Here is a 54,611-nt window from a genome sequence, read left to right as displayed (position 1 = left end):
GCGAGCGCACCAAGGTCTTCCGCGTCACGACCGTGGACGGCGAGGTCGTGAAGAAGAAGAAGCTCTCCGACAAGGTGACCACCAAGCCGCTGGCCGAGATCCTGGTCGAGGGCACCAAGGAGCGCCCGGAGCCCGAGCCGGAGCCCGCCACGTCGAGCTCGTCGTCGTCCTCCGGCTCGTCGTCGTCCTCGACGACCTACTCCGGCTCGACCCGCGACATCGGCCGGCAGATGGCCGCCGCGCGTGGCTGGACCGGCTCCGAGTGGACGTGCCTCGAGGCGCTGTGGACCAAGGAGTCGGGCTGGAGCACCACCGCCCAGAACCCGTCGTCGGGGGCCTACGGCATCCCGCAGGCCCTGCCCGGCTCGAAGATGGGCACCGCCGGCTCTGACTGGCAGAGCAACCCGGCCACGCAGATCGAGTGGGGCCTGGACTACATCGCCGGCCGCTACGGGTCGCCGTGCGGGGCGTGGGGCCACTCGCAGTCGGTGGGCTGGTACTGACCGGACACCGGAGTGCCGGGGGGCCCGACCGGCCCTGCGGATAAACTCTGCGCATGACGAACACCCCTGGCGCCCTGCTCGGCCCTGCGGAGATCCGCGAGCTGGCAGGGCGCCTGGGCGTCCGGCCCACGAAGACGCTCGGGCAGAACTTCGTGCACGACGGCGGCACGGTCCGCAAGATCGTGCGCGCGGCGCGGCTCCGCCCGGGCGAACGCGTGGTGGAGATCGGCCCCGGGCTGGGGTCCCTGACGCTCGGCCTGCTCGAGGCGGGCTGCTCCGTCGTCGCCGTCGAGATCGACCCGGTGCTCGCCGGGCAGATTGCCGACACGGTGCGGGCGCACGCGCCCGAGGCCGACTTCGAGGTGGTCACGGCCGACGCGCTCGAGGTCCGCGAGCTGCCGGGCGAGGCCCCGACCGCGCTCGTGGCCAACCTGCCGTACAACGTCGCCGTCCCCGTGCTGCTGACGTTCCTCGAGCGCTTCGACTCCCTGGAGCGGGTCCTGGTGATGGTGCAGGCCGAGGTTGCCGACCGGCTGGCCGCGCCGCCCGGCTCGCGCACGTACGGGGTGCCGTCGGCCAAGGCCGCCTGGTACGCGGCGGCGCACCGGTCGTTCGACGTGAGCCGGCACGTCTTCTGGCCGGTGCCGAACGTGGACTCCGCCCTGGTGGCGCTGGAGCGCCGGGACCCGCCGTCGACGACGGCGACCCGCGAGGAGGTCTTCGCCGTCGTGGACGCCGCGTTCGCCCAGCGCCGCAAGACGCTGCGTGCCGCGCTCTCCGGCCTGTGCGGCTCCGGCCCCGCCGCCGAGGAGGCCCTGCGTGCCGCCGGCGTGGACCCCGGGCTGCGGGGCGAGCGCCTCGGGATCGCGGACTTCGCGCGGATCGCCGAGCACGTCCCCCTCCGCGCTGGCACGGTGGACACGTGACGCAGCTCGCCGCCGCCCCCACCCCGTCCGTGCGCGTGCGCGCCCCCGGCAAGGTGAACCTCTCCCTGCGGGTCGGCGCGCCCCAGGACGACGGGTACCACCCCCTCGTGACCATCTTCCAGGCGGTCGCGCTCGTGGAGGAGGTCACGGCCCGGCAGGTACCCGAGGGCGCCGGGGTGCAGCTCACCGTGGAGGGCCCGCAGTCCGAGCGTGTGCCGCTGGACGAGACGAACCTCGCGCACCGGGCCGCCGTCCTGCTCGCCGAGCGGGTCGGGGTCGCCGCCGACGTCGCGCTGCACCTCGCCAAGGGCGTGCCGGTCGCGGGCGGGATGGCCGGCGGCTCGGCGGACGCCGCCGCGACGCTGGTGGCGTGCGACGCCCTGTGGGCCACGGGCCTGAGCCGTGACGACCTGCTCGGCCTCGCCGCCGAGCTCGGCTCCGACGTGCCCTTCGCGCTGCTGGGGCACACCGCCGTCGGCACCGGCCGCGGGCACCTGCTCACCCCCGCCATGACGCGCGGAGAGTTCCACTGGGTCTTCGCCACCCGCGACGACGGGCTCTCCACGCCCGAGGTCTACGGCCGGTTCGACGAGCAGGCGGACGGCGCCCACGACCCGGAGCTCTCCGAGGACACCGCCCTCATGCAGGCGCTGCGGGCTGGTGACCCGCACGCGCTCGGCGCCGCCCTGCACAACGACCTGCAGGACGCGGCGCTGTCCCTGCGCCCCGACCTCGAGCGGACGCTGGACGTCGCCCGCGAGGCGGGGGCGCTCGGCGTGCTGGTCTCCGGCTCCGGGCCGTCGGTCGCCGCGCTCGCCCGCTCCCGGCAGCACGCCCTGGCGATCGCCGCGACGTGGACCGCCGAGGGTGCCGCCGACGCGGTCTGGTGCACGAGCGGTCCGGCGCCCGGGGCCCGCCTCCTCGCCTGACGCCATCCCCAAGGTGTTGTGGGCGCGAGTTTGGCGCTATCGACCCCGCCGATAGCGCCAAACTCACGCCCACAACGCCTTACCGGTTCCCCTCCCCGGCGGGCAGCGGCGGATCACACGTGCTTGCCGAACCAGGCCAGGGTCGGGGCGAAGCGGTACTCCTGGCCGCCCTCGTGCCCGTTGTACGGGTAGACGTCGATCTCCCGGGCGGCGGTGTCGCCGGTGTCCGCGCCCCACGCGTTGAAGGCGGCGTAGACGGTCGACGGCGGGCAGACGGCGTCCATCAGCGCCACCGAGAACAGGCCCGCGGCCCGCGCGCGGCGGGCGAAGGACGCCCCGTCCAGGTACGACAGGGTGCGCCACACGGCGTCGGCGTGCTCGCGGTGCACCGACAGGTACGTCGTGATCTCGCCGTAGGGCTTGGCGTCGGTGATCGCGACGGCCCGGCGGTAGTGGCACAGGAACGGCACGTTCGGCGCCGCCGCGGCGACGTCGGGCACGAGCCCCGCGACCGCGATCGCGATGCCGCCGCCCTGGCTGCCGCCCGTCACGGCCACCCGCGCCGGGTCGACGCCGTCGACCTGCCGCACGGCGTCCACCGCGCGCACGCCGTCGGTGAAGACGCGGCGGTAGTAGTGCTCCGCCGGGTCGAGGATGCCGCGGGTCAGGAAGCCGGGCGAGGCGGGCCCGCTGCCCACGGGGTCCGGGGTGTCGCCGCCCGAGCCCCAGCCCGAGCCCTGCCCGCGCGTGTCCATGACCAGGTGGGCGTACCCGGCCGCGGCGAGCCCGAGCCGCTCGTGCGGCAGCCCGCGCCCGCCCCCGTAGCCGAGGTACTCGACGACGGCGGGCAGCGGCCCCTCGGCGTGCGCGGGGCGCACGAGCCAGCCCTTCACGGGGTGCCCGTCGAAGCCCGGGAACGTCACGTCGTCCACGACCACCTGGGTCAGCCCGGTGTCGACCCGCTCCAGCACGGGCCCGGCGTCGTGCCCGCGCGCCTCGGCCACCGTGGCCGTCCAGAAGGCGTCGAAGTCGGCGGGCTCGTCGATCTCGGGCCGGTAGGTCTCGAGCTCGGCGACGGACAGGTCGAACTGGGCCATGGGTCCTCCGTGTCGTCGGGACCGCCCGCGTCGGCGCGGGCGGTGGACGGGTGCACTGTAGCGCCGGGCGCGCCGGGGATGGCTACCCTGACCCGCAGACGGACGAGCGGGAGGCGGCGGAGTGGGACGCGGGACGAACCTGCCGCGCGTGGGCGACTTCAACCAGCGTGTCGTGCTGGACCGGATCCGGCGCGCCGACGACGGCGTGAGCCGGGTCGAGCTCGCCGCGAGCACCGGACTGTCCCTGCAGACGATCTCGAACATCGTCTCCCGCCTGCTCGCGCGGCGGCTCGTGGTCGAGGGGGAGCGCCGGGTCGAGGGGCGCGGCAAGCCCCGCACGATGCTGCACCTGGACCCGCGGGGCGCGTACGCGCTCGGGGTGCACGTCGACCCCGTGGTCGTCACGGCGGTGCTCACCGACCTGGACGGCGAGGTCGTGAGTCGCCGTGCGCTCGCGACGCCGGCGGGGCCCGACGCGCTGGTGGCGGCCGTCGCGGACGGCGTGCGCGAGCTGCTCGCCGACGCCGGCGTGGACCGGGCGGACGTGCTCGGGCTCGGCGTGGCCGCGCCCGGACCGATCGACATGCCGTCGGGGCGCGTCATCCACCCGCCGCTGCTCGACGGGTGGGTCGACGTGCCGCTGCGCGACGCCCTCGCCGACGCGACGGGCCTGGAGGTGCTGCTGGAGAAGGACGTGACCGCCGCGATGGTCGCGGAGCTGTGGCGCGGCAACCGCATGCGCCAGGGCACGTCGCTGTTCTTCTACACGGGCTTCGGCGTCGGGGCGGCGGTGGCGCACGACGGCGAGGTGTTCGCGGGCACGTCGAGGAACGCGGGCGAGATCGGGCACCTCATCGTCGACAGCGACGGCCCGCGGTGCAGCTGCGGCAACCGGGGCTGCATCGGGAGGTGTGCCGCCCCGGACACGCTGGTCGACGAGGCGGTCGAGACGGGGATCCTGCCCGCGTCCACCGCACGGTCGACGCCGGCGGAGCTGGACGCGGCGCTCACCGAGGTCTGCCGGCTGGCGGCGGCGGGCCGGCCGGCGGCGGAGCGGGTGCTGCGGACCTCGGCCCGGCGCGTGGCGCGCGGGATCACGATCGTCGCGGACCTGCTCGACGCCGGCGTGGTCGTGTTCGGCGGGCCGAGCTGGGCGCGGCTCGCGCCGGTGTACGTGCCGGTGGTGCGCGCCGAGCTCGCCGCGCACGCCACGCTGCGCGAGATGCACCCGGTGGAGGTGCTCGGGTCGGCGGTGGGGGACGACGTCGGCGCGGTCGGGGCCGCGAGCCTCGTGCTGGACGACGCGTTCGCCCCGCGCCCGTCGGGCCTGGTGGGCCGCACGGGCGCCGTCCTGCCCTGACGCGGACCCGGCCGAGCCGCGGCGCGACCCTGATGAGCGGGAGCGGGCAGAGGGCTTGACACTATTAACTCCATTCGGTTGAGTTATTCGCGTCAGGCGGCCCGACCCGGGTCACGCACTGTGGGCAAAGGAGCACCATGCGACTGGCACGACCCCTGGCCGCGGGCACCGCGGCAGCAGCGCTCGCCCTCGTGACCGCCGCGTGCGGCTCGGGCACGGGCGGCGACGAGGGTGCGGCGACGATCAAGATCGCCTACCAGAAGTTCGGCAACTTCACGCAGGCCGACGAGCTCTTCACCGACGTCAAGGCGGAGTACGAGGCCGAGAACCCCGACGTCACGATCGAGCTCGTGCCGATCGAGGCCAGCCAGAACGACTACTTCACCAAGCTCGCGCTCATGCAGCGCTCGCCCAGCACCGCCCCGGACCTCATGTACGAGGACACGTTCATGATCAAGTCCGACGTCGAGGCCGGGTACCTGCTGCCGCTCGACGAGCACCTGGCCGGGTGGGACGAGTGGGACCAGTTCGTCGACACGGCCAAGCAGGCCGGGCTCGGCGACGACGGCAAGACGTACGGCGTCCCCATGGGCACCGACACCCGCGGGCTGTGGTTCAACTCCGAGGTGCTCGCGAAGGCCGGGCTGCCCGACGACTGGGCGCCCCAGACCTGGGACGACATCCTCGAAGCCGCCCGCGCGATCAAGGAGTCGGACCCGGACGTCATCCCGTTCAACATCTACTCGGGCAAGCCGATGGGCGAGGCCTCGACGATGCAGGGCTTCGAGATGCTGCTGTACGGCACGGGCGGCACCCTGTACGACGCCGACGCGCAGCAGTGGGTCGTCGGCTCGCAGGAGTTCGTCGACTCCCTGACGTTCCTCGAGACCGTGTACAGCGAGGGCCTGGCGCCGACGCCGCAGCAGGCGCTCGACCCGAACGTCGGCACCACCGTCGCCTCGGAGTGGCTGCCGAACGGCAAGCTCGGGATCGCGCTCGACGGGTCCTGGCAGGCCGGGACGTGGCTGGAGCAGGGCAACTCGCCCTGGCCGGAGTGGAGCGACGTCCTGGGCACGGCACCGATGCCGACCCAGCACGGGCAGGAGCCCGGCGCGGTGAGCATGTCCGGCGGCTGGACGATGGCGATCGGCGCGGGCACCGAGCACCCCGCCGTCGCCTTCGACGTGCTCACCCACGCCCTCGACAAGGAGAACTCGCTGCGGTTCGCGATCGACAACAGCCAGATCGCCGTCCGCGAGGACGTCGCCGCGGAGCCCTCGTACGCTGAGGCGAACCCGACCGTGCCGTTCTTCTCCGACCTCGTCGAGGTCACCCACTTCCGGCCCGCCACCTCCGACTACGCGCAGATCTCCAACGCCATCCAGGTGGCCATGGAGTCCGTGATGACCGGGCAGGCCACCCCCGCCGAGGCCGCGGCCACCTACGACCAGGCCGTCGTCGACCTCGTCGGCGCCGAGAACACCACGGAGGGCTGAGGCGTGACCACCCTCGCCCCCGCCCCCGCGGGGGCGAGGGGGCCGGAGCCCTCGGCACCCCGCCGCACCCACGTGCGGCGCGACGCCCGGCGCCTCGTCCCCCTCGTCCCGGCCGTGGTGCTGCTCGCCCTGTTCATGCTCGGCCCGGTCGTGTGGTCGTTCTACGGCTCGTTCACCAACGCCGCGCTGACCGGACCGGCCGCCGCGAACCCCGAGTTCGTCGGGCTCGAGAACTACGCGAACCTGCTCGCCGACCCCGACTTCCCGAAGTCGCTGTGGCTCACCGTGCTGTTCGTCATCGCCTCCGCGGTCGTCGGGCAGAACCTGCTCGGGCTCGGGCTGGCGATGCTCATGCGGTCCGCCGTCGGGCCCGTCCGCGCCGCCGTGTCCACGCTGGTGGTCGCCGCGTGGGTGCTGCCGGAGATCGTCGCCGCGTTCGCCGCCTACGCGTTCTTCCACGCCGACGGCACCCTCAACGCCCTGCTCGGCGGCGTCGGCATCGCCGGGCCCGACTGGCTCTTCGAGCACCCCATGCTCGCGGTGATCCTCGCCAACGTCTGGCGCGGCACCGCCTTCTCGATGATGGTCTACTCCGCCGCCATCGCCGAGGTGCCGCCGGAGATCACCGAGGCCGCGACGGTGGACGGCGCGTCCGCCGTCCAGCGACTCGTCTGGGTCACGCTGCCCACCATCCGGCGCAGCATCTCGACCAACCTCATGCTCACCACGCTGCAGACCCTGTCCGTCTTCACCCTCATCTACGTGATGACGGGCGGCGGGCCCGGCACCGACAGCTCCACGCTGCCGATCCTCGCCTACCAGGAGGCGTTCAAGTTCGCGCAGGTCGGGTACGGCACCGCGATCGCCACCGTGATGCTCGTCATCGGCGCCGTCTTCTCCGTGGTGTACATCCGCAGCCTCAAGCCGGAGGTGGACTGATGACGGCGACCTCGACGGCCCCGGCGACGCCGGCCGCCCCCATCGACCGCGGCCGCCCGCGCCGGCCGGCAGCGCTCGTCGCGCCCGGCCCGCGCGCCACGCGCTTGGCGGCCAACCTGGTGCTGGTCGTGGTGGGGCTGTGCTTCCTGCTGCCGCTCGGCTGGATCGTGCTCGCGTCCGTCGACGCGCAGGCCACCCTGACCGTCGGCCTCCCGGAAGCGCTCACGTTCGCCAACTTCAGCGCCGTGATGACCCCCGAGCAGACGTGGGTGCCGCTCGCGAACGCCTTCCTGCTCTCCGCCGGCTCCGGCCTCGTCACGGTGCTCGCCTCCGTGCTCGCGGCCTACCCGCTCTCGCGGTACCGGATGCGGTTCAACAAGCCGTTCCTGTACGCCGTGCTCTTCGGCACCTGCCTGCCCATCACCGCGATGATGGTGCCCGTCTACTCCCTGTTCGTGCGGCTCAACCTGCTCGACTCCCTGCCGGGGACCATCTTCTTCATGGCGGCCACCGCGCTGCCGATGGCCCTGTGGATGACGAAGAACTTCATGGACTCCGTGCCCGTCTCCCTGGAGGAGGCGGCCTGGACCGACGGCGCGTCGGCCATGACGACGCTGCGCCGGATCGTGCTGCCGCTGATGCGGCCGGGGATCGCCGTCGTGTTCATCTTCGTGTTCATCCAGGCGTGGGGGAACTTCTTCGTCCCCTTCGTGCTGCTGCTCTCGCCCGAGAAGCAGCCCGCCGCCGTGAGCATCTTCGCCTTCTTCGGCCAGTACGGGTCCGTCGCCTACGGCCAGCTCGCCGCCTACTCGATGCTCTACGCCCTGCCCGTGATCGGGCTGTACGTGCTCGTCTCGCGACTCTCCGGCTCCGGCTTCTCCCTCGCCGGAGCCGTCAAGGGCTGACGCCCGCCCTCCCCGCACACCACCACCCAGGAGCCTCCTCCATGCACGACACCACCGCCCGCACCACCGCACGACTCGAGCGGTTCGTCCGCGACTGGCTCGAGCCCGCCGTGCACCGCGAGCGACGCCCGCTCGACGTCACCGCCTGGACCGTCGGCGGGGAGCCGGTGCCGTTCGCCGAGGCCGCCGCCGCCACCTACGCGCCTCATGCGATCGGGGAGCCCTGGGGCCGCCCCTGGGACACCGTGTGGTTCCGCGTCACCGGCGCCGTGCCCGCCGAGTGGCGCGGCGAGGCGGCGCCGGCCGGCACCCGGGCCGAGCTCGTCGTCGACCTCGGCTTCACGGGCGCGGGCCCCGGCTTCCAGGCCGAGGGCACGGCGTGGACCACCGACGGCCGGATCATCAAGGCCGTCGAGCCCCGCAACCAGCACGTGCCGCTGGCGCCGGGTGGGGCGCTGGCCACGGACGGGACGATCGACCTCTTCGTGGAGGCAGCCGCCAATCCCGACGTGCCCGGCGGGGCGTGGACCCGCCCGACGCCGATGGGCGCCTGGGAGACGGCGGGGGACGCGCCGATCTACGCGCTGCGGACCATGCACGTCGCCCTCGTCGACGAGACCGTCACCGAGCTGCTCGCCGACGTGCGGGCGCTGTCGGGTCTGGTGCGGGTGCTGCCGCCCACCAGCCCCCGCGGCGCGGAGGTGCTCCGCGCGTGCGAGGACATGCTCGACGCCGTCGACCCGGACGACGTCGCGGGCACCGCCGCCGCAGGGCGGGCGGCGCTCGCGGGCGCCCTGGCGAGCCCGGCCACGCCGTCGGCGCACCGCGTGCACGCCGTCGGCCACGCCCACATCGACTCCGCCTGGCTGTGGCCCACCCGCGAGACCGTGCGCAAGTGCGCCCGCACGTTCTCGAACGTGCTGTCGTTGATGGACGAGGACCCGGACGTGCGCTTCGCGTGCTCCTCCGCGCAGCAGTACGCCTGGGTGCAGGAGCACTACCCGGAGCTGTTCGAGCGGATCCGTGAGCGGGTGCGCGAGGGGCGGTTCGTGCCGGTCGGGGGCATGTGGGTCGAGTCCGACACCAACATGCCCGGCGGCGAGGCGCTGGCCCGCCAGTTCGTCGAGGGCAAGCGGTACTTCATCGACGAGCTCGGCGTGGAGCCGACGGAGGTGTGGCTGCCGGACTCCTTCGGGTACACGGCCGCGCTGCCGCAGCTCACCCGCCTCGCCGGCAGCGAGAACTTCCTCACCCAGAAGATCTCCTGGAACGACACCAACACGATGCCGCACCACACGTTCTGGTGGGAGGGCATCGACGGCAGCCGCGTCTTCACGCACTTCCCGCCCGTGGACACGTACAACTCGGACCTGTCCGCCGAGGAGCTGGACCGCGCCGAGCGTCAGTACGCGGAGAAGGGCCGGGCCAACACGTCGCTCGCGCCCTTCGGGTACGGCGACGGCGGCGGCGGGCCCACCCGGGAGATGGTCGCCCAGGCGCGCCGGACCGCGGACCTCGAGGGCTCGCCGCGCGTCACGCTGTCCGACTCGCGGTCGTTCTTCGACGCGGCGCGCGCCGAGTACGCCGACCCGCCCACGTGGGTGGGGGAGATGTACCTCGAGTACCACCGCGGCACGTACACCTCGCAGGCGCGCACCAAGCGCGGCAACCGGCGCAGCGAGCACCTGCTGCGCGAGGCCGAGCTGTGGGCGGCGACGGCGACGGTGCGCACCGGCGCCGCGTACCCGGCCGAGCGCCTGCGGCGGCTGTGGCGCACGGTGCTGCTGCAGCAGTTCCACGACATCCTGCCGGGGTCGTCCATCGCCTGGGTGCACCGCGAGGCGGAGCGGAACTACGCTGCCGTCGCCGCCGAGCTGGAGGAGATCGTCGGCGGGGCGCTGGCGGCGCTGGTCGGCGAGGGCGACGCCGTCGTCGCCGTCAACAGCGGACCGTTCGCGCGCGCCGGCGTGCCGGGCGTCGGAGCCCGCGTGCTCGACGGGCCGCGGCAGGAGACCACCGTGGCGCCCGCGGCGGACGGCGCCGGCGGCTGGGTGCTGGACAACGAGGTCGTGCGCGTCGTCGTCGACGCCTCGGGACACGTCACCTCCGCCGTCGACCGCGCGAGCGGGCGCGAGGCGATCCTGCCCGGCGCCCGGGCGAACCTGCTCCAGCTGCACCGCGACATCCCCAACGAGTGGGAGGCGTGGGACATCGACGAGCACCACCGCCGCACCACCACCGACCTGGACGATCCGGCGAAGATCGAGACCGTCGCCACGACGGCGGGCCCGGCGCTGCGCGTCGTCCGCGAGGTGGGCAGCTCCCGCGTCGAGCAGGACCTCGCGCTGCCCGTCGACGGGCGCGCGCTGCGTATCACCACCCGGGTCGACTGGCACGAGCGGCAGAAGCTGCTCAAGCTCGCGTTCCCGCTCGACGTGCACGCCGACCGGGCGACCTCGGAGATCCAGTTCGGGCACGTGCACCGGCCCGTCCACACCAACACGTCGTGGGACCACGCCCGGTTCGAGACCGTCGCCCACCGGTGGGTGCACGTCGGCGAGCCCGGCTTCGGCGTCGCCGTCGCGAACGACTCCACCTACGGGCACGACATCACCGCCACCCGCGTCGACGACACCCGGGCCGGGCGCGACTCCGCCACCGGCACCACCGTGCGGCTCTCGCTGCTGCGCGCCCCGAAGTTCCCCGACCCCGACGCCGACCAGGGGGAGCACGAGCTGCGCTGCGAGCTCGTCGTCGGCGCCGGCATCGACGACGCGATCCGGCACGGCTACGCGCTCAACCTGCCCGAGCGGACCGTCACCGGGGCCCGGGGCGTCGAGCCGCTCGTGACGGTGGACGACGACGCCGTGGTGGTCGAGGCCGTCAAGCTCGCCGAGGACGGCAGCGGCGACGTCGTGCTGCGCCTCTACGAGAGCCGCGGCGGGCGGGCACGGGCACGCGTCTCCCTCGGCTTCGCGCACCGCGACGTCGAGGTCACCGACCTGCTGGAGCGCACCCTCGGCGCCGCCGAGCAGGACGGGGGCGACGTTCTCGTGGACCTCACCGGGTTCCAGGTCCTCACGCTGCGCGTGCGGCGCTGACCCGCGAGACCGACCGAGCACCACCCGAGCACCACCCGAGCGAAGGAGAGAACGATGAGGTTCACCAGAGCCGTCGGGAGCCTCGCCGCCCTGGCGTGCGTCGTCGGGGCCGCCGGCCCCGCCGCCGCCGAGGGCGACGGCCACGGGCCCGACGACACCCCGCGCACCCAGGTGCAGCGCGCCGTCGCCAGCTACGACGCCATGCAGCGGTACATGTCCGCCGACGACGGCTCCGGCCTGTACCGTGAGAGGTACCCCAGCGGCGCCGAGGACCGCGACTACTCCTTCGAGTGGCCGCACTCCCAGGCGCACGTCGCGGCCCTGGACCTCACCGGGCTGCCCGGGGCGCTCGGGCGGTCGTTCGAGGACGACCTCGCCGACGCCGCCCGCGGCCAGGAGCACTTCTGGAACGCCGGCGGCGGCACCACCGGCCTGCCCGGCTACGACTCGTACCCGCGGGCGCCGTACGGCGACGGCGGCGACATGTTCTACGACGACAACGAGTGGGTCGCCCTCGCGAAGGTGCAGCAGCACCTCGCCACCGGCGACGCCGCGGCGCTCGACCGGGCGAAGGAGATCTTCGAGCTCGTCGTCTCCGGGTGGGACACCGACCCGGACCACCCCGCCCCGGGCGGCGTCTTCTGGACGCAGGCCGACTGGAGCACCGACCGCAACACCGTCTCCACCATGCCCGGCGCCCAGCTCGCCACCCGCCTGTTCATGATCACCGGCGAGCAGCGCTACCTCGACTGGGCGCTGCGGATGGTGGAGTGGACCGACGAGCACCTGCTGGCCCCGAACGGCCTGTACTGGGACAACATCAAGCTCGACGGGTCGATCGACCGCACGCAGTGGTCGTACAACCAGGGCGTTCCCGTGGGCACCTACACCCTGCTGTACCAGGCCACCGGCGACCAGCAGTACCTGGACAAGGCGGAGGCGATCGCGGAGGCGTCGTACCGGCACTACGTCACCGAGGGGCGGCTCGACGACCAGCCGATGTTCTTCAACTCCATCTGGTTCAAGAACCTGCTGCTGCTGGAGTCCGTCACCGGCGCCACCACGTACCGGCACGCCATGGCGGACTACGCCGACCACCAGTGGGACTCCGAGCGCGACCCCGCCACCGGGCTGTTCACCGCCGGGAACGAGCACACCGAGCTGCTGGAGCAGGCCGCCATGGTGCAGATCTACGCCACCCTCGCCTGGCCACGCTCGACGACGTCCATCCTGTACTGACCTGACCTGACCTGACCTGCACCGGGGCCGTCGGCGCCCGGGAGATGACTACCCTCGTGGCGTGGCACATCTCCTCGGCGCCGACGGCATCGCGCTGACCATCGGCACCCGCACCCTCCTGCACGACGTCTCCCTCGGCCTCGACGACGGCGACCGCATCGGCGTCGTCGGCCCCAACGGTGCCGGCAAGTCCACGCTGCTGCGCCTGCTCGCCGGCACCCAGGCGCCCGACGCGGGCCGCGTCACCCGCGTCGGCGGGTCCCGCCTCGGCATGCTCGTCCAGCGCGACGTGGACGACGACGCCGCCACGATCCGCGACCTCGTGCACGGGGACGACGCCACCCACGAGTGGGCGTCCGACGCCCGCATCCGCTCCGTGCACGCCAGCCTGCTCGCCGACCTCGACCTCGACCAGCCCGCGTCCACACTCTCCGGCGGGCAGCGGCGCCGCGTCGCCCTCGCCGCGCTGCTCGTCGAGGACCCCGACGTCCTGCTGCTCGACGAGCCCACCAACCACCTCGACGTCGAGGGCGTCGCCTGGCTCGCCGAGGACCTCACGCAGCGGTACGGGCGCCCCGGCGCCACCGGGGCGCTCGTCGTCGTCACCCACGACCGCTGGTTCCTCGACGCCGTCTGCTCCCGCACCTGGGAGGTGCGCGGCGACGGCACCGGCGCCGTCGACGGGTACGACGGCGGGTACGCCGCCTACATCCTCGCCCGCGCCGAACGCGCCCGGCAGGCCGCCCAGGCCGCCGAGAAGCGCAACAACCTGCTGCGCAAGGAGCTCGCCTGGCTCAAGCGCGGGGCACCCGCCCGCACCTCCAAGCCCAAGTTCCGCATCGACGCCGCCCAGGCGCTCATCGCCGACGAGCCGCCGCCCCGCGACACCCTCGAGCTCACCCAGATGGCCACCCGCCGCCTCGGCAAGGACGTGCTCGACCTCGAGGACGTCACCGTCACCGTGCCCGCCCGCGACGGGCACGAGGCGGGCCCGCGCGACGCCGACGGCCGCCGCGTCCTCCTCGACGACGTCACCTGGCGGCTCGGCCCCGGCGACCGGTACGGCGTCGTCGGCGTCAACGGCGCCGGCAAGACCACCCTGCTGTCGCTGCTCGCCGGACGCCGCGAGCCCGACGCCGGCCGCGTGCGCCGCGGCAAGACCGTCGAGGTCGCCGAGCTCACCCAGGACGTCGGCGAGCTCGACGACGTCGGCCACCTCACGGCCGTCCAGGTCGTCGACCGCGAGAAGCGCACCGTCGTCGTCGACGGCAAGGAGCTCACCGCCGGGCAGCTCACCGAACGGCTCGGCTTCACCCGCGAGCGCGCCCACACCATCGTGCGCGACCTGTCCGGCGGCGAGCGCCGCCGCCTCCAGCTGCTGCGGCTCCTCGTCTCCGAGCCCAACGTGCTGCTGCTCGACGAGCCCACCAACGACCTCGACACCGACACCCTCGCCGCCGTCGAGGACCTGCTCGACGGGTGGCCCGGCACGCTCATCGTCGTCTCGCACGACCGGTACCTGCTGGAGCGGGTGTGCGACCGGCAGTGGGCGCTGCTGGGCGACGGGGCGCTGCGAGACCTGCCGGGCGGGGTCGAGCAGTACCTCTCTCTGCGGCGTGCTGGGGCTGGAGCGGCGGGCTCGAAGGAGTCCTTGTCGCGAGGCGTCCATCCGCGCCCTCGTTCCTCGGGCGCTCCCGCCAGTCCCATCCAGCCTCTCGACAAGGACTCCTTCGAGCCCGCCTCGGGGTCGTCCGTCGCGGTTGCTGGGGGTTCCTCGTCAGCCCCGGCGGGTGCCGCAGCGCCGTCGCCGGGTGGGGAGAGTCAGAAGGCGACGGCGGCGGAGACGCGGGCGGCGAGGAAGGAGCTGCAGCGGGTCGAGCGGCGGCTGACGAAGATCGCCGACGAGGAGAAGCGGCTGCACGACGAGATGGCGGCGGACCCGACGGACTACGAGGGCGTCGCCGCGCTCGACGCGCGGCTGCGCGAGCTCGTCGCCGAGAAGGAGGAGCTGGAGATGGCGTGGCTCGAGGCGGCGGAGGTGGCCGGATGAGCGGCGACGGGCTGGACGGCGTCGACCGGACGATCGTGCAGGCGCTGCGGGCCGACGGGCGGGCCACGCTCGCCACGCTCGCGGAGGCGTCCGGGCTGTCGCAGTCCGCCGTGCAGGCGCGGGTGCGCAAGCTCGAGGCGCGCGGTGTGATCACCGGATACCGCGCCGTCGTCGACCCCGAGACGGTCGGGCTGCCCATCACCGCGTACGTGGAGATCACGCCGCTCGACCAGTCGCAGGCCGACGACGCGCCCGAGCGGCTCCGCGACATCGAGGGGATCGAGGCCTGCTGGTCCGTCGCCGGGGCGTCCAACTACCTGCTGCTGGTCCGCGTGCCCTCGCCCAGCGCCCTGGAGGACCTGCTCGGGCGCATCCGGCGCGAGGCCGGCGTGTCCACCCGCTCGACGATCGTGCTGCGCACCTACTTCGAGGGGCGCCCCGTCCTGCCGTGACGCAAGATTCTCCGGTGTAACCCTGGTGGCGCCGGACAATCTCTCCTATGGTCAAGGCATGACCGAGACAATCTCTCAGCCCACAGCCCCCAGCGTCGGTGGCTCGATCGAGGCCACCGCCGTCCTCGAGTCGCTGCGCGAGCACATGCTCGTCGACGGGTTCGACCTCGTGCTCGACCTCGACGCCTCGCACGGCTCGACCCTCGTCGATGCCCGCGACGGCACCGAGTGGACGGACCTGTTCACCTTCTTCGCGTCCAACGCCCTGGGCATGAACCACCCCCGGCTCGCCGCCGACGCCGCGTTCCGCGCCGAGCTGGCGCGCGCCGCCGTCAACAAGCCGTCCAACTCCGACGTCTACACGGTCGAGCTGGCGCGCTTCGTCGACACGTTCTCCCGCGTCCTCGGCGACCCCGCCCTGCCGCACCTGTTCCTCGTCGACGGCGGCGCGCTCGCCGTCGAGAACGCGCTCAAGGTCGCGTTCGACTGGAAGTCGCGCCACAACGAGGCGCACGGCCGCTCGCCCGAGCTCGGCACGAAGGTGCTGCACCTCAAGCACGCGTTCCACGGCCGCTCCGGCTACACCATGTCCCTGACCAACACCGAGCCCGGCAAGGTCGCCCGGTTCCCGAAGTTCGACTGGCCGCGCATCACCTCCCCGTACCCGGGGCACGACGCCGACGGCGCGCCCCGCGACGTCGAGGCGCTCGAGGCGAGGGCGCTCGCCGAGGCGCGGGCCGCCTTCGAGGCGCACCCGCACGACATCGCCTGCTTCGTCGCCGAGCCCATCCAGGGCGAGGGCGGCGACCACCACCTGCGCCCGGAGTTCCTGCAGGCCATGCAGGCCCTGTGCCACGAGCACGACGCCCTGTTCGTGCTCGACGAGGTGCAGACGGGCGGCGGGTTCACCGGAACCGCCTGGGCGTACCAGCAGCTCGGCGTGCAGCCCGACGTCGTCGCGTTCGGCAAGAAGCTGCAGGTCTGCGGCGTCATGGCCGGCGGCCGCGTCGACGAGGTCGGCGACAACGTCTTCCACATCTCCTCGCGCATCAACTCCACCTGGGGCGGCAACCTCGTCGACATGGTGCGCTCGCGCCGCATCCTCGAGGTCTACGAGGCGGACGGCCTCGTCGAGCGTGCCGGGCGCGTCGGCGCAGGCCTGCTCGCCCGCCTGGAGAAGCTCGCCGCCGCGCATCCCGGCGTCGTCACCGACCCGCGCGGCCGCGGCCTCATGTGCGCGGTCTCCCTGCCGTCGCGGGAGGTGCGCGACGCGGTGGTCGCCGGGATGCACGCCGAGCACGTGCTCATGCTCGGCTGCGGCGAACGCTCCGTGCGCTTCCGCCCGGCCCTCACCGTGGAGGAGAACGTGCTCGACCACGCCGTCGCCGTGCTCGACCGGGTCGTGAACCGCGTCGCTTCCTGACTGCTGGTTCGGCATTCCGTCCCCGGGTCGGCACGAATGTGTGCCGACCCGGGGACGGAATGCCGAACCGAGACTGTCTCGAAGCAGCAGCTCTCGTAGCCACTCAACCTTCGGGCCCGCGCGGACGTGTACAACACATGACCGTGACGATGACAGCGGCGGACGCCGCCGACCCTCCCGACGACGCGGGCTTCCGCGTCGTGCGGGTGGGCACCTCTTACGAGGAGGAGTTCACCGCCTTCATGCGCGACGCCGCGCCGGCGCTCGCGCGCACGGCCTGGCTGCTGTGCGGCGACGAGCACCTCGCGGACGAGCTCGTGCAGCAGGCGCTCACCCGCACCTTCCTGTCGTGGCGCAAGGCCCGCGAGCGCGATCCCCTGGCCTACGCGCGCCGGACCCTGGCGAACCTGCGCATCGACCACTGGCGCCGGCGGCGCCGCGAGGTGCTCACCGAGCCGACGGCGCTGCCCGAGGGCGCGGAGCGCAGGAGCGCGGCCGAGCACCACGCCGAGCGGGACCAGCTCGTGCGGGCGCTCGCGACGCTCAGCACCCGTCAGCGTCGAATCGTGGTGCTGCGGCACCTCGTGGGGCTCACCGAGCGCGAGGTCGCCCGCGACCTCGGCGTGTCGCTCGGCACGGTCAAGTCCACCGCCTCGCGCGGGCTCGCCCAGCTGCGGTCCGTGCTCGGAGCGGCCGACGACGGTTCCGACCAGGGAGGCGCACGATGACGCACCGCACGAACGACGAGGACTTCGCGCGCGAGCTGCGCGCGCACATCGACACCGTCGGACCCGAGATCGCCGTCGACCTCGACGCCGTCGTCCCCCGGGCGCGACGGCGGCGGGTGCGGCGCGTCGTCGTCACGGGCCTCGCGTCGGTCGGGGTCGTGGCGCTTGCCGCCACCTGGGCGGTGAGCGCCGAGCCGTGGGTCCGGCCGGCGCAGGTACAGCCCGCGGGCCCGGTGATGGCGACCGACGACTCCGAGAAGGCCGAGGAGCCCGCGCCGCACGTGTCCGTCGCACCCGGCTGGCCCGAGGGGAAGTACTGGTACGTCGAGTCGAATCATCAGGAGCGCGGTGACGACACGGTGGCCTTCGAGCAGAGCTGGAGCGGCCACGACGATCCAGGACTCCACATCCAGAACCAGAACGTCGACGACGCCTGGGCGAAGGGTCCGTCGGCCTGGGGCAGTCTGAAGATCGACGGCGAGTGGGTGTTGATCGGTTGGGACGAGCTCTACGAGCTCCCGACGAGTGCACCGCGGCTGCGCGAGATCCTGTTCGACAGCGTCCGGCCTGACAGGGGGGCCGGCACGCCCGAAGACAAGGTGTTCGAGATGGCAGCCGAACTGCTTCGTGAGAGCCCTGCACCGCCGGCGCTTCGAGATGCCGTCTGGCAGGTGATGAGCGAGCTCTCGGTGACGACGCTCGAGGTCGGGAGCGACTCGACGGGACGGCCCGGTGAGGTTCTCGACCATGTCGTGGACGGACGGACCGGCGAGCGCTACGTGTACGACGTCGTCGAGCGTCGGCTTCTCGAGCAGTGGTACTTCGACACCGAGGGTGAGTGGGTGGGTCGAGAGACGTACGTGACGGAGCGCACGGCGGGCGACACCCCCATCGAGCCGACGTTGGAGATGGCCGGCTGCGCGAGGTGGGAGAACTGTTGACGGAGCCGTCTGAGCCGGGACTCCGGCTCAGCGCCAGGCGGCCACCAGCTGCTCCGGGCCCCAGGTGGCGGCGAGCGGCAGGTCGCCGTCGACCCCGGACCGGGAGACCGCGACGAGCGGGGTGGTGGCGTCGGCGCCGGGCACCGCGGTGACGGCGCGGGCGAGCGCGTCGTACTCCTGGCGGCCGAAGGGCCGGGACTCGTGCCACTTGACGGATCCCAGGAACTGCACCGACCGGGCGACCGGTGTGCGGTCGGCACCGACGAGGTCGACCTCCGGGTTGTTGCGGCGGTTCCACCACCCTCCGACGAACTCGGTCGTGGGCCAGGCGTCGTCGGGGAGGAGCCGTTCGAGAGATGCGCGCACGAACGGTTCGACGGCGCGCCCCCGCCAGGCGGCCCACCCGCGCTCGACGTGGTCGAGTGCGACGTCGCCGCGGCCGCGTTCCACGAGCGGGATCGCGCGCGCGGCGAAGGCCAGCCAGAACCGGAGGTAGGGGTCGGCGACGCGGTACCGGTTGTTCTTGGTGTCCGACGTCGTCGACAGGGGGCGGTCGGCCGCGATCACGTGCTTGGCCTGCAGCGTCTTCAGCAGCGGGCCGAGCGCCCCGGACTTGAGCACACCGTCCCCGCCGGCGGAGGACGCGATCCCGGTGAATGTCCGTTCCCCGGTGCCGATCGCCTCGAGGACCGCTCGCGCCTGGGTGGACTCGGGGAACTCGCCCAGCAGGGTGAGCTCGCCGGAGACCAGCAGCGGGGACAGCGGATCGGCGAACGATGTCCGGAGGAAGTCGCGTAGCGTCATGCCGCGCGGCCACGACCGGACGATCTCCGGGAAGCCGCCCGTGACGAGCAGGGCATCCACCGCGGCGGCGGGATCGAGCCCCGTGGCGTCCTGGACGTCGGCCACGTGCAGGGGCTCGACGCGTAGCGGGGTCGCGCGGCCGAAGAACGGCCTCCCGTGCTCCTGCAGCTGCTCCATCACCGACGTGTCGCTGCCCACCAGGAGCAGCAGCACGGGCTTGTGGGCGAGATGCTGGTCCCACACCGTCTGCAGGGCGCCCTCGAAGTCGGCGGCGCGTTCGGTGAGCCACGGGATCTCGTCCAGCACGACGACGGCGGGCGTGTCGTCGGGGAGCGCGATCGCCAGAGCGCGAAGCGCCTGGTTCCAGTCGCTTGCCTGCAGGCCCGCGACGAGGCCCGCCTGCGGGAGCCCGGACTGCGTCACGGTCGCCAGGAACTCCGCGCGCTCGCTTCCCGGTGCGCGCCCACGGGTGGCCTGAAAGATGACGGCGGGCAGGCCGGAGCGGTCGCAGAACTCCTGCACGAGCCGTGACTTGCCGACCCGTCGTCGGCCGGACACGATGACGGCCCGGCCGCGAGTGGCTCCCGTGCCGTCGCGGACCGCGCGTCGCTGATCGTCGAGCCGAGCAAGATCGGACCGTCTGCCCTGGAACTCCATCGCGCCTCGTAATGCTAGAAGAAGATTAACTTAGAACAAATCTAACTTCATGCCCGTCGACGTGTCCACCTGCCCGGCGGTCTCGGTGGGCTAGTCCAGGTCGGCCGGAGGCGTCGAGGCAGCGTGCGAGCCAGCAGGCTGTCGGTGGTCCGAGGCGCGACACGCAGACCGATCGTTACCGACCCTTAACAGAGATTTTCGTCACCAGACGTCATGATGGCGATATGTTCCACGGCAATGCCGCCGTGGGGCGGCAACGACGTGGGGAGATGCCGGTGAGGACGACTCGGTGGGCCGCCACAGCGGCCGCGGTGACGCTGGCCCTGGCGGGGTGCTCGTCAGGTGGCGGAGACGACGACGGCGGGACGGACGGTGGTACCGACGGGGGCGGAGGCGGCACCGTCCACCTCGGTCTGGAGCAGGACGTCGACACGCTGCTCCCGATGGACTCCAACGTCGGGGACAACATCTCCGTGCTGGACGTCGTGTACGACGGGCTGGTCCGGTACGACCCCGAGACGACGGAGCCGTACAACTACGTCGCCGAGAGCGTCGAGTCCGACGACAACAAGGTCTGGACGATCACGATCAAGCCCGACCTGACGTTCCAGAACGGCGAGCCGGTGGACGCGAACGCGTTCGCCCGCGCCTGGAACTACGCCGCGTACGGCCCGAACGCCATGGCGAACAACTACTTCTTCGAGCGTATCGAGGGCTACGACGCGATGCAGGGCGAGGTCGACGACGACGGCAACGTCGTCACCGAGCCCACGGCCGAGGAGCTGTCGGGGCTGGCGGTCAAGGACGACCTCACCCTGGAGGTCACGCTGACGGCGCCGTTCGCCGGGTTCTCCACGATGCTCGGCTACACGGGCTTCTTCCCGATCGCGCAGGCGTGCCTCGACGACATCGAGACCTGCGCCACGCAGCCCATCGGCAACGGGCCGTTCCAGGTGGACGAGTGGCAGCAGGGCATCAGCCTCACCGCCAGCCGCTGGGACGAGTACACGCTGGACGAGACGCCTGCCTACGACACCATCGAGTGGACCGAGTACGCGGGCGAGGAGAACTGGCCCGACTTCCAGGCGGGCATCCTCGACGTGGCCTTCCCGCCGCCCGCCGAGCAGGCCGCGGCCGCTGCCGACCCGAGCCTGCAGGAGCGCTACCTCGAGAGCCCCGGCGCGGCGCTCACCTACCTCGCGTTCCCCCTGTACAAGGAGGGCCCGTGGCAGGACATCGAGGTCCGCAAGGCGCTGTCGATGGCGATCGACCGGCAGGGCATCATCGACGCCCTCATGCCGGGCCAGCGCGTGCCCGCCGACAGCTGGGTGGTGCCCGACGGCGTCCCCGGCGGCGAGCCCGGGACGTGCGAGTGGTGCAGCTTCGACCCGGACGCCGCCAAGGCCGCCCTGGACGCCGCGGGCGGCTGGCCCGACGGTGAGACCCTGACGATCCACCTCGGCCAGGACGAGACCGAGGAGGCGCTCTTCAAGGCCGTGGGCGACTCCATCCAGGAGACGCTCGGCATCGCGTACGAGCTGGACCCGACGCCGGACTACTTCGCCAGGCGCGGCGCCCGGGACTTCGACGGCGCGTTCCGCGCCAACTGGTTCCCGGACTACCCGCTCAACGAGAACTACCTGGCTCCCGTGTACGCGAGCGGCGACGAGAAGAACGGCAACACCAACTTCGGGTACTACGGCGAGGAGTTCGAGGCCGCGGTCGCCGCCGGTGACCAGTCGGCGTCCCTGGACGAGGCCATCGGCCACTACCAGGACGCCGAGGCGGCGCTCGCGCAGGACTTCCCGACCGCCCCGCTGTTCTTCTCGGTGAACTCGTACTACTTCTCCGAGCGGCTCTCGAACGTCGTCCTCGACCCGTTCAGCGGCGAGCCCAAGCTCCGCCTCCTCGAGGTCAGCGACGACATGTAGCAGATCGCCGTCGTGCACCCGAGCCCGGGCGTCGGGGGCGACGGGGCGAAGGAGACGAGGGGGTCTTCCCCGCGAGGCTGGCCAGGTCTGGCGGGAGCCGAGCGAGGAACGAGCGAGGCGGATGGCGCGCCTCGAGGGAAGACCCCCTCGTCTCCTGGACGGCGAGCGAGGCTGACCGACGGACGGTGGTGGGGTGACAAGAGCAACCCCACCCGGCGCGCCGGGGACGACGAGAGATCAGAAGGACGTGAATGGGCCGCTACATCCTCCGCCGGGCGCTGCTGGGCGCGCTGACGCTGCTGATCGTGATGTTCGTGCTGCACCTGCTCACGACGTTCGCGATCCAGCTCAACGGCAACCCGGCGCTGGCGTTCTTCGGCGACCGGGTGCCGACCGACGCGCAGGTGGCCGCCGTCGAGGCCCGGTACGGGCTCGACGACCCGTGCTACGACCAGACGGGTAACCCGTGCCTCGGCCCGTTCGTCGAGCGGCTGGGCTCGTACGCGCAGGGCGACTTCGGCACCGACCTGCGGGGCCGCGAGGTGACGGACATCGTCGCGACGGCGGCGCCCAACACGCTGAAGCTGTTCGCGGTGGTGACCGTGACGTGGTTCGTGCTCGGCATGGGCCTGGGCTCGGTCGCCGCGCGGTGGCGGGGGCGCCCGACCGACCACGGCATCCGGATGTCGTCCGTGCTCATCGACGCGTTCCCGATCTTCGTGCTGCTGCTGGTCTACCGCTACGTGTTCGCGGTGCCGCTGAGCGGCTGGGCCACGTCGACGTTCGGCGCGGACAGCATGGCGGCCCTGTGGTTCCGGCCGTCGTTCGACGACGACCACCCGTGGGCGACGCTGCTCGTCCCGGGGATCCTGCTGGGCCTCGCCGGCTCCGCGGCGTTCATCCGCCTGGTGCGCGCGAGCCAGCTCGAGGCGTACACGGGCGAGCACGTGCGGACGGCGCGGTCGCGCGGGCTGCCGGAGCGCCACGTGGTCGTGCACCACGTGGTGCGCAACTCGTCGGTGCCCGTGGTCACGGCCGTCGGGCTGACGTTCACGGAGGCGCTCGCGGGCGCCGTGATCACCGAGGGGATGATGAACATCTACGGCATGGGCGGTGTGCTCTGGGAGGCGGTGCGCGCCAGCGACGTGGCCCTGGTGGTCGGCGTCGTCACCATCCTGGCGGCGGTGACGGTCGTGGTCATGCTGGTCGTCGACGTCGCCTACGCCGCCCTCGACCCGAGGATCCGTTATGCCTGAGCCCACGACGCCGGAGGTGGCGGCGGCCGTCGACGTCGCGGCGGGACGCTCGCTCGGGGCGGACGCGTGGCATCGCCTGCGCCGCCGGCCCGACGTGATCGTGGCCGTGGTCGTGGTGGCGTTCTTCGCCGTCGTCGCCGCCGTCCCGACGCTGTTCACGTCGACGGACCCGCAGCGCTGCGTCATCGGCGACTCGAAGATCCACCCGCAGGGGTTCGGCGCGACCCACCCGTTCGGCACGGACGCGCACGGGTGCGACGTGCTCGCCCAGCTGGCGCACGGCGCCCGCCCGTCGCTGCTGCTGGCGTTCGTCGTGGTGGGCGCGTCGGTGGTCATCGGGGTGGTCCTGGGCCTGCTCGCGGGGTACTACCTCGGCTGGGTCGACGGGATCGTCTCCCGGGTGATCGAGGTGTTCCTGGTGATCCCGCTGCTGCTCGCGGCGCTCCTGCTGCTCTCGCTGTTCCGCAACGTGCACGTGGGGTCGGGCACGTTCGACGTCATCCTGCTGCCCGCCATCGTGCTGACCCTGTTCGCGTGGATGGGGTACGCCCGCTACGTGCGCGCGAGCGTGCTGGAGGCGAAGAACCTCGACTACGTGACGGCGGCGCGGGCACTCGGCGCGTCGGACGTGCGGATCATGCTGCGGCACGTGCTGCCGAACGCCGTCGGCCCGGTGACGGCGCTGGTGCCGACCGCGATCGCGGGCGTCATCAGCGCGGAGGCGGTGCTGGCCTTCCTCGGCATCGGGGTGCGCCCGCCCGCGGTGAGCTGGGGGATCATGATCACGCGCGGCTCGGAGTGGGTGACGGGCGGGTACGCGTACCTGCTGCTGTTCCCCCTCGGCTGCCTGGTGCTGACGGTGCTGGCGCTCGTCGTCCTCGGCGACGCGCTGCGTGACGCGCTCGACCCGAGGCTGCGGTGAGAGGGAGGGGAACGATGACGACGTCCGTGCCGGTCGACGTCCGGGACCGGGAGTCCGAGGACACCGGCGACACCGGGCCGCGGGACGTGGGCGAGACGCTGCTCGAGGTGGACGACCTCGCGGTGGAGTTCCGCGGCGACGACGGCGTGGTCCGGGCCGTGGACGGCCTCGGGTACCGGGTGGTCGCGGGCCGGACCCTCGCGCTGGTGGGGGAGTCGGGCTGCGGCAAGTCGGTGAGCTCGCTCGCGGTGATGGGCCTGCTGCCGCCGGCGGCGCGGGTGACGCGCGGGTCGGCGCGGTTCCGGGGCACGGACCTGCTCGCCCTGCCGCCGGCGCGGCACCGGGAGCACTGCGGCCGCCATGTCGCGATGGTGTTCCAGGACGCGCTGGCCGCGCTGAACCCGGTGCACACGGTGGGCTACCAGCTCACCGAGGCGCTACGGGCGCGCACCGGCGCGTCGCGGCGGGACGCCCGGCGGCGCGCGGTCGAGCTGCTGGACCTGGTCAAGGTGCCGCACGCGGCGCAGCGCGTCCACGAGTACCCGCACCAGTTCTCCGGCGGGATGCGCCAGCGGGTCATGATCGCGTCGGCGCTGGCGCTGGACCCGGACGTGCTCATCGCGGACGAGCCGACGACGGCGCTCGACGTCACGGTGCAGGCGCAGGTGATGCAGCTGCTGGCGGAGATCCAGGCGGAGCGGAACATGGGCCTCGTGCTGATCACGCACGACCTCGGCGTGGTGGCGGGCGTCGCGGACGACGTCACGGTGATGTACGCGGGCCGGGCCGTGGAGCAGGCGCCGGTGCGGGAGCTGTACGAGGCGCCGGCGCACCCCTACACCCGCGCGCTGCTGCGGTCGGTACCCCGCCTGGCCGGCGGGGGCACGGACGCCGACGGCCGCCTGCCGGTGGTCCCCGGCCGCCCGCCGGCACCGGGCCGCGTGCCCTCGGGGTGCGCGTTCCACCCGCGGTGCGACCTGGCCCGTGACGTCTGCCGCACGGACGTCCCGCCCCTGGCCGAGGCGGCCCCGGGACGGTCGTCCGCGTGCCACTTCTCCGCCGAGGTGCTCGGAGGTGCCCGTGGCTGAGCTGACCCGCCCGTCGCCCGACGCCGGGACGCCCGGCGACGTCGTGCTCGAGGTGCGCGACCTGGCCAAGTCGTACCCCGTGCGCCGCGGCGTCGTGCTCAAGAGGACCGTCGGCCAGGTGCAGGCCGTCGACGGCGTGAACCTCACGTTGCGCCGCGGCCGCACGCTCGGCCTGGTGGGGGAGTCGGGCTCCGGCAAGTCGACCCTCGCCAGGGTTCTCGTGGGCATCGAGAGGCCCACCCGGGGCGCGGTGCTGGTCGACGGCCAGGACGTGTCGACGATGTCGCGGGCCGAGCGCAAGCACCTGCGACGTTCCGTACAGATGGTCTTCCAGGACCCGTACACGTCCCTGAACCCGCGGATGTCGGTGGCGGAGATCGTGGGCGAGCCGTTCCGGATCCACCCGGACGCCGTGCCGGCGGGCGGGCGGCGCCGCGCCGTCGCGGAGCTGCTGGAGCTGGTGGGTCTCGACCCGGACCACGCGAACCGCTACCCCCACCAGTTCTCCGGCGGTCAGCGCCAGCGGATCGGCGTCGCGCGGGCGCTGGCGGTCAAGCCGCGCGTGCTCGTGTGCGACGAGCCGGTGTCGGCCCTCGACGTGTCCGTGCAGGGCCAGGTCATCAACCTGCTCGAGGACCTGCAGGACGAGCTCGGGCTGTCCTACCTGTTCATCGCGCACGACCTCGCGGTGGTGCGGCACATCGCCGACGAGGTCGCGGTGATGTACCTGGGCCGCGTGGTGGAGCAGGGCGTCGGCCCCACCGTGTACGAGGCCGCGAGCCATCCGTACACGCGGGCGCTGCTCTCCGCGGTGCCCGTGCCCGACCCGGGGGCGGCCGCCGCGTCCCGGCCGCTGCTGCTGGAGGGCGACCCGCCTTCGCCCGCCGACCCGCCGTCCGGCTGCCGGTTCCACACGCGGTGCTGGCTCGCCCACCAGATCGGCGCGGCGCGGGCGAACTGCGCCGACGGCGACGCGGGCTCCGTGCCGGAACGCTGCCGCACGCAGGATCCGGCGCTCCTCCCGCCGGACGCCCCCTCCGCCCCGGCCCGGCCCGACGAGGAGACCGGGCCCGCTCCGGAGCACGTCGCGGCGTGCCACTTCGCGGACCTGGTCCCGGGCGGCGCCCCGGATACCTCGTCCCGCACATCGACCAGCACCTCGACCAGCATGGGAGCCGACTCGTGACCCGACCGACGGTCGTCCTCGTCCAGAACTCACCGACCAGCACCGCGGGGCGCCTGCCGGAGTGGCTGTCCGACGCCGGCGTCGACGCGCGGGTGGTCCAGGGCGAGGACCTCGCCGCGCAGGTCCCGGCGATCGAGGGCGACGACGCGACGGGGCGGGTCCACGGGCTGGTGCTGCTGGGCGGTGGCCTGCTGCCGGACGAGGACGACCGGGCGCCGTGGCTCCCGCACGAGCGCGAGCTCACCGTGCAGGCGGCCCGCGCGGGCGTCCCCGTCCTGGGCATCTGCCTCGGCGCCCAGGTGGTCGCGCACGTGACCGGCGGGGAGGTCACCGGCCGCTCGGGCGAGACGGAGAAGGGGATGTGCCCGGTGGACCTGCTCGACGCCGCGGCCGACGACGCGCTGCTCGGCGGCCTGTACCGCGCGCACGGGACGTCGCCGGGCGCGCTGCGGATGATCGAGCACCACCAGGACTCCGTCACGGGGCTGCCGCCGGACGCCGTCCTGCTCGCGACGAGCGACGCCTGCCGGGTGCAGGCCTTCCGGGTGGGGGTCGCGTGGGGCGTGCAGTTCCACCCGGAGGCCCCCGCGGAGCGGATCGGCACCTGGGACGCCGCAGAGCTCGCCGCCTCCGGCTACGACCGTGACGCGATGCAGGCCGAGGCCGCGGCGCACGACGCGACGAACTCGGCCCAGGCGCGGGTGCTCGCCGAGGCGTTCGCGGACGTTGTCCACCGGACCCGGCCGCACGTGGACGGCCGGGTCTCCGGGCGGACCCGCCCGCGCCGGGCGGGGGTGCGCTGATGCCGGCCACGGGGACGCACTCGGACGGGGTGCCCACCGTCGCCTACCAGGTGCGCCGGGCGGGCGGCGAGGTCCTCGCCGCGCGGGACGCCGACCTGCCGTTCTACGCGGCCTCGACCGTCAAGCTGGCGGTCTTCGCGGCCGTCGCCCGGGCGCTGGATGCCGGGACGCTGACGCTGGACCGGCGCGTGACCAGCACCGACACGTTCGCCTCGCAGGTGCCGGGTGCGCCCGACTACCGCATCGAGCCGGACGACCTGGACCCCGGCATGCCGCCGCCCGGCACCGAGGTGACGTTCGGCGAGGTCGTCGAGCGCATGGTCGTCGTGTCGTCCAACGAGGCCACGAACATGGTGATCGACGCCGTCGGGCTCGACGCCGCGAACCGGGTCCTGGCGGACGCCGGCGCCGCCGCGAGCGTCGTCGGGCGCAAGTACTCCGACCTGGCCGCCGAGGCGGCGGGCGCCACCCACCGCACGACGGCGGGCGACCTGGCGAGCCTCATGTCCGCCGTCGTGACGGGCGCGCTGGCCGGCCCCGAGCCGACGGCCTGGATGCTCGACCTGCTGGGACGCCAGGACGACCGGCAGCTCACCGCCGGCGTCCCGCGGGACGTGCCGCACGGTTCCAAGTCGGGCTGGGTGGACGGCATCCGGCACGACGTGGCGTTCGTCGGCGAGCCGGGCCCGGGAGCGCTGGTCGTGGCGGTCTGCTCCCGCGGCTACGCGCCGGCCGACGCCGAGGAGACGCTGCGCGCGCTCGGCGCGCTGGCGGTGGACCTCACGGGTGCCTGCCGGGCGCCGGCCGGCCCGACGCCAGCCACATCGCCGCGGTCATGACCGCCAGCACGGCGGCGACGGCCGCCAGCGGCACGGTCCAGCCGCCCGTGGACTCCTGCACGGCGCCGACGGCGGTGGGCGCGACGGCGGCGCAGGCGTAGCCCGCGGTCTGCACGGCGGCGGAGGTGCGCCGCGCCACGGCGAGGGTGGGGCTGCGCTGCGCGACGAGCGTGAAGATCACGGTGAAGTTCCCGCCCTGGGCGGCCCCGGCCAGGCCCACCCACAGCCACCAGAGCGACGGCGCGGCGAGCAGGCCGACGGGCAGCGACAGCCACATCGCGGCGAGGAGCATCGCGACCCGGCGGGGCGCCGTCCCGCGGGCGAGCACCGCCGGCACCAGGAGGGACCCGGCCACCGCGCACAGCTGGAACGGCGCGGCCGCGCCCCCGGCGGCGGCGTCGCCCATCCCCAGCCGGTCCTGCAGGATCGCGGGCAGCCACGCGGTCATCGCGTAGTAGCCGGACGCCTGCCCGGCGAACGCCACGGACAGCAGGACGGCGAGGCGCCGCGCCGCGGCCCGCTCGGCGGGGGCGAGGGCGGCGAGCTCGTGGCGTGCCGACGGCGGGCGGCCGCCGGCCGCGCGGTCCGCCGCCGGCCGCGCGCGGCCCGCCGGCACCCAGGTGGACAGGCCGACGACCGCGAGGACGCCCCAGCCGACGAGCGCCCACTGCCACCCGAGGGTCGCCGCCAGCGGCACCGTGAGCATGGTGGTGAACGTGGAGCCGAGGTTCATCGTGGCGCTGTAGGCGCCGGTGACGACGGCGGCACGGTCGCGGAAGTCGCGGGTGATGACCACGGGGACGGCCACGTTCCCCACGGTGATCGCGATCCCGACGACGGCGGTCCCGGCGAGCGCGGCCGGCACGGAGCCGCCGGAGCGCAGCAGCGTGCCGACGAGGATGCCGCCGAGGGCGGCGGTGACCGACGCCTCCGGCCCGAGGCGCGCCACGAGCACCGACGCCAGCGGGGTGCACAGCGCGAAGCAGAGGACGGGGACGGACGTGAGCAGCCCGACGCCGGCCGCGGTGAGCCCGAGCCCGGCGGCGACGTCGTCGACGACCGGCGGCAGCGCGGTGATGGGGGCGCGCAGGTTGAGGGCGACCAGCAGCAGCGCGGCCAGCAGCCATCCGGCGGGGGCGCCGTCGCGGCGCCCGGGGCGGGGCGTGGCCGTCACTCGTCGAACTGGGCGCCGACGGCGCGCAGCAGCGCGGCCAGCTGGGGACGCACGGCCGCGGGCAGGGCGTCCAGCACCCGCGCCTCGACGTCGAGCAGGTCGCTCATCGCGGCGTCGACCCGGCGGCGGCCGGCCGCGGTGAGCTCCACGAGCACGCCGCGGCGGTCCTCGGGCGCCCGGTGGCGCTCCACGAGGCCGCGCTTCTCGAGGCGGTCGATGCGGTTGGTCATGGTGCCGCTGGTGACGAGGGTCTGGGCGACGAGCACCCCCGGCGACAGCCGGTAGGGCTCGCCCGCACGGCGCAGCGCGGACAGGACGTCGAACTCCCAGGTCTCGAGGTCGTGCCGGTCGAAGGCGCTGCGCCGGGCGCGGTCGAGGTGCCGCGCGAGCCGGCTCACGCGGGAGAAGACGGTCAGCGGCTCGACGTCGAGGTCGGGGCGCTCGCGGCGCCAGGCCGCGACGATGCGGTCGACCTCGTCCGCTCCGCGGGGCTCCGTGACGTCCATGCCGAGAGGATACGCCGTTCTCTCGACGTCAAGAATCTTGACGCCGCGCCACCATCTGCGATTTGTCAGGGTGAGCGCGCGGTATACCCCGCGCTCACCCTGACAACTCGCCGGGGCCAGGTCAGGCGGGTTCGAGGCGCACGACGACAGCCTTGGAGACGGGCGTGCGGCTCGTCTCGGCGGTCGCCCCCAGAGGCACCAGGACGTTCGCCTCCGGGAAGTACGCCGCTGCGCAGCCGCGGGCCGTCGGGTAGGCGACGACCCGCTGGCCGCGCAGCACCCGGTCGACGCCGTCGTGGTACTCGCCGTGCACGTCGACGGTCGCCCCGTCGGCGAGGCCGAGCTCGGCGAGGTCGTCCGGGTGCACGAGGACCACGGCCCGCCCGCCCTTGACGCCGCGGTAGCGGTCGTCGGCGCGGTAGACGGTCGTGTTGAACTGGTCGTGCGAGCGGATCGTCTGCAGCAGCAGGCGCCCCGGCGGGCACTCCACGGGTGCCAGCTCGTTGACGGTCAGGTGCGCGCGCCCGTCGGACGTCGGGAACGTGCGCGAGTCCCGCGGCCCGTGCGGCAGCAGGAACCCGCCGTCGCGGCGCACCTTGGCGTTGTAGTCGTCGAACCCGGGCACGACGCGCGCCACGTGGTCGCGGATCACGTCGTAGTCACGCTCCATGGCCGCCCAGTCGACCGGCCCCGCCCCGCCGGGGCGCGCGCCCAGGACGGCGCGCGCCGTCCGGGTCACGATCGCGACCTCGGACAGCAGCACCGGCCCGACCGGCTCGACCTTGCCGCGCGACGCGTGCACCGCGCAGACGGTGTCCTCGACGGAGACGAGCTGCTCGCCCGTGGCCTGCCGGTCGATCTCGGTGCGCCCGAGCGTCGGCAGGATCAGCGCCTCGCGCCCGACGACGGCGTGCGAGCGGTTGAGCTTCGTGGAGATCTGCACCGTGAGGTCGGTGCGGCGCAGCGCGTCCTCCGCCGCGCCGGTGTCGGAGATCGCCGCGACAAGGTTGCCCCCGAGCGCGACGAGCGCCTTGATCCGCCCGGCGGCCATGCCCTCGATCGTGCCGACCGCGTCCACGCCGTGCGCGCGCGGCACGCCGAACCCGAACTCCGCCTCGAGCGCGTCGAGGAACGGCTCCGGCATCCGCTCCCAGATGCCCATGGTGCGGTCGCCCTGCACGTTGGAGTGCCCGCGGATCGGTGACGCCCCGGCCCCGGGCCGCCCGACGTGCCCCCGCAGCAGGAGCAGGTTGACGATCTCCCTGATGGTGGGGACCGCCTGGGTGTGCTGGGTCAGGCCCATCGCCCAGGTGACGATGACCCGGTCGGCGCGCAGGTAGCGCTCCGCGAGCTCGTCGATCTCGGCGCTCGTCAGCCCCGTCGCGGCCAGCACGGCCTCCTCGTCGAGGTCGGCCAGGTGCGCGGTCAGCTCCGCGAGGCCCGACGTGTGCGCGGCGAGGAACCCGTGGTCGAGCACGGTCCCCGGCGCCGCGGCCTCCGCGTCGAGCACCCGCTTCGACAGCGCCTGCAGCAGCGCCATGTCCCCGCCGAGGCGGATCTGCAGGAACTGGTCGGCGAGCTCGGTCCCGCGGCCGGCCAGCCCGCGCACCGTCTGCGGGTTCTTGTACCGCATGAGCCCGGCCTCGGGCAGCGGATTGACGGCCACGATGCTCGCGCCGTTCCGCTTGGCCTCCTCGAGCGCGGTGAGCATGCGCGGGTGGTTGCTGCCCGGGTTCTGCCCCATGATCACGACGAGGTCGGTCCTGCGGAAGTCGTCGTAGGTGATCGTCGCCTTGCCGACGCCGAGCGTCTCGCCGAGCGCCGCCCCCGTGGACTCGTGGCACATGTTGGAGCAGTCGGGCAGGTTGTTCGTGCCGAAGGCGCGCACGAAGAGCTGGTACACGAATGCGGCCTCGTTGGACGCGCGCCCGCTCGTGTAGAACGACGCCTGGTCGGGGGAGTCGAGCCCGTTCAGCCGGTCGGCGAGGATCGCGAACGCCTCGTCCCAGCCGATCGGCTCGTACCGGTCCGAGCCGGCCGGCTTGTGCACCGGCTCGACGAGCCGGCCCTGCTGCCCCAGCCAGCGCTCGGACCGCGCGGCGAGGTCGGTGAGGGGGTGCTCGGACCAGAACTCGCGGGGCACGGTCAGCGGCGTGGCCTCCCAGGTGACGGCCTTGGCGCCGTTCTCGCAGAACTCCGCGGTCTTGCGCCGGTCCGGGTCGGGCCACGCGCAGCTCATGCAGTCGAAGCCGTCGCGCTGGTTCATCGCCAGCAGCAGCCGCGCGGAGCGCAGCGGCCCCATGCCGCGCAGGGCGGGCCCGAGCGCGTGCGTGATGCCGGGCAGGCCCGCTGCCCAGACCTTCGGCGGTCTCGTCTCGCGGGGCCGGTCGGCGGTCATACCGTGTCCTTCCTGCACGACCGCTGCGGTGCCTCGCTCCGGTACGCCTCGTTCCTCGGCCTCCCTCCGCGGGGGCTCCTCGCACTCATGCCGCGTCACCTGCACGCTCGTCCCCGGCGGCCGCGTCCTCGTCCTCGACCACGCGGTGCCCGCCCGCGTAGACGACGAGCGAGGGGTCCCGGACGAAGCCGACGAGCGTGAGGCCGGCCTCGTCCGCGAGCTCGGCGGCGAGCGACGACGGCGCGGACACGGCCGCGAGCACCGGCACGCCGGCCATGACCGCCTTCTGCGTGAGCTCGAAGCTCGCCCGCCCGGACACCACGAGCACGGTCCCCCGCAGCGGCAGCATCCCCGCCGCGGCGGCCCACCCGACCACCTTGTCGACGGCGTTGTGCCGACCCACGTCCTCGCGGACGACGAGCGCCTCGCCGGTGGCGACGTCAAAGAGTCCCGCGGCGTGCAGCCCGCCGGTGCGCGCGAAGACGTCCTGCGCGGCGCGCAGGCGCCCCGGGAGCGCGGCGAGCGTGGCGGCGTCCACGCGGACCGGGTCGTCGGCCACCGTGAACGCTCCGCGCGTGCGCACCGCGTCGATCGACGCCTTGCCGCACAGCCCGCACGCGCTGGAGGTGAAGAACTCCCTGGCGAGGGTGGGGTCGGGAGGGCGCACGCCGGCCGCGAGCGCGACGTCGAGCACGTTGTAGGTGTTCTCGCCCACGCCGGGGAGCCCCGGCGAGCCGGCGCACCAGCGCGCCCCGGCGACCTGGTCGCCCGCGGTGACGACGCCCTCGGACACGAGGAACCCGGTGGCGAGCTCCACGTCGTGCCCGGGGGTGCGCATCGTGACGGCGTACGAGCGTCCGCCCACGCGGATCTCCAGCGGCTCCTCGCCCGCGAGGAGGTCGTCGCGGCGGGCCGTGCGCCCGCCGATCGTGAGGCGCCGGACGCGGCGTCGGACGGTGACCCGGCTCATACCGCAGGCCTAGCAGACCCGCGCCCCGCACACAACGGCGACGCGAGCGGATGAAGTCCGACGGAGCCGTCTGCCCGCACTGCCTGGCCCCCGCGACCTGCCTACCGTCGAAGGACCGGCTCAGACCGGGCCGGGTGTGGTTCGAGGAGGAGCACCATGGCAGACACCAACCGCGCGGTCGCGTACAAGGGGCCGGGTGAGGTCGCCGTCATCGACATCGACTACCCGACCTTCGAGCTCAGGGACGGGCCCGGGGTGAACCCGGCCAACGTCGGCCGCCAGGTCCACCACGGCGTGATCGTCAAGACGGTCGCCACGAACATCTGCGGTTCGGACCAGCACATGGTCCGCGGGCGCACCACGGCGCCGCAGGACCTCGTGCTCGGTCACGAGATCACCGGCGAGGTCGTCGAGGTCGGCCGGGACGTCGAGTTCATCAAGGTCGGCGACCTCGTCTCGGTGCCGTTCAACATCGCCTGCGGGCGCTGCAAGAACTGCAAGGAGCGCAAGACCGGCATCTGTCTGAACGTCAACCCGGACCGGCCGGGCAGCGCCTACGGCTACGTCGACATGGGCGGCTGGGTCGGCGGCCAGGCGAACTACGTGCTGGTGCCGTACGCCGACTGGAACCTGCTGAGGTTCCCGGACCGCGACCAGGCGCTCGAGAAGATCATGGACCTCACGATGCTGTCCGACATCTTCCCGACCGGGTTCCACGGCGCCGTGACCGCCGGGGTCGGCGTGGGCTCCACGGTGTACGTCGCGGGGGCGGGGCCCGTCGGGCTCGCCGCGGCGACGGGCGCGCAGCTGCTGGGGGCGGCGGTGGTGATCGTCGGCGACATGAACGCGGACCGGCTCGCGCAGGCACGCAGCTTCGGCTGCGAGACGGTCGACCTGACGAAGGGCGGTCCGGTCGAGCAGATCGAGCAGATCCTCGGGGTCCCCGAGGTCGACTGCGGCGTCGACGCCGTCGGGTTCGAGGCGAGGGGGCACGGCGCCGACGCGAGCCACGAGGCTCCGGCGACGGTGCTCAACTCGCTGATGGACCTCACCGCCGCGGGCGGCGCGCTGGGCATCCCGGGGCTGTACGTCACGGGCGACCCCGGCGGCATCGACGAGGCCGCGAAGAAGGGCTCCCTGTCGCTGAGCCTCGGCACCGGCTGGGCGAAGTCGCTGTCGTTCACCACGGGCCAGTGCCCAGTGATGAAGTACCACCGCGGGCTGATGCAGGCGATCCTGCACGACCGGGTGCAGATCGCGAAGAACGTCCACGCGACTGCGATCCCGCTCGAGGACGCCCCGCGGGGCTACGCCGAGTTCGACGCCGGGGCGGCGACGAAGTACGTCATCGACGCCAACGGCTACCTGGACGGCCGCTGACGACGGCGCCACCGCGTCGGGCGTGCCGGTCCGGTCCCCACGACGGGCGGATGGGGACCGGACCGGCACCCTCGACGAGCCGCGGCGTCAGCGGGGCCCGGTCAGCGCGGGCTTGCGCTCCATCCCCGACAGGCCGTTCCACGCGAGGTTGACCAGGTGCGCGGCGACCTCGGTCTTCTTCGGGCTGCGCGCGTCGAGCCAGTACTGGCCGGTGAGCGCGACCATCCCGACGAGCATCTGCGCGTACAGCGGCGCCGCCTTCGGGTCGAGCCCGTTGGCCCGGAACTGGTCGGCGAGGATGCTCTCGACCTGCGTCGCGACGTCGCCGATGAGGCTGGAGAACGTGCCGGTGGCCTGCGCGACGGGGGAGTCGCGCACGAGGATGCGGAAGCCGTCCTCCGACGCCTCGATGTACCCGAGCAGGGCCAGGGCGGTGCGCTCGACGATCACCTTGGGGTGGCCGCCCTCGGCCAGCGCGCCCGTGAGCGCCGACGTGAGCGCCTGGACCTCACGGTCGACGATGACGGCGTAGATGCCCTCCTTGCCGCCGAAGTGCTCGTACACGACCGGCTTGGACACCTGGGCGCGCGCGGCGATCTCCTCCACGCTGGTGCCGTCGAAGCCCTTCTCGGCGAACAGCCGGCGGCTCACGGCCAGCAGCTGCTCGCGGCGCTGGCTCGCCGTCATCCGGGCGCGCGGGGTGCGCTTGGGCGCGCGGGAGTCGGCAGGCATGCCCCTCATTGTGCCTGGTCGCCGGTGCGTCCGCGGGGTCCGCCCGCCCGCCGTGCCCGCGCCGTGCACGTGCCGGGCGGACGACGGCGGCCGGCCGGTGTGGCGCGCACCACGGGCCTCACGGCGTCCACATGGTCGGCCGCGCGCCGGGGCACGCCCCCGGACCTGGCAGACTGAGGACGGACGCTCGACGGTGCCGCCACGCGACGCGCGGTGCCGGGCTCGGGCGGCCGTTCCGCCTTGGTGTAATCGGCAGCACACGGGTTTTTGGTGCCCTTGGTCCAGGTTCGAGCCCTGGGGGCGGAGCACGTGCACACGACAGAGACGGAGAAGACGTGGTCTCGACAGGCTCGACCGGAACGCCGGGCGGCACCGTGACGGACGGCTCCACGTACACACGACGGCCCGCGCGACCGGCCGCCGTCGTCGTCCTCGCCGCCGGGCAGGGCACCCGGATGCGGTCCGCGGTCCCCAAGGTCCTGCACACCCTGGGTGGGCGCAGCATGCTCGGGCACGCGATGACCGCTGCCCGCGAGCTCGACCCGCGGCTGGTGGCCGTCGTCGTGCGGCACGAGCGGGACCAGGTGGCCGCGGCCGCGACGGAGCTCGACGCGACCGCCCTCGTCGTCGACCAGGACGAGGTGCCCGGCACGGGCCGCGCCGTGCAGTGCGCGCTCGACGCCCTCGACACCAAGGCGCACGCCGCCCGCGCGGCGGAGCTCGCGCACGCCGAGGACCTGCACGACGGCGACGAGCACCCCCTCGGCGACGGGCTCGACGGCGCGGTCGTCGTCCTCGCCGGCGACATCCCGCTGCTCGACGGCGCGACGCTCGCGGAGCTGCTGGCGGCCCACCACGCGGACGGCAACGCCGTCACGATCCTCACCACGCAGGTGGGCGACGCCACGGGCTACGGCCGCATCGTGCGCGAGGAGGGCACGGGCGACGTGCTCGCCGTCGTGGAGCACAAGGACGCGACGCCCGCGCAGCGGGAGATCCGTGAGATCAACAGCTCCGTGTACGTGTTCGACGCCGCGGTGCTGCGCCGCGGGCTCGGCGGGCTCGGCACCGACAACGCGCAGGGCGAGGTCTACCTCACCGACGTCGTCGCCTCCGCGCGGGCCGAGGGCGGGGCGGTGCGGGCCGTGCTGAGCGACGACCCGATGCTCGTCGAGGGCGTCAACGACCGGGTCGCGCTCGCGACCCTCGGCGCGGAGCTCAACCGCCGCGTCCTCGACGGCTGGATGCGGGCCGGGGTCACCGTCGTCGACCCGGCCACCACGTGGGTCGACGTCGACGTGGAGCTCGCGCCGGACGTCACGCTGCTGCCCGGCACCCAGCTGCACGGCGCCACCGTCGTCGCCGCCGGCGCCACCGTCGGGCCCGACACGACGCTCACCGACGTCGAGGTCGGGGCGGGCGCCACGGTCGTGCGCACGCACGGCTCGCTGTCCGTCGTCGGGGAGGGCGCGAGCGTGGGCCCGTTCGCCTACCTGCGCCCGAACACCGTGCTCGGCGCCTCCGGCAAGATCGGGACCTTCGTCGAGACGAAGAACAGCGAGATCGGCGCGGGCTCCAAGGTGCCGCACCTGTCGTACGTCGGCGACGCCACCATCGGCGAGCAGTCCAACATCGGCGCCGCGTCCGTCACCGTCAACTACGACGGCATCGCCAAGCACCGCACCGTCATCGGCTCCCACGCCCGCACCGGCGCGGACAACATGTTCGTCGCGCCCGTCACCGTCGGCGACGGCGCCTACACGGCCGCGGGGTCGGTCATCACGAAGGACGTGCCCGCCGGCGCGCTCGGTGTCAGCCGCTCCCAGCAGCGCAACATCGACGGCTGGGTGGAGCGCCGTCGCCCCGGGACGCCCGCGGCGGAGGCCGCCGCCCGCGCCGCGCAGGCCCCCACGACGGACGCCCCGCGGCTGGGTGCGCAGGCGCAGCGCCAGCTCGCCGAGCACAATGCCCTCACCGGGACGATCCCGGTGGTGTCCCCGCCCGCCGATCCGGCGGGCACCCGCTCCGACGACAGCTCCGCCGCCGACACCGAAGGAAGCACGCAGCGATGAACAACTCCATCCCCGGAACCGGTGAGCGCACCCTCGTCCTCGCCACGGGACGGGCGCACCCCGAGCTCGCGGAGGCGGTGGCGAAGGAGCTCGGCATCGAGCTGCTGCCGACGTCGGCGTACGACTTCGCGAACAGCGAGACGTACGTGCGGTTCAGCGAGTCGGTCCGCGGCACGGACATCTTCCTGCTGCAGAGCCACACCGCGCCGGTCAACCAGTGGCTCATGGAGCAGCTGCTGATGGTGGACGCCGCCAAGCGCGGCTCGGCGCGGACGGTCACGGCGGTGGCGCCGTTCTACGCGTACGCACGCCAGGACAAGAAGGGCCGCGGGCGCGAGCCCATCTCGGCCCGTCTGGTCGCGGACATGCTCAAGACCGCCGGTGCCGACCGCATCCTGAGCGTCGACCTGCACACGCCGCAGATCCAGGGCTTCTTCGACGGCCCGGTCGACCACCTGTGGGCGATGCCGGTGCTGGTCGACTACGTGCGCACCCGCGTCGACCTGTCCAACGTAGCCGTGGTCTCGCCCGACGCCGGCCGCATCCGCGTCGCCGAGCAGTGGGCCGCGAAGCTCGGCGGCTGCCCGCTCGCGTTCGTGCACAAGACGCGCGACGTGACCCGCCCGAACCAGGCCGTCGCCAACCGCGTGGTCGGCGACGTCGAGGGACGCGACTGCGTGCTCGTGGACGACCTCATCGACACGGGCGGCACCATCGCCGAGGCGGCGAAGGTCGTCATGGAGGCCGGCGCCCGCTCGGTCACGGTCGCGGCGACGCACGGCGTCCTGTCCGACCCGGCCGCCCAGCGGCTGCAGGAGTGCGGGGTCACCGAGGTCGTCGTCACCGACACGCTGCCGATCTCCGCGGACAAGCGGTTCGACAAGCTCACCGTGCTGTCCATCGCGCCGCTCGTGGCCCGCGCCATCCGCGAGGTCTTCGACGACGGGTCGGTGACGAGCCTCTTCGACGGCAACGCCTGACACCTGACGTGCCGTGGGCGCGAGATCGGTGCCTCCCCCGCCCGGGGAGGCACCGATCTCGCGCCCACAGCACTGTGGCGGGGGCGACGTAGGCTGTCCCGGCGAAGGAGGGCCGAGTGGACGTGACCGTGGTGGTCCCCACGTACAACGAGGGACCGAACGTCGCGGAGCTGGTGCGCAGGATCGCGTCGGCCTTCGACCGTGACGGCGACGCCGGGGGTGTGACGCCCGGCGGGGTCGACGTGCTCTTCGTCGACGACTCGACCGACGGCACCCCCGACGAGATCGCCCGCGTCGCCGAGGCGGCGCCGCTGCCTGTACGGATGATCCACCGCGAGCGGCCCGACGGCGGCCTCGCGGGCGCCGTCGTCGCCGGGCTGCGCGCTGCGACGGGCGAGCTCGCCGTCGTCATGGACGGCGACCTGCAGCACCCGCCCGAGACGGTGCCGCTGCTGGTGGAGCGCGCCCGGGAGGCGCGCGCCGACGTCGTCGTCGCGTCGCGATACCTCGGCCGGGGGGACGCCGGTGGGCTCGACGGGCGCTACCGGCGCCTGGTCTCGACGGCGTCGGGGCTGCTGGCGCGGTCGATGTTCCCCGTCAAGCTCCGCGACGTCTCCGACCCGATGACGGGGTTCTTCGTCGTGCGCCCGGCGGCCGTCGACCTGGACGCGCTGCGGCCCCGCGGGTTCAAGATCCTGCTGGAGATCCTCGCCCGGCAGCGCCTGGCCGTCGTCGAGGTGCCGTTCGTCTTCGGCGAGCGGTTCGCGGGCCGGTCCAAGGCGAGCGTCGCCAACGGGCTGCGCTACCTGCGCCAGCTGACGTCGCTGCGCTTCGGGCGCATGTCGCCGTTCGCCGTGATCGGCGCGGTCGGCTCGGTGCTCAACCTGGCCATCCTCGCCGTGCTGCAGGGCGTCGGCGTGCACTACCTGCCCGCGGTGATCGTCGCGAACGCGGTGACGATCGTCACCAACTTCCTGCTGCAGGAACGCTTCGTCTTCGCCGACCTGCGCGACGGCGCGTACCGGTTCTCCGGGAGGTTCCTGCGCTCGTTCGCGTTCAACGGCACCGAGGCGGCGGTGCGGACGCTGCTGCTGTGGTGGATCGTCGAGCGGGCGGTGCCGTACCCCGAGCTGGTGCAGGCCGTGCTCATCCTCGTGGCGTTCGTCGTCCGGTTCGTGTTCCAGACCCAGGTGGTCTACCGGCCGCGGGCGGCTCGGGCGGCGGCGCGGGCCGCCGACCGTACGGGCACCTGACCGGCCCGCGACGGCCCGGGGCACCGGGGTGGGGCCGGGCCTGTCATCACGGCGGCGGGGACGTTATACTCGACCGGTTGCCTCGGCGAGGGACGTCTGACGGGCGCCGGTCCATGCACTTCGTGCAGCGGCCAGGTCGCACCCTCAGAGCAGGATCCGTCGGATTTCCGTGATCGACTGGGCGGCCTCGACGCACCGCGCGCACGCGCCGGTCGTCGCGGCGCGTCCTCGGTCGCGTCCGTCATGTGTCCCACGCCGACGCAGCCGCCGGTCCGCGGGGCACCTCCCTCACCCTCGTGGGCACGCCGACGTCTCCCACTGGTCGTCGGCACGCACAGACCTTCCAGGAGTGATCCACGTGTCCGACATCAAGCTCGCCGCCGAGGCCCGCACCGAGTTCGGCAAGGGCGCCGCCCGCCGTCTGCGCCGCGAGAACAAGATCCCCGCGGTCCTGTACGGCCACGGCACCGACCCGGTGCACATCACGCTGCCGGGCCACGCGACCATGCTCGCGATGCGGCACAGCAACGCCCTGTTCTCGATCGAGCTCGAGGGCAAGACCGAGCTGGCCGTCGCCAAGGACGTGCAGCGCACCCCGGTCAACAGCCTCATCGAGCACGTCGACTTCCTGCTCGTGCGCCGCGGCGAGAAGATCGCCGTCGACGTCCAGGTGAACGTCGTGGGCGAGTCGGCCCCCGGCACCATCCACTGGGTCGAGGCGCAGACCCTGTCGGTCGAGGCCGAGGCCACCCACCTGCCGGAGTCCGTCGAGGTGTCCATCGAGGGCCTCGAGGTCGGCGCGCACGTCGCCGCCGGCCAGGTCGAGCTGCCGAACGGCGTGACGCTGCTGACCGACCCGGAGGCGTCCGTCGTCACGATCGCCGAGCCGCGTGCCGAGGTCGCCGCGGAGGACGAGGAGGCCGAGGGCGAGGCCGAGGAGCCCGCCGCCGAGGCCGCGGAGTCCACCGAGGGCTGACCCCCACCACCTCGCTGTGAGCGCGATTTCGGGGACTATGCGCACTCGCATAGTCCCCGAAATCGCGCTCACAGCGCTCACTGCAGGAGTGGACCACCCATGACCGACTCCCCGTGGCTCGTCGTCGGCCTCGGCAACCCTGGCCCGCGGTACGCGGGCAACCGGCACAACGTCGGGCACATGGTGCTCGACCTGCTGGCCGAGCGCACGGGCGCGCGCTTCGCCCGGCACCCGCGGGCGCAGGCCGTGGCGGCCGAGGCGCGCCTCGGCATGCTGCCGAGGGGCGTGCCTGGGCCCCGCGTCGTGCTCGCCAAGCCGACCACGTTCATGAACGTCTCGGGCGGGCCGGTCTCCGCGCTCGCGAAGTACTACGGCATCGACGCCGGGCACGTGCTCGTCGTGCACGACGAGGTCGACATCCCGTTCGACACGATCAAGCTCAAGGCCGGCGGCGGCGAGGGCGGCCACAACGGGCTGCGGGACGTCACCAAGGCGCTCGGCACCAAGGAGTACGTGCGCGTACGGGTCGGCGTGGGCCGCCCGCCCGGTCGCACCGACACCGCCGACCACGTGCTCAAGGACTTCAGCGCGACGGAGCGCAAGGACCTGCCCATGCTCGTCGACGACGCCGCGGACGCCGTGGAGCAGGTGGTCGCCGAGGGGCTGCTCGCCGCCCAGCAGAGGTACCACGCGCGAGCCTGACCGGCACGAATCACCCGGGTGACGTCCCCTCCCACCCCTCGGAAGCCCGGCCCGCGCGACCTACGCTGACAGGGCCGCCCGGCCGGCTCGTCGGCCGCGCGGGCAGGCCGGGGCAGGGGAGGGCCGATGACGGACGGAGTGGTGCTCGCGCACGACTACGCCACCCAGCGCGGCGGTGCCGAGCGGGTCGCGCTGCTGCTCGCCGAGGCGTTCCCCGGCTCGCCGCTGTACACGACGCTGCACGATCCGGACGGCACGTTCCCCGAGCTGGACGACCTGGACGTGCGCCCCGGCCCGCTCGACCGCGTCGCGGCGCTGCGCCACCACCACCGGCTCGCGCTGCCGCTGCTCGCCCCCGCCGTCTCCCGCCAGCGCCTCGCCGGTGACGTGCTGGTGGCGAGCTCCACCGGCTGGGCGCACGGGTACCGGGGCGCCCGCCGCACCGTGGTCTACTGCCACGCGCCCGCCCGCTGGCTGTACCAGCGCGACCGGTACCTGGGCGCCCCGGCGGACGTGCCGGGCCGCGCGCGCAAGGCCGCCGCCCGCGCCGCCCTCGCCGGCCTCGGCCCCGCGCTGCGCGCCTGGGACGTGCGCGCGGCACGCCGCGCCGACGTGTACCTGGCCAACTCGACCGTCACCCGCGACGCCGTGCGGGCCGCGTACGGCATCGAGGCCCAGGTGCTGCCGCCGCCGCCCGCGCTGCCGCCCGGCCCCGAGCGCCCCGTGCCGGGGGTGGAGCCGGGCGCCCTGCTCTGCGTCGCGCGCCTGCTGCCGTACAAGAACGTCGACGTCGTGGTCGCGGCGGCGCAGCTGCTGCGCCGCCCGCTCGTCGTCGTCGGCGACGGCCCCGACCGCCAGCGCCTCGCCGCGCTCGCCGCCCGCGACCCGCGCACGCCGGTCCGGTTCGTCGGGCGGGTCGACGACGACGGGCTGCGGTGGCTGTACCGCCACGCGGCCGTGCTCGTCGCGGCCTCGTACGAGGACTACGGCCTCACCCCGCTGGAGGCCGGCACCTACCGGGTCCCGGTGGTCGCGCTGCGCGCCGGCGGGTACCTCGACACCGTCGCCGAGGGCGTCAACGGCACGTTCGTCGACGCCCCCCGCGCCGACGTCGTCGCCGACGCCGTCGCGAAGGCTCTCGCCGCCGACTGGGACGGGGTCGCCATCGACGCCCACGTCGCCGCGTTCGGCCGCGACCGGTTCCTCGCCCGGATCCGCGAGGTCGTCACCGCCCTGCGTGACGCCCCGGCCCCCACCGTCGGAGGTGCCCGATGACCGTCCGTGAGCTGCTGCACACCGTCTGGGCCGGCCGGTGGCTGGTGCTGGCCGCCGTGCTGCTCGTCGTCGCCGGCACCGTCGTGTACCTCGACGGCCAGGAGACCGTGTACCGGTCGAGCGCCGTCGTCGAGCTCGCCGCCACCCGCTCGTCGGGCGACGAGACGACCGAGGTCACCGTCGCGGCCGGGCCCGCCGACGTCACCACGCGCCGGGTCGTCGAGCCGGCCGCCGACGAGCTGGGGCTGCCCGTCGCCGAGGTCTCGGGCAGCGTCGTGGCGGAGTACGGCTCCGAGGACGGGGCGACGATCGTCATCACCGCCGAGAGCACGGACCCCGCCCGGGCCCAGGACGTCGCCGACGCCGTCGCCGTCGCCTACGTCGCCCGCCTCGGCGGCATCCTGGAGGACCAGCTCGCTCAGCTCGACGAGCAGCGTGCCGCCCAGCGCGAGCAGCTCGGCCCCGTCGACGCCCAGCTCGACAAGAAGCCGAAGGACCCGCTCGCCGACGCGGAGCGCACCACGATCATCGACCAGTACCAGGCGCTCACCGTCGAGATGAACACCCTGCGCTCGCTCGTCGCGCCGGGCGAGGTCGTGCAGAAGGCGACGCCGGCCACGCCGGTCGGCCTCGGCAGACCCGTGGTCCTCGCGCTGGCCGTCCTGGCCGGGCTGGTCGCCGGCGTCGGGCTGGCGTTCGCCCGGCGCGGTCTCGACGTGCGGGTGCGGGGGGCGCACCAGGCGGCCCGCGACGCCGAGACGCCGGTGCTGGCCGAGCTGTACGGGGCGCGCCGCGCCGACCGCGACTTCCGGGACACCGGCGTGCTGCCCGTCGCGAGCAAGCGGGCGACGCCGTTCACCGAGGGCGTGCGCGAGCTGCGCACCGCGATCCAGGTGTCCACCGCCGACCAGGGGCGGGTCGTCGTCGTGGTCACCGCGGCGGACTCGCAGGGCCCCCGGTCGTTCATCGCCGCGAACCTCGCGGCGTCCTACGCGCTGAGCGGCCGCACCACCGTCGCGATGTCCGGCGACCTGCGGCGCTCCCAGCTGGACACCCTGCTGCCACCGCCCGGCCCCGACGCGGGCACGGGCCCGCACCCGACCGGCATCCCGAACCTGCTCGCCCTGCCCGCGCCCACCGAGGACATGGACCCGGCCGACTTCCTCGCCACGGACCGCGCCCGCGAGCTCGTCGAGTCGCTCGGCACCCAGGCCGAGGTCGTCGTCATCGACGCCCCGCCGGCGCTCGCGGCTGCCGACGCGAGCATCCTCGGCCGGTACGCGACCGGGGTCGTGCTGGTCGCGGAGACGGGGCGCACCGACCGGAGCGTCCTGGCCGAGGCTGCCGACCGGCTGCGGGTGAACGACGTGCCGCTGGTCGGTGTCGCCCTGGCCGGCGGCGCCCTCGACCGGCGCACCCGGGACGCCACCACGTACGGCGAGGCGCCGCGCCGGCGACGGCGACCGCGGCGTCGCGGCGCCGCCGGCTCGGAGGGCGCCTCGGCCGCGGCGCAGCACGCGGCGCCCGGCGACCGCGCGACGGCGTCCGACGCCGAGGACCCGGTCGGGTCCGGACGGCGGTGAGCGCGACCGCCCGGCGCCCGCTGCGCGTGGTGGTCGTGGACCACACGGCCGAGCTCGGCGGCGCGGAGCTCGCCCTCGTCCGGCTGTGCGCGGCGCTGCGCGACCGACCCGGCGGGCCGCGGGTGCGGGTGCGTGTGGTGCTCGGCGCCGACGGGCCCCTGCGGCCGCTGCTGGAGCGCGAGGGGGTGGGGGTGGACGTGGTGCCGCTCGCGCCGAGCCTCGGCACGGTCCGGCGCACGGACGCCCTCCGTCCGGGAGCCGACCCGCTGCGTCGGCCGGCGGCGGCCGCTGCCTTCACGGCGCGGCTGGCGTGGCGGCTGCGGGCGCTGCGGCCCGACGTCGTGCACGCCACGTCGCTCAAGGCCGACCTGCTCACGCTGCTGCCGGCCGCGCTGGCGCGCCGCCCGCTGGTGTGGCACGTGCACGACCGCGTCGCCCCCGACTACCTGCCGGCGGCGGCCGTGCGGCTGGTGCGCGCCGCGTCGCGGCTGCCCGCCGCCGTCGTGGCCAACTCGCGGGCGACGGCCGCCACGCTGCCCGGGCCGTGCACCGTCGCGTACCCGGGGCTGGCGCCCGCCCAGCTGCGGGCGCGCCGCGCCGGCGACGAGGCACGTGGCCCGGCGACGGCGCCCGTCGTGGGCGTCGTGGGGCGGCTCAGCCCCACCAAGGGGCAGCGGGAGCTGCTGCGAGCGCTGCCGGCGGTGCTGCGCGCCCACCCGCGCGCCCGGCTGCGCGTGGTGGGGGAGGCGAGCTTCGGCGCCGGCGCGTACGAGCGGGCGCTGCGCGACGAGGCGCGGCGGCTCGGGGTGGAGCACGCGGTCGACTGGGTCGGCTTCGTGCCCGACCCCGCCGCGGAGCTCGACGCGTTCGCGGTGTGCGTGCACGCGTCCCCGGTGCCCGAGCCGTTCGGGCAGGTGGTCGTCGAGGCGATGGCCCGCGGCGTGCCGGTCGTGGCCACGCGGGCGGGCGGCGTCCCGGAGATCCTCGACCCGGAGGGGCCCGGCGGCGGCCGGGGCGCGGGCCCGCTCGGCCGGCTCGTGCCCCCGGGCGACGTGGACGCCCTCGCCCGCGCCGTCGTCGACGTGCTCGACCGCCCCGCCGAGGCGGCGGCACGCGCCGCGCGGGCCGCCGACGTGGCGCGTGCCCGCTTCCCTGTCGCGCGGACGGCCGACGCGGTCAGCGAGGTGTGGTGGCGGGTCGCCGCACGCGGGTCAGCACCGCGGCCATGAGGCGGGCCTGCCCGGCCCACGTCGGGACGTCCGCCGGGAGCTCGGCCGGCGCGTCGAGGCCCCCGGCACGGTCGGCCAGGGCCCGGCGCACCGCCTCCGGGAACCGGGCGCCGTCGACCACGGTCACGGCGGTGTCGCGGGTGTCCCGGGCGTCCCGGAACCCGGCGACGGGCGTCGCGACGACGGGACGCCCGACCGCCCGGTACTCGTAGGCCTTGATCGGGTCGAGGCTCTCGGTGAAGTCGTTCACCAGGTGCGGCACGAGCAGCACCCCGGCGTGCTGCAGGTACCCGGGCACCGCGTGCCAGGGTCGCCGGCCGAGCAGGAGCACGCCGGACGCCCGCAGCCCGCGCACCTGCGTGGGCGTGAGGTCCAGCACCGGCCCGACGACGACCACCCGGCCCGTGCCCGCCACCGCGTGCGCGGTCGCCCGCAGCAGGTCGACGTCGAACCGGTCGCGGTGCACCGTGCCGAGGTACAGCGCCGTCGGCGCCACGGGGAGGTCGCTCGGGCGGGGTGCCGGGCGGCGGTACCGCTCCACGTCGACGCCGTTGCTGATCAGGGTCACGGGCGCCCGGCCGGCCTTGCTGCGCGCGAGCCCGGGTGAGCACACCACGACCTCCCGGCAGTGGGCCAGCAGGTACTCCTCGTCGCGGCGCAGCCGCTGGAGCTCGTCGTCGGTGCGTTCGGCCACGAGCCAGTCGTCGGTGACGTCGTAGAGGGCGGGCCAGCCGGTGGCGGCCACGACCGCCGCGCCCGCCGGGTCGTTCACCCACAGCACGGGGGCGTGCATGCCGAGGCGGTGCGCGGCGCGGGCCGTGTGCGTCGCCAGCCGCTCGTCGGTGCGCCGGTCGACGCGGCGGGGCAGCAGCTTCGTCGGCTCGTAGCGCCACAGCCGGTCGGCGAGGCGCTGCAGGCCCCGGCCGGAGCGGGGCCGGAACCCGCGGCGGGCCTCGTGCACCGGGTCGGCGGGCGGTTCGACGAACAGGACGCGGGCCCGCGGGTCGGCCCGCAGCAGCTCGGTGACGAGGTACTGGTTGCGCCGCCAGTGGTCGTCCCAGGCCTCGAGGGACAGCAGCACGACGTCGGTGGTCACGGGACCTCCCGGGCGGGGGTGCGGTGTGCGGGCGCGGGAGCCGCCCTCTCCAGGACGGCCCGGTAGACGGCCAGGACGTCCGCCGCCTGGCGGCCGGGCGTGAACTCGTGGCGCTGCCGTGCCTGCGCGGCCCGCGCGTACGCGTCGCGCCGGGCGGGGTCCGTGGCGAGCCGCGCGAGCCGGGTGGCGGCCTGGCCGGGCTCGCCCGGTGGGTACAGCGCGAGCGGGTCCAGCCCCCCGAGCGTCTCGAGGTGGCCGCCGGCGCCGGCCGCGACCACAGGCAGGCCCGCGGCCATCCCCTCCACCACGGTGAGGCCCAGCCCCTCGACCGGGCACGGGGCGAGGAGCAGCGACGCGCGGCGCATCAGGGACTCCACGTCGTCGCGCGCGCCGAGCAGGTCGACGGCGTGCCCGACGCCGAGCTCGTCGGCGAGAGCGCGCGTGGCGGCGGCCTGCGAGCCGTCGCCGGCCACCTGCAGCCGCCACCGGCGGTCCGCCAGCCCCGAGTCGGCGAAGGCGCGCACGCCGAGGTCGGTGCGCTTCTCGGGCTCGAGCCGCTGGGCCATGAGCACCACCCGGTCGCGGGCGGCGGCCGGCAGCGCGTCGTGGCGGGGCGCGACGCCGGGGCGCACCACCACGCTGGCGCCGTCCACCCGGGCGGCGACGTGCTCGCTGATCGCGACCTGCGCGGCGACGCGGCGGCGCGCGACGGCGGCCACCGCCCGCCCTGCGGGGCCGGAGCCGCGGGGCAGGGCGAAGTGCCGGGTGCTGACCACCGGGGGCAGCCGCACACGCAGGCCCGCGAGGGTCGCGGCGACCTCCGCGGCCGTCATGTGCACGTGCACGACGTGGGGCGGCGGCTCCCCGGAGCGGCCGGAGGCCTCGGCGACGAGCGCGCGCACGACGTCGGCGGTGGTGGCCGCGAGGCGGTGTCGCACGGCCGGCCCGGCGGCGCGCGTGGTCGGGCCGGCGGCGCCGCCCACCACGACGAGGTCGTGCCCGGCCGAGGCCTGGGCGCGGGCCAGGGTCGCCACGTGCCGCTCGACACCGGCGAACCCGTCCGACCGGACCGCGTGCAGGATCCTCATCGCGCGCCTCCGTCCGTGCTGCCCGCCCGCTCGGGCCGCAGCGTCGCCAGCAGCGCGAGGTACCGCGCCGCCACGGCGTCCCAGCCGTGCCGCTCCGCGGTGGCGCGCGCGGCGGCGTGCATCGTGGCGTGGCCGTCGTCGCCCGGTGCGGGCACGCGCGCCAGGGCGGAGCGCACCCCTGCCACGCTGCGGGGGACGAGGAAGCCGGTGCGGCCGTCGTCGAGCACCTCGCCGGCGTACCCCACGCGGGTCGCGACGACGGGGACGCCGCACGCCAGCGCCTCGAGGACGACGAGCGCGTTGGCCTCGTAGGCGCTGGGCAGCACCAGCGCGTCGGCAGCGCGCAGGTACGGGCGCGGGTCGTCGACGGCGCCGACGAGCACCGCCCGGCCGCCGAGTCCGGCGGCGTCGGCCCGGCGCCGTGCCGCGGCCACGAGGTCGGGCTCGCCGCCCACCACGACGACCCGCACGTGGGGCAGGTCGGCCGCGGCCTCCAGCAGCAGCGGCAGGCCCTTGCGCTCGTGCTCGTGCCCGACGAACAGGGCCACCACGTCGTGCGGCCCGGCGCCGACGGCGTCGCGGGCGGCGTCCCGCTCGGCGCGGGTGGGCGGCCGGAACCGCTCGAGGTCCACGCCGTTGGCCACGACGTGCGACTCCGGACGCAGCCGTGGGTACGTCGCCCGGAGCGCGGCCGCGTCGTCGTGGGTCAGGCTGACCACCGCGCGGTGGGTGCGCGAGGCGTACCGGTAGGCGTCGCGGGCCGACGTCAGCAGGTGCAGGGGGTTGCGCAGCATCCGCCACCGGTAGTGCCCCTGTGCGCGCAGCGCGACGCGCACGATGCCGTGGTTGACGTACACGTCCCCGGCGAGGGCGTCGTTGTGGCACACGACGACGGTGTCCGGGTCGCGTCGCGCCGCCCGCCGCGCCACGACCGTGCCGACGGTGGAGAACCAGACGACCCGCAGCGCGAGCGCCGCGCGCCCGCGCAGTCCCGGGCCGGGCCGGGGCAGCAGGCGGCCGCCCGCGTCGTCGAGCGTGCACCGGGCCGTTGGCACCCCGGCGCGCCGCCAGGCGGACTCCAGCGCGTGCGCGACCCCGGCGACGCCGCTGCCGGGGGCGATCTGCGGGGCGACCTGCAGGATCCTCATCGCGGCACCGCCCGGGGCACGACGAGGTCGTGGGGGCGCAGGGCGTGCCGGGGCCGGTACACGCCCGCGGCCCGCTCCTCGTCGTCGCGGGCCGCGAGCGCCTCGGCGCCCACGCAGACGCCCGCGACGACGAACGGCACGGACACCTGCACCGAGACCCAGAACAGGTCGAACTGGCCCTGGACGAACCGGGTGAGCAGCACCGCCACCGCGAGCGTGCCGAAGCGGGGGTCGAGGCGCCACAGCACCACCAGCGTCCCCACGGCCAGCACGAGGAAGCCCGTCAGCCCCACGATCCCCGCGGACGACAGGACCTCCAGCTCGGCGTTCGGCGGCTGGAACGTGTACTCGGTGCGCCCCGCCGTCCACCAGCGCAGCCCGACGCCGAACAGCGGGTCCTGGCGCCACACGTCGAGCGCCTCCTCGTACCAGGTGAGCCGCTGGTGGGCGGAGTTGAACCGGTCGCCGGAGGCGAGCTGCTCGCGGACCACCGTCCACACGCCGTACACCGCCGGCACGGCCGCGAGCAGCACGAGGCGGGACCGCCGCCGGTCCGGGTCGGGGCGCAGCGAGACCACGAGGAGCCCGACGACCAGCCCCACCATCGCCTGGCGTGCCTGCGACGCCGCGACCCCGGCGACGAGCAGGCCGAGGGCCGGCAGGGCGAGCCGGGTCGGCCAGCGCAGCCACGGGGGGCGGGCGTGCACCACGACGGCGGCCATCGCGAGCACGCACCCGATGAAGTTCTTGTGCATGTCGACGGGCCACTCGAGGTACACCGCCCCCGTGCTGCCGGCCGCGAGCTGCCGCAGCGCGGCGACGCAGGCGAGCGCGGCGATCGCCAGGCAGGGGAGCACGAGCAGCGTGAGGCCGGCCCGGGCGTGCCCGCCGCGGCCCACGGCCCAGCCGACCAGCAGAGCCCCGGCGGTGGAGAGCCCGGCGTGGAACCACTCCACCGTGTTCTGGACGTAGGGGTGGGCGATCACCGTGAACAGCGTCGCGACCTGGTAAGCCACCGCCAGCCACAGCAGCGTGCGCATCGGCCGGGACAGCGGGCGCGGGCCCAGCAGGGCCGCGAACCCGAAGGCCGCGGCCAGGGCGAGGTCGCTCACCGACAGGTCGACGCCGCCCCCGCCGACCCGTTGCACGACCACCAGGGCGGGCATCGCCAGCACGGGCACGGCGACGGGGTCGTAGACCGTGGCGCCCACGGCGAGGACGGCCACGGCGGCGGCCGCGCCGAGGGGCGCGGCGGCGGGCAGGAGGGCGCCCGTGGTGAGCAGGGCCAGCGCGGTCACGGTCGCGACCAGCGCCCAGCCCAGGGCCCGCGCGGGGGCGCCCGTCACGACCGGGCTCCGGCCAGGACCCGGGTCTCCGCGCGCGCCGGCCCGACGAGGTAGAGGCCGAACCGCCGGCGTGCGGCGGCCCGCGTCTCCGCGCGGCCGGGGCCGCGCAGCAGGGAGACCCGGGCGGCGGCCCCGAGGAGGGCGCCGGCGCGGGCGATCCGCCACCCGGCGTCGCCGTGGTGCTTGCGCAGGTAGCGCTCCTGCGAGGCGTGGAAGTGCGTGTCCCGCCGGGCGGGGTCGGTGCTGGTGGCGGCGCCGAGGTGGGTGGCGACGACGTCGTCCACGACCCGGTGCCGCCAGCCGCGCCGCGACGCCCGGTACGCCCAGTCGGTCTCCTCCGCGTACAGGAAGAAGCGCTCGTCCAGGGGGCCGACGTCGGCGAGCGCCGCCGCCGACAGCAGCAGGACGGATCCGACGACGAACGACCGGTCGCCGCGGGTGCGGCGCCACCGGCCGAGCCCGACGGCCTCGGCCCACGTCGCGCCGGGCGACGGGTAGGGCCAGGAGACCCTCGCCGGGTGCCCGGCGGCGTCCACCTGCGCCGGGCCGACGCTCGCCGTGCACTCCTCGGCGTGCAGCGCCCGCTGCAGGCGGCGGACGTCGTCGGCGGCGACGACGGCGTCCGGGTTGAGCAGCAGCACGTCGTGGCCGGGCGCCTGCCGGTGGGCGAGCCCGAGGTTCACCCCGGCGGCGAAGCCGAGGTTGCGGCCGGGGTCCAGGTAGCGGGCACCGAGGTCCGCGGCGATCGCCGCGACCCGCGCCGAGGAGGAGTTATCCACGACCGTGAGGGGCAGCCGCCCGGCGAGCGGGGCGAGCGCGCGCCGCACCAGCTCCGGAGCGCCGTAGGCGACGAGCAGCACCTCGGGCGGTCCGGCCGCGGCGTCGTCGCGCCCGTCCTTCACCGCTTCGGGGGCGGGGGCCGGGGGCGCGCCGTCCGGGGGCGTGCCGGACCCGGCGAGCACGGCGTCGTACAGGGCGCGGTACCGGCGCGCGACCTCGTCCCAGCCGCACTCGCGGGCGCGGCGCAGGCCGGCGGCCCGCATCCGCGCGGCCCGTGCGGGGTCGTCGGCGACGGCGACCAGGGCGCGCGCGAGGGCGTCGGCGTCGCCGGGCGGCACGAGGTCGCCGGCGCCGGCGACGACGTCCGGCAGGGCCCCGGTCGCGCTCGCCACGACGGGGACGCCGCACGCCATCGCCTCGGCGGCGACGCGGCCGAACTGCTCGGTCCAGCCCGGCGTCGGCAGCGAGGGGACGGCGAGCACGTCGAGGCCGCGGTAGAAGGCGGGCAGCGCGGTGTCCGGCAGCGGGCCGAGCAGGGTGACGCGGCCGCGCAGGCGGGAGGCGCGGGTGCGCACGTCGGGCTCCAGCGGCCCGGCACCCGCGACCCGCAGCACCAGGCGGTCGTCGCGGGCGACGGCGTCGAGGAGGACGTCGACGCCCTTGTGCGCGGCGAGGCGGCCCGCGAACCCCACGACGACGCGGCCGTCGTCCTCGTCCCGCGGCTCGGGGAGGCCCTGCCCGGGGGAGAAGAGCGCGGGGTCGACGCCGAGCGGGATCACCTCCACCCGCCCGCGCGCCCCCTGGGACCGCACCACGCGGGCGGCCCCCGTGCTGCACACGGACACGGCGGCCGCGGTGCGCAGCACCCGTGAGCGGAGCCATCCGAACGGCGGCGGGTAGCGCTTGGCGATGTTCTGCGCGGAGTACACGACCACGGGCGCCGCCGGCCCGGGGTCGCGGCCCCGCGACCGGTCCCACGCACGCCGGGCCGCGCGCAGCGCCAGCACCTCGGCGGTCGCGAGCGCGAACGGCTCCTCGTGCACGTCCAGCACGTCCCACGGCTCGCCGAGCGCGCGCCACAGCGGGCGCGGGTCGTAGACGAACAGCGCCGGGTGGGTGCCCAGGGTGCGCACCCCGGTGACGGGCTCGCCGGGCTCCGGGCGCAACGGCACGCGCGCGCCGCCCTCGTCCCAGGACCGCGCGGACAGCAGCCGCACCCGCACCCCGAGGCGGCGCAGGGCGCGCTCACGCTCGCGCCAGGCGCCGACGACGGCGCTGTGCGAGACGCGCAGGACTCTCATGCCAGCGATTGTGTCCCCGGCCGCGGCCCCCGCGGCCGGGGCCGGGGACAAGATCACCCGGGACCCGGCCGATTCCACCCGGCGGGCTCGGCCCGCGCCCGCCAGGGCGTGGATACCGTCGAGCGGACGGCGTTTCGAGGGCGCGGCCTCCGCGTCCCGGCGGGAGGGAGCCCACCATGCGCGTGCTCGTGGACGGTGACCGCGGTTACCTGGGGGCGGTGCTCGTCCCCGTGCTCCGGGAGGCGGGCCACGACGTGGTCGGCCTGGACGTCGGCTGGTACGACGGCTGCGACTTCGGGCCGCCCGTCGGCGGGTACGAGCAGCGCACCGGTGACGTCCGCGACGTGCGCCCGGCGGACCTGGAGGGGTTCGACGCCGTGGTGCACCTCGCGGCGATCTCCAACGACCCGCTCGGCCACCTCAACCCGTCGGCGACGTTCGCCGTCAACGCGATGGGTGCCGTGCACACGGCCCGCGCCGCGAAGGCGGCGGGGGTGCCCCGCTTCCTGTTCTCGTCGTCGTGCTCCCTGTACGGCACGGGCGGTGACGCGCCGCTCGCCGAGGGCGACGCGTTCCACCCGGTGACGCCGTACGGAGAGAGCAAGGTGCTGGCCGAGCGGGGCATCTCCGCGCTGGCCGACGACGGCTTCTCACCGACGTTCCTGCGCAACGCCACCGCGTACGGGTCCTCGCCCAGGCTGCGGGCCGACATCGTCGTCAACAACCTCACCGGCACGGCGTACACGCGCGGCGAGGTGCGGCTGTCCTCCGACGGGTCGCCGTGGCGGCCGCTGGTGCACGCCCGCGACATCGCGGCCGCGTTCCTCGCGGCGCTCGAGGCCCCGCGAGACGTGGTCCACGACCAGGCGTTCAACGTGGGCCGGGACGAGGACGTCGTGCAGATCCGCACCGTGGCCGAGCTGGTCAGCGAGATCACCGGCGCGCCGGTGTCGTTCGCGGACGGCGCCGGCCCCGACGCCCGCGACTACCGGGTGGACTTCACCAAGATCCGCACGCTGCTGCCGGCGGCCGCCCCGGCCTGGACCGTCGCCGACGGCGTCTGGGAGATCTGGAAGGACGCCGCCGACCGATCGCTCACCCCCGCGGACTTCGAGGGACCGCGGTTCGTGCGCCTGGAGCGCATCCGGCAGCTCGCCGACGCGGGCCGCCTCGACCTCGCCACCCTCCGGCTGCGCTGAGCGCCGCCGGGCCGCACGCCTCTGGGAGACACCCGTGACCGACGCCACCGAGACCCGCACCCCGCTCGACCTGGCCGACCTCGCCCCCGCCGACCCCGCGTGGCGGGACCGCTGGGACGGGACCGCCGAGGGAGTCGTCGTCCTCGACCTGGGCATGCAGCCGCCCGCCGACCTCTTCCCGCTGCCCACCGATCCCGCGCCGGACCCGGAGCACCCGCTGCGCATGGTCGTCGGTGCCCGGAGCGGCCTGGCCCAGCTGGAGGCGGACCCGACGACGCCGGAGGAGCCGCGCGGGGTAGAGCCCGCGGCGCTCGTCGCGCAGGCGGAGGCTGCCGTCGACCACGCCGAGGCGGCCGGCTTCGTCCGCCCGGGCACCCGCGTGCTGGAGTACCCGAGCCCGCACGGCGGCACCTGGACCGAGCAGCTCGCGCGCCGCGACATGGTCGAGGTCACGGAGGGGCCGGCCGAGCTGATCGTCGACATCTTCGGGATGATGCACGACGCCGACCAGCGCGCCGCCCTGCTCGAGCGCCGGGACCGGCTCTCCGACGACGGCGTCCTGCTGATGCAGTACCACACGCTCGCGGCGATCGTCCGGGGCGGGATCTGGAACGCGCTGCGGCACGGGCACTTCGCCTACTACTCCACGCCCGCGCTCGTGGCGATGGCCGCCGAGGTGGGGCTGACCGCCGTCGGCGCGTGGGAGTTCCCCCTGTACGGCGGCACGATCATGCTGGCGCTCGCGAAGGACGGCTCCCGCTGGGGCGGGCAGGCGCCCGCCGTGACGGCGACGGTCGAGCGGGAGACCGCCGAGGGCGTGCTCGACCCGGCCCGGGTGGCCGCGCTCGGGGACGCGCTGACCGCCTCGGCCGCCGCCATCCGCGCCTACCTGGACGACGCGGCGGCCCGCGGGCTGCGGGTGGCCGGGTACGGGGCGGCGTCGCGCACCTCGGCGCTGCTGCGCGCGTCCGGCATCGACGCGACGCGGGTGGTGGCGGTCGCCGACGCGTCGACCGCCAAGCACGGCCGCACGATGCCGGGCGGCCGCGTCCCGATCGTCTCGCCGGCGGACCTGGTGGCGCTGCGCCCGGACCGGGTGCTGCTGTTCGTGCCGGACCTGCTGGACGAGGTGCGCCGCGCCCTGCCCGAGGTGGAGGAGCAGGGCGGGCGCTGGGTCGTGCTCGACCCGATGCCGCGCGAGGTCTGAGCCGCACCACGTCGGCGGCGAGGGGGAGGGGGAGTCAGCGCCCGAGGCTCGCCCGGTACCCGGCCCAGCTCAGGCCGTGGCGGTCCCGCTCGCTGACGACGGTGACCGGCGCGGGCCACGGCACGGCCAGGTCGGGGTCGTCGAACGCGACGGTGACGTCCTCGTCGGGGCCGTAGAAGGCGTCGATGCGGTACACGAAGTCCGTCACGGACGTCAGCGCCTGGTACCCGTGCAGGAACCCGCGCGGGATGTAGACCTGGCGGCACACCTGGTCGTCCAGCAGGAACGTCTCCATGCGCCCGAAGGTGGGGGAGTCGGGGCGGGCGTCGATCGCGACGTCGAGGACGGCGCCGTGCGCGCAGCGCACCAGCTTGGCCTCGCCGTCGTTCGACCGGCCGTGCAGCCCGCGCACCACCCCCTGGTAGGAGCGCGACTGGTTCTCCTGCTTGAACGCGGCGGGGTCGATCCCCGCCTCCGCCACGACGTCGACGTCGTAGGTGCGCGAGAAGTACCCCCGCTCGTCGCGGTGCGGGGTCGGCTCGAGGACGACGAGCCCGGGCACTGACGTCTCGATGATCTTCATGCCCGTCACGCTAGGCCGGGCGCCCGCGGCGCGGACCGGGGCCAGCGGATGAAATCGG

General features: G+C 74.8%; 45 protein-coding genes and 1 tRNA gene. 33 read left to right on the top strand and 13 right to left on the bottom strand.

Going from position 1 to position 54,611, the window contains the following annotated elements:
- The 3 genes from EYB28_RS17020 to EYB28_RS17010 all read left to right on the top strand — a co-directional run.
- Positions 1-503, top strand: a 503-nt coding sequence (locus tag EYB28_RS17020) for a G5 domain-containing protein (protein WP_205710951.1), incomplete at its 5' end; no start/stop codon positions are given.
- 53 nt (positions 504-556) lie between these two features.
- Positions 557-1,429, top strand: a complete 873-nt coding sequence (gene rsmA / locus EYB28_RS17015; protein ID WP_166850315.1) for a 16S rRNA (adenine(1518)-N(6)/adenine(1519)-N(6))-dimethyltransferase RsmA — start codon at positions 557-559, stop codon at positions 1,427-1,429.
- Positions 1,426-2,358 carry a 4-(cytidine 5'-diphospho)-2-C-methyl-D-erythritol kinase gene (locus EYB28_RS17010; protein WP_166850313.1) on the top strand — a complete coding sequence of 311 codons (933 nt, stop codon included), beginning with the start codon at positions 1,426-1,428 and terminating at the stop codon, positions 2,356-2,358. The genes rsmA and EYB28_RS17010 overlap by 4 nt, the downstream gene beginning before the upstream one ends.
- Before the next feature lie 113 nt (positions 2,359-2,471).
- Here EYB28_RS17010 and EYB28_RS17005 read toward each other — a convergent pair whose 3' ends face one another.
- Entirely contained in the window at positions 2,472-3,455 is a 984-nt protein-coding gene (locus EYB28_RS17005; RefSeq protein WP_166850310.1) for an acetylxylan esterase, read from the bottom strand.
- 121 nt (positions 3,456-3,576) lie between these two features.
- Between EYB28_RS17005 and EYB28_RS17000 the strand changes: the two genes are divergently transcribed.
- The 11 genes from EYB28_RS17000 (at position 3,577) to EYB28_RS16950 (ending at position 18,089) form a co-directional block, all read left to right on the top strand.
- Complete coding sequence (locus EYB28_RS17000) at positions 3,577-4,815, top strand: ROK family protein (RefSeq protein ID WP_240930610.1); 1,239 nt, start codon at positions 3,577-3,579, stop codon at positions 4,813-4,815.
- Between the two features lie 137 nt (positions 4,816-4,952).
- Positions 4,953-6,311 (top strand): ABC transporter substrate-binding protein, encoded by a 1,359-nt coding sequence (locus EYB28_RS16995; RefSeq protein ID WP_166850308.1) that lies wholly within the window; start codon positions 4,953-4,955, stop codon positions 6,309-6,311.
- A 3-nt stretch (positions 6,312-6,314) separates the two neighbouring features.
- A complete protein-coding gene (locus EYB28_RS16990) occupies positions 6,315-7,250 on the top strand; it encodes a carbohydrate ABC transporter permease (RefSeq protein WP_370459493.1) in 936 nt (311 codons plus the stop codon).
- Complete coding sequence (locus tag EYB28_RS16985; RefSeq protein ID WP_166850306.1) at positions 7,250-8,155, top strand: carbohydrate ABC transporter permease; 906 nt, start codon at positions 7,250-7,252, stop codon at positions 8,153-8,155. The genes EYB28_RS16990 and EYB28_RS16985 overlap by 1 nt, the downstream gene beginning before the upstream one ends.
- A gap of 41 nt (positions 8,156-8,196) precedes the next feature.
- The gene (locus EYB28_RS16980; RefSeq protein ID WP_166850305.1) at positions 8,197-11,256 is read left to right on the top strand and encodes a glycoside hydrolase family 38 C-terminal domain-containing protein; all 3,060 of its coding nucleotides are present in this window, start codon (positions 8,197-8,199) and stop codon (positions 11,254-11,256) included.
- A gap of 54 nt (positions 11,257-11,310) precedes the next feature.
- Positions 11,311-12,495 (top strand): glycoside hydrolase family 76 protein, encoded by a 1,185-nt coding sequence (locus tag EYB28_RS16975; protein ID WP_166850303.1) that lies wholly within the window; start codon positions 11,311-11,313, stop codon positions 12,493-12,495.
- 61 nt (positions 12,496-12,556) lie between these two features.
- The gene (locus EYB28_RS16970; RefSeq protein ID WP_166850301.1) at positions 12,557-14,545 is read left to right on the top strand and encodes an ABC-F family ATP-binding cassette domain-containing protein; all 1,989 of its coding nucleotides are present in this window, start codon (positions 12,557-12,559) and stop codon (positions 14,543-14,545) included.
- A complete protein-coding gene (locus EYB28_RS16965; protein ID WP_166850300.1) occupies positions 14,542-14,997 on the top strand; it encodes an Lrp/AsnC family transcriptional regulator in 456 nt (151 codons plus the stop codon). The genes EYB28_RS16970 and EYB28_RS16965 overlap by 4 nt, the downstream gene beginning before the upstream one ends.
- Positions 14,998-15,055: 58 nt before the next feature.
- Positions 15,056-16,420 (top strand): L-lysine 6-transaminase, encoded by a 1,365-nt coding sequence (gene lat, locus EYB28_RS16960; RefSeq protein ID WP_166850299.1) that lies wholly within the window; start codon positions 15,056-15,058, stop codon positions 16,418-16,420.
- 149 nt (positions 16,421-16,569) lie between these two features.
- Entirely contained in the window at positions 16,570-17,148 is a 579-nt protein-coding gene (locus EYB28_RS16955; protein WP_370459517.1) for a SigE family RNA polymerase sigma factor, read from the top strand.
- Positions 17,145-18,089 carry a hypothetical protein gene (locus EYB28_RS16950; protein WP_166850295.1) on the top strand — a complete coding sequence of 315 codons (945 nt, stop codon included), beginning with the start codon at positions 17,145-17,147 and terminating at the stop codon, positions 18,087-18,089. Before EYB28_RS16955 ends, EYB28_RS16950 begins: the two co-directional genes overlap by 4 nt.
- A 27-nt stretch (positions 18,090-18,116) precedes the next feature.
- Here the strand turns inward: EYB28_RS16950 and EYB28_RS16945 are convergent, their stop codons facing one another.
- Positions 18,117-19,451 carry a DUF234 domain-containing protein gene (locus tag EYB28_RS16945; protein WP_205710950.1) on the bottom strand — a complete coding sequence of 445 codons (1,335 nt, stop codon included), beginning with the start codon at positions 19,449-19,451 and terminating at the stop codon, positions 18,117-18,119.
- 374 nt (positions 19,452-19,825) lie between these two features.
- Between EYB28_RS16945 and EYB28_RS16940 the strand changes: the two genes are divergently transcribed.
- The 7 genes from EYB28_RS16940 to EYB28_RS16910 all read left to right on the top strand — a co-directional run bounded on the left by EYB28_RS16940 (position 19,826) and on the right by EYB28_RS16910 (position 27,575).
- Positions 19,826-21,481, top strand: a complete 1,656-nt coding sequence (locus EYB28_RS16940; RefSeq protein ID WP_166850290.1) for an ABC transporter substrate-binding protein — start codon at positions 19,826-19,828, stop codon at positions 21,479-21,481.
- Between the two features lie 251 nt (positions 21,482-21,732).
- Positions 21,733-22,737, top strand: coding sequence for an ABC transporter permease (locus tag EYB28_RS16935; RefSeq protein ID WP_166850288.1), 1,005 nt, complete (start codon positions 21,733-21,735; stop codon positions 22,735-22,737).
- Entirely contained in the window at positions 22,730-23,659 is a 930-nt protein-coding gene (locus EYB28_RS16930; RefSeq protein ID WP_166850287.1) for an ABC transporter permease, read from the top strand. The genes EYB28_RS16935 and EYB28_RS16930 overlap by 8 nt, the downstream gene beginning before the upstream one ends.
- A gap of 14 nt (positions 23,660-23,673) precedes the next feature.
- Complete coding sequence (locus EYB28_RS16925) at positions 23,674-24,747, top strand: ABC transporter ATP-binding protein (RefSeq protein WP_166850285.1); 1,074 nt, start codon at positions 23,674-23,676, stop codon at positions 24,745-24,747.
- A complete protein-coding gene (locus EYB28_RS16920; protein WP_240930609.1) occupies positions 24,740-25,933 on the top strand; it encodes an ABC transporter ATP-binding protein in 1,194 nt (397 codons plus the stop codon). Before EYB28_RS16925 ends, EYB28_RS16920 begins: the two co-directional genes overlap by 8 nt.
- On the top strand, positions 25,930-26,736 hold the full coding sequence (locus EYB28_RS16915; protein ID WP_166850283.1) for a type 1 glutamine amidotransferase: 807 nt from the start codon (positions 25,930-25,932) through the stop codon (positions 26,734-26,736). Before EYB28_RS16920 ends, EYB28_RS16915 begins: the two co-directional genes overlap by 4 nt.
- Positions 26,736-27,575: a serine hydrolase gene (locus EYB28_RS16910; protein ID WP_166850281.1), complete on the top strand. Its 840-nt coding sequence runs from the start codon at positions 26,736-26,738 to the stop codon at positions 27,573-27,575. Before EYB28_RS16915 ends, EYB28_RS16910 begins: the two co-directional genes overlap by 1 nt.
- On the opposite strand, the gene EYB28_RS16905 is transcribed toward EYB28_RS16910, so the two are convergent.
- From EYB28_RS16905 to fdhD, 4 genes are all read right to left on the bottom strand, one after another.
- Complete coding sequence (locus tag EYB28_RS16905; RefSeq protein ID WP_166850277.1) at positions 27,517-28,749, bottom strand: CynX/NimT family MFS transporter; 1,233 nt, start codon at positions 28,747-28,749, stop codon at positions 27,517-27,519. The genes EYB28_RS16910 and EYB28_RS16905 overlap by 59 nt on opposite strands.
- A complete protein-coding gene (locus tag EYB28_RS16900) occupies positions 28,746-29,255 on the bottom strand; it encodes a MarR family winged helix-turn-helix transcriptional regulator (RefSeq protein WP_166850275.1) in 510 nt (169 codons plus the stop codon). The genes EYB28_RS16905 and EYB28_RS16900 overlap by 4 nt, the downstream gene beginning before the upstream one ends.
- A 121-nt stretch (positions 29,256-29,376) precedes the next feature.
- Complete coding sequence (locus EYB28_RS16895) at positions 29,377-31,653, bottom strand: FdhF/YdeP family oxidoreductase (RefSeq protein ID WP_166850272.1); 2,277 nt, start codon at positions 31,651-31,653, stop codon at positions 29,377-29,379.
- Between the two features lie 85 nt (positions 31,654-31,738).
- A complete protein-coding gene (gene fdhD / locus EYB28_RS16890; protein ID WP_166850269.1) occupies positions 31,739-32,623 on the bottom strand; it encodes a formate dehydrogenase accessory sulfurtransferase FdhD in 885 nt (294 codons plus the stop codon).
- Between the two features lie 156 nt (positions 32,624-32,779).
- Between fdhD and fdhA the strand changes: the two genes are divergently transcribed.
- A complete protein-coding gene (gene fdhA, locus EYB28_RS16885; RefSeq protein WP_166850266.1) occupies positions 32,780-34,003 on the top strand; it encodes a formaldehyde dehydrogenase, glutathione-independent in 1,224 nt (407 codons plus the stop codon).
- 87 nt (positions 34,004-34,090) lie between these two features.
- Here fdhA and EYB28_RS16880 read toward each other — a convergent pair whose 3' ends face one another.
- On the bottom strand, positions 34,091-34,690 hold the full coding sequence (locus tag EYB28_RS16880; RefSeq protein WP_166852660.1) for a TetR/AcrR family transcriptional regulator: 600 nt from the start codon (positions 34,688-34,690) through the stop codon (positions 34,091-34,093).
- A 279-nt stretch (positions 34,691-34,969) separates the two neighbouring features.
- On the opposite strand from EYB28_RS16880, the gene EYB28_RS16875 reads away from it, so the two are divergent.
- The 9 genes from EYB28_RS16875 to EYB28_RS16835 all read left to right on the top strand — a co-directional run bounded on the left by EYB28_RS16875 (position 34,970) and on the right by EYB28_RS16835 (position 44,805).
- Positions 34,970-35,041 (top strand) — tRNA-Gln (locus EYB28_RS16875).
- Between the two features lie 149 nt (positions 35,042-35,190).
- The gene (gene glmU, locus EYB28_RS16870) at positions 35,191-36,807 is read left to right on the top strand and encodes a bifunctional UDP-N-acetylglucosamine diphosphorylase/glucosamine-1-phosphate N-acetyltransferase GlmU (RefSeq protein ID WP_166852657.1); all 1,617 of its coding nucleotides are present in this window, start codon (positions 35,191-35,193) and stop codon (positions 36,805-36,807) included.
- Entirely contained in the window at positions 36,804-37,787 is a 984-nt protein-coding gene (locus EYB28_RS16865) for a ribose-phosphate diphosphokinase (protein ID WP_166850263.1), read from the top strand. Before glmU ends, EYB28_RS16865 begins: the two co-directional genes overlap by 4 nt.
- A gap of 116 nt (positions 37,788-37,903) precedes the next feature.
- Positions 37,904-39,040 (top strand): glycosyltransferase family 2 protein, encoded by a 1,137-nt coding sequence (locus EYB28_RS16860; protein ID WP_166850260.1) that lies wholly within the window; start codon positions 37,904-37,906, stop codon positions 39,038-39,040.
- A 358-nt stretch (positions 39,041-39,398) separates the two neighbouring features.
- Positions 39,399-40,016 carry a 50S ribosomal protein L25/general stress protein Ctc gene (locus EYB28_RS16855; RefSeq protein WP_166850257.1) on the top strand — a complete coding sequence of 206 codons (618 nt, stop codon included), beginning with the start codon at positions 39,399-39,401 and terminating at the stop codon, positions 40,014-40,016.
- Between the two features lie 99 nt (positions 40,017-40,115).
- Complete coding sequence (gene pth / locus EYB28_RS16850) at positions 40,116-40,718, top strand: aminoacyl-tRNA hydrolase (RefSeq protein ID WP_166850255.1); 603 nt, start codon at positions 40,116-40,118, stop codon at positions 40,716-40,718.
- A gap of 126 nt (positions 40,719-40,844) precedes the next feature.
- Entirely contained in the window at positions 40,845-41,993 is a 1,149-nt protein-coding gene (locus EYB28_RS16845; protein WP_166850252.1) for a glycosyltransferase, read from the top strand.
- Positions 41,990-43,576 carry a polysaccharide biosynthesis tyrosine autokinase gene (locus tag EYB28_RS16840; RefSeq protein WP_166850249.1) on the top strand — a complete coding sequence of 529 codons (1,587 nt, stop codon included), beginning with the start codon at positions 41,990-41,992 and terminating at the stop codon, positions 43,574-43,576. The genes EYB28_RS16845 and EYB28_RS16840 overlap by 4 nt, the downstream gene beginning before the upstream one ends.
- Positions 43,573-44,805, top strand: coding sequence for a glycosyltransferase (locus EYB28_RS16835; protein WP_166850246.1), 1,233 nt, complete (start codon positions 43,573-43,575; stop codon positions 44,803-44,805). The genes EYB28_RS16840 and EYB28_RS16835 overlap by 4 nt, the downstream gene beginning before the upstream one ends.
- On the opposite strand, the gene EYB28_RS16830 is transcribed toward EYB28_RS16835, so the two are convergent.
- Genes EYB28_RS16830 through EYB28_RS16810 form a run of 5 tightly spaced genes read right to left on the bottom strand, consistent with a single transcriptional unit; the run spans position 44,753 to position 51,564 of the window.
- The gene (locus EYB28_RS16830) at positions 44,753-45,901 is read right to left on the bottom strand and encodes a glycosyltransferase (RefSeq protein WP_166850243.1); all 1,149 of its coding nucleotides are present in this window, start codon (positions 45,899-45,901) and stop codon (positions 44,753-44,755) included. The two genes, EYB28_RS16835 and EYB28_RS16830, sit on opposite strands and share 53 nt — an antisense overlap.
- The gene (locus tag EYB28_RS16825) at positions 45,898-46,989 is read right to left on the bottom strand and encodes a glycosyltransferase family 4 protein (RefSeq protein WP_166850240.1); all 1,092 of its coding nucleotides are present in this window, start codon (positions 46,987-46,989) and stop codon (positions 45,898-45,900) included. Before EYB28_RS16825 ends, EYB28_RS16830 begins: the two co-directional genes overlap by 4 nt.
- Complete coding sequence (locus EYB28_RS16820) at positions 46,986-48,137, bottom strand: glycosyltransferase family 4 protein (protein WP_166850237.1); 1,152 nt, start codon at positions 48,135-48,137, stop codon at positions 46,986-46,988. Before EYB28_RS16820 ends, EYB28_RS16825 begins: the two co-directional genes overlap by 4 nt.
- Positions 48,134-49,483, bottom strand: coding sequence for an O-antigen ligase (locus tag EYB28_RS16815; RefSeq protein WP_166850234.1), 1,350 nt, complete (start codon positions 49,481-49,483; stop codon positions 48,134-48,136). Before EYB28_RS16815 ends, EYB28_RS16820 begins: the two co-directional genes overlap by 4 nt.
- Positions 49,480-51,564, bottom strand: coding sequence for a glycosyltransferase (locus EYB28_RS16810; protein ID WP_166850231.1), 2,085 nt, complete (start codon positions 51,562-51,564; stop codon positions 49,480-49,482). The genes EYB28_RS16815 and EYB28_RS16810 overlap by 4 nt, the downstream gene beginning before the upstream one ends.
- Positions 51,565-51,740: 176 nt before the next feature.
- Between EYB28_RS16810 and EYB28_RS16805 the strand changes: the two genes are divergently transcribed.
- Complete coding sequence (locus EYB28_RS16805; protein WP_166850228.1) at positions 51,741-52,763, top strand: NAD(P)-dependent oxidoreductase; 1,023 nt, start codon at positions 51,741-51,743, stop codon at positions 52,761-52,763.
- Between the two features lie 34 nt (positions 52,764-52,797).
- A complete protein-coding gene (locus tag EYB28_RS16800; RefSeq protein WP_240930608.1) occupies positions 52,798-53,970 on the top strand; it encodes a class I SAM-dependent methyltransferase in 1,173 nt (390 codons plus the stop codon).
- Between the two features lie 34 nt (positions 53,971-54,004).
- On the opposite strand, the gene rfbC is transcribed toward EYB28_RS16800, so the two are convergent.
- Positions 54,005-54,553 (bottom strand): dTDP-4-dehydrorhamnose 3,5-epimerase, encoded by a 549-nt coding sequence (rfbC, locus tag EYB28_RS16795; RefSeq protein ID WP_166850225.1) that lies wholly within the window; start codon positions 54,551-54,553, stop codon positions 54,005-54,007.
- Positions 54,554-54,611 lie beyond the last annotated feature (58 nt).

This window comes from Isoptericola sp. BMS4, from assembly GCF_011634835.1.
Taxonomy (GTDB): Bacteria; Actinomycetota; Actinomycetes; order Actinomycetales; family Cellulomonadaceae; genus Isoptericola.
The sequence above is the reverse complement of the archived record's forward strand: the minus strand, read 5'-3'. Positions and strand labels throughout refer to the sequence as shown.

What these genes read in the sequence shown, in the direction of transcription:
- rsmA (WP_166850315.1), top strand. Translation starts at nt 557, where the DNA reads ATGACGAACACCCCTGGCGCCCTGCTCGGCCCTGCGGAGATCCGCGAG.
- EYB28_RS17005 (WP_166850310.1), bottom strand. Translation starts at nt 3,455, where the DNA reads ATGGCCCAGTTCGACCTGTCCGTCGCCGAGCTCGAGACCTACCGGCCC.
- EYB28_RS16995 (WP_166850308.1), top strand. Translation starts at nt 4,953, where the DNA reads ATGCGACTGGCACGACCCCTGGCCGCGGGCACCGCGGCAGCAGCGCTC.
- EYB28_RS16985 (WP_166850306.1), top strand. Translation starts at nt 7,250, where the DNA reads ATGACGGCGACCTCGACGGCCCCGGCGACGCCGGCCGCCCCCATCGAC.
- EYB28_RS16980 (WP_166850305.1), top strand. Translation starts at nt 8,197, where the DNA reads ATGCACGACACCACCGCCCGCACCACCGCACGACTCGAGCGGTTCGTC.
- EYB28_RS16975 (WP_166850303.1), top strand. Translation starts at nt 11,311, where the DNA reads ATGAGGTTCACCAGAGCCGTCGGGAGCCTCGCCGCCCTGGCGTGCGTC.
- EYB28_RS16965 (WP_166850300.1), top strand. Translation starts at nt 14,542, where the DNA reads ATGAGCGGCGACGGGCTGGACGGCGTCGACCGGACGATCGTGCAGGCG.
- lat (WP_166850299.1), top strand. Translation starts at nt 15,056, where the DNA reads ATGACCGAGACAATCTCTCAGCCCACAGCCCCCAGCGTCGGTGGCTCG.
- EYB28_RS16955 (WP_370459517.1), top strand. Translation starts at nt 16,570, where the DNA reads ATGACAGCGGCGGACGCCGCCGACCCTCCCGACGACGCGGGCTTCCGC.
- EYB28_RS16950 (WP_166850295.1), top strand. Translation starts at nt 17,145, where the DNA reads ATGACGCACCGCACGAACGACGAGGACTTCGCGCGCGAGCTGCGCGCG.
- EYB28_RS16935 (WP_166850288.1), top strand. Translation starts at nt 21,733, where the DNA reads ATGGGCCGCTACATCCTCCGCCGGGCGCTGCTGGGCGCGCTGACGCTG.
- EYB28_RS16930 (WP_166850287.1), top strand. Translation starts at nt 22,730, where the DNA reads ATGCCTGAGCCCACGACGCCGGAGGTGGCGGCGGCCGTCGACGTCGCG.
- EYB28_RS16925 (WP_166850285.1), top strand. Translation starts at nt 23,674, where the DNA reads ATGACGACGTCCGTGCCGGTCGACGTCCGGGACCGGGAGTCCGAGGAC.
- EYB28_RS16910 (WP_166850281.1), top strand. Translation starts at nt 26,736, where the DNA reads ATGCCGGCCACGGGGACGCACTCGGACGGGGTGCCCACCGTCGCCTAC.
- EYB28_RS16900 (WP_166850275.1), bottom strand. Translation starts at nt 29,255, where the DNA reads ATGGACGTCACGGAGCCCCGCGGAGCGGACGAGGTCGACCGCATCGTC.
- EYB28_RS16895 (WP_166850272.1), bottom strand. Translation starts at nt 31,653, where the DNA reads ATGACCGCCGACCGGCCCCGCGAGACGAGACCGCCGAAGGTCTGGGCA.
- fdhD (WP_166850269.1), bottom strand. Translation starts at nt 32,623, where the DNA reads ATGAGCCGGGTCACCGTCCGACGCCGCGTCCGGCGCCTCACGATCGGC.
- fdhA (WP_166850266.1), top strand. Translation starts at nt 32,780, where the DNA reads ATGGCAGACACCAACCGCGCGGTCGCGTACAAGGGGCCGGGTGAGGTC.
- EYB28_RS16880 (WP_166852660.1), bottom strand. Translation starts at nt 34,690, where the DNA reads ATGACGGCGAGCCAGCGCCGCGAGCAGCTGCTGGCCGTGAGCCGCCGG.
- glmU (WP_166852657.1), top strand. Translation starts at nt 35,191, where the DNA reads ATGCGGTCCGCGGTCCCCAAGGTCCTGCACACCCTGGGTGGGCGCAGC.
- EYB28_RS16865 (WP_166850263.1), top strand. Translation starts at nt 36,804, where the DNA reads ATGAACAACTCCATCCCCGGAACCGGTGAGCGCACCCTCGTCCTCGCC.
- pth (WP_166850255.1), top strand. Translation starts at nt 40,116, where the DNA reads ATGACCGACTCCCCGTGGCTCGTCGTCGGCCTCGGCAACCCTGGCCCG.
- EYB28_RS16845 (WP_166850252.1), top strand. Translation starts at nt 40,845, where the DNA reads ATGACGGACGGAGTGGTGCTCGCGCACGACTACGCCACCCAGCGCGGC.
- EYB28_RS16840 (WP_166850249.1), top strand. Translation starts at nt 41,990, where the DNA reads ATGACCGTCCGTGAGCTGCTGCACACCGTCTGGGCCGGCCGGTGGCTG.
- EYB28_RS16825 (WP_166850240.1), bottom strand. Translation starts at nt 46,989, where the DNA reads ATGAGGATCCTGCACGCGGTCCGGTCGGACGGGTTCGCCGGTGTCGAG.
- EYB28_RS16820 (WP_166850237.1), bottom strand. Translation starts at nt 48,137, where the DNA reads ATGAGGATCCTGCAGGTCGCCCCGCAGATCGCCCCCGGCAGCGGCGTC.
- EYB28_RS16810 (WP_166850231.1), bottom strand. Translation starts at nt 51,564, where the DNA reads ATGAGAGTCCTGCGCGTCTCGCACAGCGCCGTCGTCGGCGCCTGGCGC.
- EYB28_RS16805 (WP_166850228.1), top strand. Translation starts at nt 51,741, where the DNA reads ATGCGCGTGCTCGTGGACGGTGACCGCGGTTACCTGGGGGCGGTGCTC.
- rfbC (WP_166850225.1), bottom strand. Translation starts at nt 54,553, where the DNA reads ATGAAGATCATCGAGACGTCAGTGCCCGGGCTCGTCGTCCTCGAGCCG.